Source organism: Kocuria massiliensis (genome assembly GCF_900169715.1).
Lineage (GTDB): Bacteria > Actinomycetota > Actinomycetes > Actinomycetales > Micrococcaceae > Rothia > Rothia massiliensis.
Genome location: NZ_LT835161.1, coordinates 631763 through 689433, shown reverse-complemented (window position 1 = coordinate 689433; position 57671 = coordinate 631763). Strand labels below are relative to the sequence as shown.

The 57671-nt window shown below is 60.7% G+C and carries 52 protein-coding genes and 1 tRNA gene (2 of these 53 running past the window's edge); 19 read left to right on the top strand and 34 right to left on the bottom strand.

Annotated elements, in window-relative coordinates:
• Positions 1-275: the 3' portion of a hypothetical protein gene (locus B9Y51_RS07450; RefSeq protein WP_143468023.1), read on the top strand. It extends 61 nt beyond the left edge of the window; only the last 275 of its 336 coding nucleotides appear in the window; its start codon lies off the left edge, out of view; the stop codon is at positions 273-275.
• Positions 276-918: 643 nt separating this feature from the next.
• Complete coding sequence (hchA, locus tag B9Y51_RS07440; protein WP_085529293.1) at positions 919-1794, top strand: glyoxalase III HchA; 876 nt, start codon at positions 919-921, stop codon at positions 1792-1794.
• 318 nt (positions 1795-2112) lie between these two features.
• On the opposite strand, the gene B9Y51_RS07435 is transcribed toward hchA, so the two are convergent.
• The 8 genes from B9Y51_RS07435 to B9Y51_RS07400 form a co-directional block, all read right to left on the bottom strand.
• Positions 2113-2439 carry a PIN domain-containing protein gene (locus B9Y51_RS07435; protein ID WP_085529292.1) on the bottom strand — a complete coding sequence of 109 codons (327 nt, stop codon included), beginning with the start codon at positions 2437-2439 and terminating at the stop codon, positions 2113-2115.
• 68 nt (positions 2440-2507) lie between these two features.
• Complete coding sequence (locus B9Y51_RS07430) at positions 2508-2669, bottom strand: FitA-like ribbon-helix-helix domain-containing protein (protein WP_245826096.1); 162 nt, start codon at positions 2667-2669, stop codon at positions 2508-2510.
• A gap of 245 nt (positions 2670-2914) precedes the next feature.
• Positions 2915-4048, bottom strand: a complete 1134-nt coding sequence (locus B9Y51_RS07425; RefSeq protein ID WP_158088272.1) for a PD-(D/E)XK nuclease family protein — start codon at positions 4046-4048, stop codon at positions 2915-2917.
• Between the two features lie 651 nt (positions 4049-4699).
• Positions 4700-6874: an ATP-binding protein gene (locus tag B9Y51_RS07420; RefSeq protein ID WP_085529290.1), complete on the bottom strand. Its 2175-nt coding sequence runs from the start codon at positions 6872-6874 to the stop codon at positions 4700-4702.
• A gap of 177 nt (positions 6875-7051) precedes the next feature.
• Positions 7052-7765: a hypothetical protein gene (locus B9Y51_RS07415; RefSeq protein WP_143468022.1), complete on the bottom strand. Its 714-nt coding sequence runs from the start codon at positions 7763-7765 to the stop codon at positions 7052-7054.
• Between the two features lie 143 nt (positions 7766-7908).
• Positions 7909-8412 carry a GNAT family N-acetyltransferase gene (locus B9Y51_RS07410; RefSeq protein ID WP_245826094.1) on the bottom strand — a complete coding sequence of 168 codons (504 nt, stop codon included), beginning with the start codon at positions 8410-8412 and terminating at the stop codon, positions 7909-7911.
• Between the two features lie 149 nt (positions 8413-8561).
• The gene (gene ychF / locus B9Y51_RS07405; RefSeq protein WP_085529287.1) at positions 8562-9647 is read right to left on the bottom strand and encodes a redox-regulated ATPase YchF; all 1086 of its coding nucleotides are present in this window, start codon (positions 9645-9647) and stop codon (positions 8562-8564) included.
• A 19-nt stretch (positions 9648-9666) separates the two neighbouring features.
• Positions 9667-10125 (bottom strand): OsmC family protein, encoded by a 459-nt coding sequence (locus tag B9Y51_RS07400; protein ID WP_048682915.1) that lies wholly within the window; start codon positions 10123-10125, stop codon positions 9667-9669.
• A gap of 99 nt (positions 10126-10224) precedes the next feature.
• On the opposite strand from B9Y51_RS07400, the gene B9Y51_RS07395 reads away from it, so the two are divergent.
• From B9Y51_RS07395 to B9Y51_RS07375, 5 genes are all read left to right on the top strand, one after another.
• A complete protein-coding gene (locus B9Y51_RS07395; RefSeq protein WP_085529286.1) occupies positions 10225-11139 on the top strand; it encodes an ABC transporter ATP-binding protein in 915 nt (304 codons plus the stop codon).
• A 27-nt stretch (positions 11140-11166) separates the two neighbouring features.
• The gene (locus B9Y51_RS07390; RefSeq protein WP_085529285.1) at positions 11167-11931 is read left to right on the top strand and encodes an ABC transporter permease; all 765 of its coding nucleotides are present in this window, start codon (positions 11167-11169) and stop codon (positions 11929-11931) included.
• Complete coding sequence (locus B9Y51_RS07385) at positions 11928-13061, top strand: sensor histidine kinase (protein ID WP_085529284.1); 1134 nt, start codon at positions 11928-11930, stop codon at positions 13059-13061. The genes B9Y51_RS07390 and B9Y51_RS07385 overlap by 4 nt, the downstream gene beginning before the upstream one ends.
• Positions 13058-13669 carry a response regulator transcription factor gene (locus tag B9Y51_RS07380; RefSeq protein WP_085529283.1) on the top strand — a complete coding sequence of 204 codons (612 nt, stop codon included), beginning with the start codon at positions 13058-13060 and terminating at the stop codon, positions 13667-13669. The genes B9Y51_RS07385 and B9Y51_RS07380 overlap by 4 nt, the downstream gene beginning before the upstream one ends.
• 68 nt (positions 13670-13737) lie before the next feature.
• Positions 13738-15003 (top strand): DNA recombination protein RmuC, encoded by a 1266-nt coding sequence (locus tag B9Y51_RS07375; protein ID WP_085529282.1) that lies wholly within the window; start codon positions 13738-13740, stop codon positions 15001-15003.
• On the opposite strand, the gene B9Y51_RS07370 is transcribed toward B9Y51_RS07375, so the two are convergent.
• A complete protein-coding gene (locus tag B9Y51_RS07370) occupies positions 14935-15867 on the bottom strand; it encodes a hypothetical protein (protein WP_085529281.1) in 933 nt (310 codons plus the stop codon). The two genes, B9Y51_RS07375 and B9Y51_RS07370, sit on opposite strands and share 69 nt — an antisense overlap.
• Before the next feature lie 257 nt (positions 15868-16124).
• Between B9Y51_RS07370 and xseA the strand changes: the two genes are divergently transcribed.
• A complete protein-coding gene (gene xseA, locus B9Y51_RS07365) occupies positions 16125-17459 on the top strand; it encodes an exodeoxyribonuclease VII large subunit (protein ID WP_085529280.1) in 1335 nt (444 codons plus the stop codon).
• A 112-nt stretch (positions 17460-17571) separates the two neighbouring features.
• A complete protein-coding gene (locus B9Y51_RS07360) occupies positions 17572-17823 on the top strand; it encodes an exodeoxyribonuclease VII small subunit (RefSeq protein WP_085529279.1) in 252 nt (83 codons plus the stop codon).
• A gap of 43 nt (positions 17824-17866) precedes the next feature.
• Here B9Y51_RS07360 and B9Y51_RS07355 read toward each other — a convergent pair whose 3' ends face one another.
• The 3 genes from B9Y51_RS07355 to B9Y51_RS07345 form a co-directional block, all read right to left on the bottom strand.
• Positions 17867-19087, bottom strand: a complete 1221-nt coding sequence (locus B9Y51_RS07355; protein WP_048682884.1) for a pyridoxal phosphate-dependent aminotransferase — start codon at positions 19085-19087, stop codon at positions 17867-17869.
• A gap of 81 nt (positions 19088-19168) precedes the next feature.
• On the bottom strand, positions 19169-20200 hold the full coding sequence (locus B9Y51_RS07350) for an ABC transporter substrate-binding protein (RefSeq protein WP_158088271.1): 1032 nt from the start codon (positions 20198-20200) through the stop codon (positions 19169-19171).
• Between the two features lie 49 nt (positions 20201-20249).
• The gene (locus B9Y51_RS07345; protein ID WP_048682890.1) at positions 20250-20681 is read right to left on the bottom strand and encodes an NUDIX hydrolase; all 432 of its coding nucleotides are present in this window, start codon (positions 20679-20681) and stop codon (positions 20250-20252) included.
• A 98-nt stretch (positions 20682-20779) separates the two neighbouring features.
• Here B9Y51_RS07345 and B9Y51_RS07340 point away from each other — a divergent pair, with 98 nt between their 5' ends.
• Positions 20780-21808 (top strand): mechanosensitive ion channel family protein, encoded by a 1029-nt coding sequence (locus B9Y51_RS07340; RefSeq protein ID WP_065424318.1) that lies wholly within the window; start codon positions 20780-20782, stop codon positions 21806-21808.
• Here the strand turns inward: B9Y51_RS07340 and B9Y51_RS07335 are convergent.
• Complete coding sequence (locus B9Y51_RS07335) at positions 21750-22631, bottom strand: LysR substrate-binding domain-containing protein (RefSeq protein ID WP_085529277.1); 882 nt, start codon at positions 22629-22631, stop codon at positions 21750-21752. The genes B9Y51_RS07340 and B9Y51_RS07335 overlap by 59 nt on opposite strands.
• Before the next feature lie 86 nt (positions 22632-22717).
• Between B9Y51_RS07335 and B9Y51_RS07330 the strand changes: the two genes are divergently transcribed.
• Positions 22718-22790: transfer RNA gene (locus B9Y51_RS07330), tRNA-Ala, on the top strand.
• Positions 22791-22833: 43 nt separating this feature from the next.
• On the opposite strand, the gene B9Y51_RS07325 is transcribed toward B9Y51_RS07330, so the two are convergent.
• From B9Y51_RS07325 to galU, 4 genes are all read right to left on the bottom strand, one after another.
• Complete coding sequence (locus tag B9Y51_RS07325) at positions 22834-23334, bottom strand: DedA family protein (protein ID WP_085529276.1); 501 nt, start codon at positions 23332-23334, stop codon at positions 22834-22836.
• Positions 23335-23739: 405 nt separating this feature from the next.
• Positions 23740-25299 carry a CYTH and CHAD domain-containing protein gene (locus B9Y51_RS07320; RefSeq protein WP_158088270.1) on the bottom strand — a complete coding sequence of 520 codons (1560 nt, stop codon included), beginning with the start codon at positions 25297-25299 and terminating at the stop codon, positions 23740-23742.
• 135 nt (positions 25300-25434) lie between these two features.
• Positions 25435-26373, bottom strand: coding sequence for a hypothetical protein (locus tag B9Y51_RS07315; protein WP_085529274.1), 939 nt, complete (start codon positions 26371-26373; stop codon positions 25435-25437).
• Positions 26374-26722: 349 nt separating this feature from the next.
• Positions 26723-27637, bottom strand: a complete 915-nt coding sequence (gene galU / locus B9Y51_RS07310) for a UTP--glucose-1-phosphate uridylyltransferase GalU (RefSeq protein WP_085529273.1) — start codon at positions 27635-27637, stop codon at positions 26723-26725.
• Positions 27638-27822: 185 nt separating this feature from the next.
• Between galU and B9Y51_RS07305 the strand changes: the two genes are divergently transcribed.
• The 3 genes from B9Y51_RS07305 to B9Y51_RS07295 all read left to right on the top strand — a co-directional run bounded on the left by B9Y51_RS07305 (position 27823) and on the right by B9Y51_RS07295 (position 29558).
• Complete coding sequence (locus tag B9Y51_RS07305) at positions 27823-28440, top strand: 5-formyltetrahydrofolate cyclo-ligase (RefSeq protein ID WP_048682610.1); 618 nt, start codon at positions 27823-27825, stop codon at positions 28438-28440.
• A gap of 53 nt (positions 28441-28493) precedes the next feature.
• A complete protein-coding gene (locus tag B9Y51_RS07300) occupies positions 28494-28742 on the top strand; it encodes an FmdB family zinc ribbon protein (protein WP_048682613.1) in 249 nt (82 codons plus the stop codon).
• Between the two features lie 189 nt (positions 28743-28931).
• On the top strand, positions 28932-29558 hold the full coding sequence (locus B9Y51_RS07295) for an SAF domain-containing protein (protein ID WP_158088269.1): 627 nt from the start codon (positions 28932-28934) through the stop codon (positions 29556-29558).
• Between the two features lie 8 nt (positions 29559-29566).
• Here B9Y51_RS07295 and B9Y51_RS07290 read toward each other — a convergent pair whose 3' ends face one another.
• The 10 genes from B9Y51_RS07290 to groES form a co-directional block, all read right to left on the bottom strand.
• On the bottom strand, positions 29567-29857 hold the full coding sequence (locus B9Y51_RS07290; protein WP_085529270.1) for a hypothetical protein: 291 nt from the start codon (positions 29855-29857) through the stop codon (positions 29567-29569).
• The gene (locus B9Y51_RS07285) at positions 29854-34146 is read right to left on the bottom strand and encodes a hypothetical protein (RefSeq protein ID WP_085529269.1); all 4293 of its coding nucleotides are present in this window, start codon (positions 34144-34146) and stop codon (positions 29854-29856) included. Before B9Y51_RS07285 ends, B9Y51_RS07290 begins: the two co-directional genes overlap by 4 nt.
• A 209-nt stretch (positions 34147-34355) precedes the next feature.
• Positions 34356-35954: a glutamine-hydrolyzing GMP synthase gene (gene guaA / locus B9Y51_RS07280; RefSeq protein WP_085529268.1), complete on the bottom strand. Its 1599-nt coding sequence runs from the start codon at positions 35952-35954 to the stop codon at positions 34356-34358.
• 99 nt (positions 35955-36053) lie between these two features.
• A complete protein-coding gene (locus B9Y51_RS07275) occupies positions 36054-36617 on the bottom strand; it encodes a DUF3817 domain-containing protein (protein WP_048682622.1) in 564 nt (187 codons plus the stop codon).
• Positions 36607-37617, bottom strand: coding sequence for an SURF1 family protein (locus B9Y51_RS07270; RefSeq protein ID WP_143468021.1), 1011 nt, complete (start codon positions 37615-37617; stop codon positions 36607-36609). The genes B9Y51_RS07275 and B9Y51_RS07270 overlap by 11 nt, the downstream gene beginning before the upstream one ends.
• A gap of 87 nt (positions 37618-37704) precedes the next feature.
• Positions 37705-38838: a GuaB3 family IMP dehydrogenase-related protein gene (locus tag B9Y51_RS07265; RefSeq protein WP_085529266.1), complete on the bottom strand. Its 1134-nt coding sequence runs from the start codon at positions 38836-38838 to the stop codon at positions 37705-37707.
• A gap of 39 nt (positions 38839-38877) precedes the next feature.
• Positions 38878-40422: an IMP dehydrogenase gene (gene guaB / locus B9Y51_RS07260; RefSeq protein ID WP_048682631.1), complete on the bottom strand. Its 1545-nt coding sequence runs from the start codon at positions 40420-40422 to the stop codon at positions 38878-38880.
• A gap of 128 nt (positions 40423-40550) precedes the next feature.
• The gene (locus B9Y51_RS07255) at positions 40551-42671 is read right to left on the bottom strand and encodes an acyltransferase family protein (RefSeq protein WP_158088268.1); all 2121 of its coding nucleotides are present in this window, start codon (positions 42669-42671) and stop codon (positions 40551-40553) included.
• Between the two features lie 527 nt (positions 42672-43198).
• Positions 43199-44785 carry a chaperonin GroEL gene (gene groL, locus B9Y51_RS07250; protein ID WP_048682637.1) on the bottom strand — a complete coding sequence of 529 codons (1587 nt, stop codon included), beginning with the start codon at positions 44783-44785 and terminating at the stop codon, positions 43199-43201.
• 51 nt (positions 44786-44836) lie between these two features.
• A complete protein-coding gene (groES, locus tag B9Y51_RS07245; RefSeq protein ID WP_048682639.1) occupies positions 44837-45133 on the bottom strand; it encodes a co-chaperone GroES in 297 nt (98 codons plus the stop codon).
• 229 nt (positions 45134-45362) lie between these two features.
• On the opposite strand from groES, the gene B9Y51_RS07240 reads away from it, so the two are divergent.
• The gene (locus tag B9Y51_RS07240) at positions 45363-46610 is read left to right on the top strand and encodes a class I SAM-dependent methyltransferase (RefSeq protein ID WP_245826093.1); all 1248 of its coding nucleotides are present in this window, start codon (positions 45363-45365) and stop codon (positions 46608-46610) included.
• 122 nt (positions 46611-46732) lie between these two features.
• Positions 46733-47881, top strand: coding sequence for a glutamate--cysteine ligase (locus tag B9Y51_RS07235; protein WP_085529264.1), 1149 nt, complete (start codon positions 46733-46735; stop codon positions 47879-47881).
• Between the two features lie 42 nt (positions 47882-47923).
• On the opposite strand, the gene tsaD is transcribed toward B9Y51_RS07235, so the two are convergent.
• From tsaD to alr, 5 genes are read right to left on the bottom strand one after another with little or no spacing between them, the layout of a single operon-like run.
• On the bottom strand, positions 47924-49039 hold the full coding sequence (gene tsaD / locus B9Y51_RS07230) for a tRNA (adenosine(37)-N6)-threonylcarbamoyltransferase complex transferase subunit TsaD (protein WP_085529263.1): 1116 nt from the start codon (positions 49037-49039) through the stop codon (positions 47924-47926).
• Complete coding sequence (gene rimI, locus B9Y51_RS07225; protein WP_245826091.1) at positions 49026-49601, bottom strand: ribosomal protein S18-alanine N-acetyltransferase; 576 nt, start codon at positions 49599-49601, stop codon at positions 49026-49028. Before rimI ends, tsaD begins: the two co-directional genes overlap by 14 nt.
• Positions 49598-50329 carry a tRNA (adenosine(37)-N6)-threonylcarbamoyltransferase complex dimerization subunit type 1 TsaB gene (gene tsaB / locus B9Y51_RS07220; RefSeq protein ID WP_085529262.1) on the bottom strand — a complete coding sequence of 244 codons (732 nt, stop codon included), beginning with the start codon at positions 50327-50329 and terminating at the stop codon, positions 49598-49600. Before tsaB ends, rimI begins: the two co-directional genes overlap by 4 nt.
• Before the next feature lie 24 nt (positions 50330-50353).
• Positions 50354-50923: a tRNA (adenosine(37)-N6)-threonylcarbamoyltransferase complex ATPase subunit type 1 TsaE gene (gene tsaE / locus B9Y51_RS07215; protein WP_048682767.1), complete on the bottom strand. Its 570-nt coding sequence runs from the start codon at positions 50921-50923 to the stop codon at positions 50354-50356.
• Between the two features lie 2 nt (positions 50924-50925).
• On the bottom strand, positions 50926-52155 hold the full coding sequence (alr, locus tag B9Y51_RS07210) for an alanine racemase (protein ID WP_085529711.1): 1230 nt from the start codon (positions 52153-52155) through the stop codon (positions 50926-50928).
• 116 nt (positions 52156-52271) lie between these two features.
• On the opposite strand from alr, the gene B9Y51_RS07205 reads away from it, so the two are divergent.
• The 3 genes from B9Y51_RS07205 (at position 52272) to B9Y51_RS07195 (ending at position 55926) form a co-directional block, all read left to right on the top strand.
• Entirely contained in the window at positions 52272-53591 is a 1320-nt protein-coding gene (locus B9Y51_RS07205) for a glycosyltransferase (protein WP_143468020.1), read from the top strand.
• Positions 53572-54345, top strand: a complete 774-nt coding sequence (locus B9Y51_RS07200; RefSeq protein WP_085529259.1) for a phosphatase — start codon at positions 53572-53574, stop codon at positions 54343-54345. The genes B9Y51_RS07205 and B9Y51_RS07200 overlap by 20 nt, the downstream gene beginning before the upstream one ends.
• Before the next feature lie 147 nt (positions 54346-54492).
• Entirely contained in the window at positions 54493-55926 is a 1434-nt protein-coding gene (locus B9Y51_RS07195) for a sugar transferase (protein ID WP_143468019.1), read from the top strand.
• Here the strand turns inward: B9Y51_RS07195 and B9Y51_RS07190 are convergent.
• On the bottom strand, positions 55923-57557 hold the full coding sequence (locus B9Y51_RS07190; protein WP_085529257.1) for an NAD(P)H-hydrate epimerase: 1635 nt from the start codon (positions 57555-57557) through the stop codon (positions 55923-55925). The two genes, B9Y51_RS07195 and B9Y51_RS07190, sit on opposite strands and share 4 nt — an antisense overlap.
• Positions 57548-57671 carry the 3' end of a holo-ACP synthase gene (locus B9Y51_RS07185; protein WP_048682664.1) on the bottom strand. 281 nt of this gene lie beyond the right edge of the window, so only the last 124 of its 405 coding nucleotides appear in the window; the start codon falls outside the window, past its right edge; its stop codon occupies positions 57548-57550. Before B9Y51_RS07185 ends, B9Y51_RS07190 begins: the two co-directional genes overlap by 10 nt.

Sequence of the window (57671 nt, the reverse complement as noted above, 5' to 3'; positions counted from 1 at the left end):
GCCTCGCATTATTCCTATTTTTGGTTTTGTCTCCATATGCCTTCAGCCTCCTGCACGTGCCGGAGCACCTGGAAAAGGCCGTGACTATAGCCGGAGTAATTCTTATTGCTTACCTGGGGATTGTGCTGGGGAACTTTTCTGAGATGCGGCGCGCAAGGCTTCACGCGATGGACGACGTCGGCGCTGAAGACTCGGCGCAGTCTCACGAGAGATTTGAAGTGGATCGACTGCCTCAAAACCCATCCTCGGCAGAGGATTCCATGGCCCGTAGCTAGTCGAACCTTCTGTTAGAAGCCTTTGGTGTATTGTCCGTTCGGGTCGTTTTGAAGCCCGGCACGGTCTAGAATCTCGAAAATGTTTTGGCGATGCCTCCCCATCCCGGTCAGTTGAAATGCCATTGAATTCTCACTTCGTATGGTGAGGGTTGTCGACGGCCCACTCGGAGACAAGCTAATTATGATGGTCTCACCCCATGAAAATGGGCTAGCCCCGGTGTCGTTTTTCAGCGTGTTCGGCCCGTCAAACCTGCTGTTCCGCCCACCTAAAGCGTCCAGCGCGGGCCCTACCCGGTTCCAGACTTCTTGGGGATGCATGGGCAATGTCGTTTTGTATTGAAGGTGACGTACCATGGTGATTCTGGTGGGCCTTTCCTGAGCAGATTGGGTCAAATGTGGGGTTACTGGCCACAGATATTTCCACCGTACTCGTGGACACGCCCCACGGACCGCATTAATGCCCGTTGCTATTTAGACCCACGTTCTCATGAACTGAAATTTCGTGGCCGTTCGCGCTTAGGGCAACAGGATGCGTTGAGAGCGTAAGGCCCCTGACTCGCGGACCAGCCGGAGCCTATTCTGACGGTAGGACCATTCATGAGTCAGCAATTCCTCATGTACCACCACAACAGTTAGGAATCCCATGACCGAGTCGACTCAGACGTCAGATGCTCAAGATCGTCAGCCCACTGCGGATCCCGCCGAGGATAACGCCTTCTTTCCGTCGCCCTACTCTTTGAGCCAGTACACAGCTCCCGTAACGGACTTCGACGGACTTTCGACGGATGCCACCTATGCAGGAAACCGTTGGAAAGTTTTGGTCATTGCCACCGAGGAACGGTATATGCCGATGCAAAACGGCACGTTCTTCTCGACCGGAAATCACCCGGTTGAAACGCTCCTCCCCCTTCACCACATCTCGAAAGCCGGCTATGAGATTGACGTGGCCACGCTCGGCGGCGGCGTCGGAAAGTTCGAGTGGTGGGCATACCCGGGTGATGACCAGGCCATTCGCGAGACTTGGGAAGGCACCCGCGAGAAATTCAAGAGCCCGCGCAAGCTCGCCGACGTCCTCGCCGACGGCCTGGACGACTACGCCGCCATCTTCATCCCAGGTGGTCACGGAGCCATGAACGGCATCCCGGAAAGCCGGGACCTGCGTGACGCTTTGGACTTCTTTATCACCGAGGATCGGCTCATCATCACCCTGTGCCATGGTCCGGCAGCCCTTCTGGCCGCCGGAATCGACCGGGAGGCCAATCCCCTTGCTGGCCGGCAGATCGTGGCGTTCCCCGATGCCCTCGACGCCGGAGCGAACATTGAGATCGGCTACCTCCCCGGCGCGATGCCTTGGGCGCTTGGTGAAGCCCTTACGAAGGACGGCTTCACGATCACCAATTCCGAAATGAGCGGTGCAACCGCTCGGGACGGAAATCTACTGACGGGCGATAGCCCCTTGGCCGCGAATCAGCTGGGTAAGGACTCGGTGAAGGCGCTACTGGAAGCCTTTGGGGAATAAAACAAATGTATTGAGGGGTGGCCGGCTTCGATGGGCCGCCCCTCATTGCTTCCCCAAGGGCAAATGTTTCATTCCTTAAGCCTTATGCCACTTTGAGTGGAATGAACGTCGCAATCTGTGCACTCACTTTATTTACTACGCAATCGAATTCGTAACGATTTTGGAGACTAATCTAGAACTCCGCCAACGCGCCGAAGTATTGTGCGGATCCCACCCTCCGAACTCCTTGAGATACTCGCTGTCGAGGAGCGGTCGAAGCTCACCCAGATCGACTTCATTGAGTTTCTTGTTGGAGGTAGATCTCGCCCGAATGATGCTTCACGCGTCGACCTCCCACGGGTTTAGATGTTCCACGCCCGCGCTCTGTCGAGCCACGGGCACGTCGGCGTAGCGGTCGGCTGCTAAGTCATCGAAAGGGAGCACGGCGCGGCCGCCCCGGTACGGTGCGAGCGCCGCGTTGATGCGCCTGGCCAACTCATCTCTACGCCGACCATCTGGCAGCCGCCGCACACCTGCCAACAGTTCCGCGAGCGTGACGGACGTTATCGCGACGTCACCTTCCAAGGACGCGAGCCAGTCCACCACACGTGGCTCTGGAAACTGCCGAAAGATCTCCGTGATGACGTTCGTGTCGAGAATGATCACTCGAAGTCCACCGCCCGCGCGACGTCATCGCGTACAGGGATCGGCAGCTCTTCGACGTCACCGACATCCTACGCGGCAGCCAGCAGAGCCATTCCAATGTGCGGCCTGTGTGCAGCCTTCGTCAGAATGGCGCGAACCTCAGCTTCCATGGAGCGTCCGTGCTCCTTCGCCTGCGCTGCAAGTTGCTGTTTCACGGCGTCATCGAGACTGCGAACGATGATGGATGACATCGGCAAACACCTCCTCTGATATCAATATCGATATCAACGTGCATGGCAATCTTGCCACGGGCGAGGAGGTGCAGCACGAGCCTGCAGCGTGCGCTCTTTCGGGAAACGACCGGGGCCACTCGCGGGGACCGAGGCTCAATCGTCGAATCTAAACTGAGCTAGGTTCCGTCACCAAGTAATTTCATGCGTGCAACGCGGTTTTCGTAGCGGTCGCATCGATATGCGCCGGATACTCACCAACAGGTTCAGACCTTTGAGTTCATCTCCAGGAGTCTGATGATCTCGTCGTGAAGTCTGCAGTCGTCGGGATCGAGACCATCGAGCACTTCCTCCAGAGTCACTGTCGTCTGGCGGATCATCAAGACATCAACGAGGGTGACGAAGACATACGAGTAGTTCACTATCTCTAAATCGACAGTGCTCTTCCAGCATGGATCCCTTTCGTTGGCATACCAAGCCGTGGGCCCAAACTTGAGTTGCACATGAGACCCGCCAGACCCGGCCACGCCTTCCGAAACATCGACTGTGATCGTCCACTGGTAGATGCCCTGCAGGTTCGCACCTACTTTGCATGTGGGTTCACCGCCAAGAGTCTCACAGACCTGACGTTTTAGGGGACCCTCGGCGAAGGCTCGAAGACGGTTCTTGACCCCATGGAGCACTTCACGTCCCTCGACGAACTGTTCTCTCGCCTGCACGGCCAAGTCACTCGCGAACTCCTCCGCCGCTTCGTCCTGCCTCCGTGTCTGATACCGCTTGGCTTCGCCTGTGTCGCACATGGCTGTTATGAATCGGAGCACATCTCGTTTTTCCATAAGGCCTCCTGACCTCACAAATTTTCGATGCATCTGCTGGATGAAGGAGTACGAGTCCGAATTCTCCTGCTGGTAATTCGGATCGTCACGAACCGCATCGTACAGCCTGTCGATCAGCCTGCTATACGTCAGGACCAGCGCCTTATCCCAACCACTGGTTTGCCGGGATCGGTCTTCGTCGCGACACAGCAGGACCACCGCCCCCTGTCTCCCCTCACGACGACTAAAGTCCAGGTAACGCTCATACGCGTGACCATGCCCATCCGAGATGAAGTAGTTCTCCACGACGAGCGAGGCGTCCTGCTTCTCGAGAACCAGATCGGCGATGTCGGCCGGGTCCCCTACCGATCCAGTGTTCACCTCCTGCCGCACTCGGTAGCTCCCATAGTCGAATGGGGAAGAACCCGTGCAGGCGGCGTTCACTTCATCGATGAAGATCCGGATGAAACGGTCGTGCAGATCATGAGATCCGCCGCTATCGAGCAACCATCCGAATACATTAGAGATCTGCCGCTCATGGGTTCCGTGGTGCATGACATCAAAAACGTTGAACTTCTGGTCCAACGACTTTCCAAGAATCGGCAAAAGCTTGGGGACCAACTCACCCGTCATTTTCCGCTCTCTCGTTTCTCTGTGAGGTAGGAACTCGTCATTCCATCATGCACGAATCGCTATCCTCATCGAAGCATCATTGCCCTTGGCCTAAGTTGGCCACCGCTCGACGTTCAGCTCCAACAGCTACTTCTTCTGGGTGAATGTCTCACTCTTTCGTCCGAATGCTGCCCAAGACGTTCGCTACAACTGCACGCTACTGTGAGTATTGAGCATCGGAACACCCATACGCGGTGCTACAAAAGAGCTACCAGACAGCGTGTCGCTACGTCCGTTTGAAGCACGGATAAGCCTACTGACCCTGGGTTTAGACATTAAAGCGGAACTCCACCACGTTCCGTAGCCGAATAACCTCTGCTGTCACTGAGCCTCTTTTCCCGATATCAGCCAGAGCCGACAGCACGATCAGATGGGACCGCCATGGACAGTCGCGGGGCTCAGGCGACGTTCAGCGGCCCAATGCCCGCAACTGCACTCTGGAGAGACCGACGCCCCAGTCGTCCTAGGTCATGCCTGCGATGACGCCAGCGGTATCGACCTCCCGCCAATTATCAATGAACCGACGAAGTCGTCCGCGCACGACAGCCCATTCAGATCTTTGCCCTAGAGACTCCTGACTCGAACGTATAGGTCGCGCAAAGCCGTGTCGGAGAGATCGATGATCGGTTCGTACATGAACGAGTTCACGTGAATGTTCTCCGGGGTCATGAGTACGACTTCGTCGAGCGCACGGAGCGATTCCGGGGTCCCGCACCCTCGAGCCGTGTATTCCTGGAACAGGGCCTGTGTCTGGTTCCCGGTGATCCCGTCCGTGAAGGTAGGGTCAGCGAGCTCGGCCACCATATGCCGCTCCGCGACGATGCGCGTCGCGATCGAAAGCACGATCTTGTTCTCGAAGTTAATGCCTTCGTCGGCGTCCAGCGCCGCTTCCGCCTGCTCGTGCAGAAGGTCGAACACCGACATGTTGGCTGACTTCCACGACTTCTTCTTACCCGACTGGAAGGTCTCGTTGAAGATTCGGTCGAGCTCGGCGTTGTTGATAGTCTCAGAGTCGGTCTTCCAGTGCAACAGTGAGGTCAGCTTCAAATAGTCGGGGTCGTTCTCGCCCTTGGTGTACTCGATGATGTTGCGCACGAACGGGATCGAGGCGATGCGCTGCATGCCATTGCTGTGAAACTGCTTCTTGAAGCCGTGAATGAACGGATTATTGATGTGGCGCGCCGGGTTGATCGTGACCTTACCTTCGCCCTTTTGCGCCATGAAGCATTTGCTGTAGCGGACGACCTGTCGGCTGCAAAGAGTCCGGAAGAAGTCGAAGTTATGAGTGAGTAGGATGAGCTTGAAATTCGCATGGTCAGCCATCTCCTTGAGGTACTGGATGATGGCGTACTTGTTCTTGTAGTCAAAGGAATCAGCGAGGTCGTCGATGACGAAGATCGTCTCCCGACCGGAGGCCTTGCGCGCCTCCATCTCGAAGAGGACGTTGAGGATGTAGAGAGCCTTCTTCTCACCGTTGCTCAACACGGACAGCAGCTCATCCCGCTCGACGGCGGTGGAATCGGCCCCGTCATTGAACTCGAAGACGAGCTTGAGCATGGCCTCCTGCCCGAGGGCGACCCGGTGCTTGTTCTCCGCACGGAGAGTGAAGGGCACGAAGAAGCGCTCGTTGAAAATCTTGATGACCTTGTCCCACTGGGTGCTCTCGGTCGCCGCCTGCTGTTCAATCTCCTTGCGACGAACTTCGGTCTTCTTGTAGCATTCCACGACTCGCTGGAAAGCTTCCTCGTGCGCCTTGAGATACGACTTCCACACTTCCTGCTGGAAGTTTTGGACGTCGGCGAACTCCGAGAGGAGATCTTCTCGGTTAGCGATGAACTCGAAAAACTTCCTCGTATCCTCGTTGCGGTGGACAGCTCGCTCGACGCCGTCGAGCTTCTTGCGCAGTGCAGCATCATCGCTGATGCGCATCTTTTCCTCCGTAATGAGCGCCTGCAAGTCGGCGTCGCTCGTAATCGGGCGGGGCTCGTCTTCACCGTGCAGGAGTAGCGAGTGCTGCGCAGCAAAGAACCCGTTGGCCCCGAGGCTCTTGGTAACGTTGGTCGCGTTGTAGTAGTTGAATGATTTGCGGTTGAAGAACGTGGACTCATCGAGGAGCTGGTTGAGTCTAGTCACATAGGCAGCCAGCTGGGCCTGGACATCGGCACCTTTGAGTGCCGTGGCTACTTTGTCGTTGAAGAGTAGGTCGTGCGGCAGGTCCGCGAACCGGGCATCTTCGAGCTGCTCAATCTCGTAGGACACTCGGATGAGAGCATCGAAAAACTTGTCCTCGCTCTGGGTGAACACGTGGGATACCGTTGCGATAACGTCCTGCTTCGTGCCCGCGTGGGATGCTAGCGCAGAGACCAGTGCGTCCCTGGCGTCGAGGAGTTCCACCTGGAGCGCTTCGTACTCTTTTCGGAGTGCGGTGTTGACGAGCAGGGTCGAAGTCGACTCCGTCGGCCCCAGCTCCTCGTCGTAGGACAGTACGACGGCCACGTCGTCGGGATCGGGCGCCCTACCGTTCTGATCCGTGATTTGGCGCGAAGACTCGCGGTCAGGGAAGACGTGGTCGACGGTGTCTCGGCCTCCGGCGAGATCATTGAAGGTGCGGGCAAACGAGGTCTTCATGGTGCCATTGGGCGCATAGATCGCGACCGCGTTACCGTTTCCAAAGTCCAACGTCGCGTCAAGTGATCGGATCCCATGGCAGTTTGTCAGCTCAACCTTCAGTGAATACATGCCAATAGAATACGATGCTCACCGCCTTCTCATGGGATGATCAGACCCGCGGATGCACGAGGACATTGCAAAGGGGGAGAGCCATCGCCTTAGCAAGGCGTCCCCCAAGCCTGCCAGATGCTATAGCTCGAACCTAAACTCCGCCACGTTCCGAAGCCAAGTAAGGTATTGACCGATTTAGGTGCGCAAATCATCGGAATAGATCCGGCCTGATTGCCCGCTTACGCCAAGCAAACGCATCCCCTTGACGCCTCGCGGATCGTCTATGGTTGGATTTTTCAGAGGGAACACATTGTTGTCAGCGCCGTAGGATGCTCCGACGTCGACATCCCAATCACCCAGAATGACTCCCTGTGATCCAGACAGAATTGCGATCAGGCGATGGATCCTCGATTGTTTATCGGCCGCAACCGTCCACCACTTCTGCGCCCGCTCAGAGAACGCTGCTCCATCGGTCCCACCGTAGGGCCCGCGTCGCTCATTCATATCCCCAGCAGAGATGGTAACGATGGCCGTACGAACCAAGTTGTGGTAATCGACGGTGCCCTCTCGTCGTATTACAGCGGGCCCCAAGACCGACGTCGACCTAGAGCCGGCACGGTTGGTCACGAGCACACGTCCGTCCTCGACCAAAACATCGTCAGACGCGCGCAACACTGACAATCCGGTCAGCATTGCGATATGGATCGCGATCGCCTCCGCCTTAAGCGCATCAGTCCGGGAGGAAAACGGTTGAACGGTCTGCAAGATCTCGGTGTCGCTCGATCCACGCAGACGCTCAGCGTCATCATTGTGCCGCTGCCACACCCGGTCCATTCGATCGGCGATCCCTATGTATATTGACTTCGCGCCACGGTTCTCGTAGAGGTACAGCCAGGTCTCATCGGCCACGATCGCTCCCTTCAACGTGAAGTTCAAACGTAGACCGCGACTCCGATGCGATCAACCAGAGCGCAACAGAGATCATCGGTCATTGCATCCAGACCTTAAGGCGAAAATCTCCACTCCACCGCGTTTCGTCACTTGTGGAATATCTAGGCGACAGCCACTGGCCGCGCCCAGATTCGAGCGGTCGACTCCACGCTGCCGGAAACATTCGGCACCGCCTCACCGGTGGGCTCGTAGCCGAGTTTCGTCCAGAACGGCCCGGCCAGGTCGGCGTTAGTGTCGACAATAGACAGCCGAAGTGTCTGAATACTCTGTTCCCGGCCAGCCAAGTCGATCACGGCATCATGCATCATGCGACCAAGGCCTTCACCCTGACGGGCACCGTCCGTCATCAGCAGACCGATGTGAGGGACGGTCTCGGCGGGCCATCCGACAATCACGTCAGCAATGGCGACGAGGTCCTGACCATCCCAAAGCCCTAGATCGATCTTCTGTGAGCTCGACGCGCCCGATGGCAGAGCGGACAGGGCTTCGGCCGTAGCGGTCGGCGTCGGCGCCTCCCCCTCGACACGATGTGAATACTCAGCGTTGGATTCCATGATGCGCTGTACAGCCGAGGAACTACTCGGATCGATAAGCCGTGCTTCCATGTGCACCTCTCCGTAGCTGAGCTTGATTCAATGTCAGCATCGACCGTAGTGCTCAATGCTGGAGCGCATCTTGCTCGCGACCTAAGACATTGACCCGATAGCGTTCGGCACTGACACCTCACGACCGAAACTGCACTTGACCAGCGCCTTTACACGTTGAACCTAAACTCCACCACGTCCCCATCCTTCATCACATAATCCTTCCCTTCCATCCGCACCTTGCCCGCGGCCTTGGCGTCAGCCATCGAGCCACATGCATCGAGGTCCTCGAAGGAAACGATTTCAGCCTTGATGAAGCCGCGTTCGAAATCCGTGTGAATGACGCCGGCGGCCTGAGGCGCCGTGTCACCCTTGCTGATGGTCCACGCGCGGGATTCCTTAGGGCCGGCCGTCAAGTAAGTCTGCAACCCAAGGGTTTGAAAACCGGTGCGAGCCAGCTTGTCCAGGCCGGATTCTTCCTGGCCTGACATTTCCAGCATCTCGCGTGCCTCATCTTCGTCGAGCTCCACCATGTCGGCCTCGAGCTTGGCGTCTAGGAACACGGCTTCCGCCGGTGCCACCAATTCGCGAAGTTCCTGCTGGCGTTCCTCCGACTGGAGGACGCCGTCGTCGCAGTTGAAAACGTAGATGAAGGGCTTGGCGGTGAGCAGGTTCAGTTCGCGGAGCAGATCCGTGTCCAGCTTGGCAGCCGCGGCTCCACGGAAGATGGTCTCCCCCTCTTCCAGAACTTTCTGCGCTTCTTGATAGGCAGCGAGCTGAGCGGGGTCACCCTTCTTGATCTTGACCTGCTTTTCCAGCTTCGGAATGGCGTTTTCCAGCGTTTGGAGGTCGGCCAGGATCAATTCAGTATTGATGGTCTCCATATCGGAGGCCGGGTCAATCTTGCCGTCCACGTGGACGACGTCGGGGTCGTCAAAGGCGCGGACCACCTGGGCGATCGCGTGCGCCTCGCGAATGTTGGCCAGGAACTGGTTGCCCAATCCTTCGCCTTCGGAGGCGCCCTTGACGATGCCGGCGATGTCCACGAAGGAAACGGTCGCGGGCAGGATCCTCTCCGACCCGAACAGCTCCGCCAAGCGGTTCAGCCGCGGGTCCGGCAGGTTCACCACGCCAACGTTCGGCTCGATCGTCGCGAACGGATAGTTCGCCGCGAGAACGGTGTTACGGGTCAGTGCATTGAAGAGGGTCGACTTGCCCACGTTGGGCAGCCCCACGATTCCGATAGTTAAAGCCACGTTGACTAACCTTACCGGCCTAGTCCTCGACCCGCATGCTGACCTGCGTTTCGTGTTCCACCGTCCGGGAAACCGTGCAGTCCTTCGTCCGCGACAGCTCCACGAGTCGAGGCACCATCGAAGCCGCTTTGTCCCCTGCTTCGCCTTCGGGGAATTTCACGCGGAAGGATAGCTCGACGTCGCCCAGCCGACTCCCGCCCTCTTCGTCCGTGTATTTCAGACCGCTGGAGGTCACGCGGAATTCTTCCGGCTCCACGCGGCGTGAGGTCACGACGTCGACGTCCACCGACGAGCACCCGGCAATCGCTGCAAGCAAGAGCTCGACCGGCGTCATTAAGCCTTCGCCCTGACCAAATTCAACCGAAACCCCCTCGGCGTTGGTCGCCTGATACCGCTTCGACCCAAGCCGCGTTAATTCCACCGCGCGGTATCCGGGATCGTTCTGCCGTTCCTCTGATGCATTCACGTTCTCGCTCATGACTTCATCCTGCCGCATCGCCGACCCCTGACAAACGTCATGGCCGATTCGTGACATTCGGTATGAGAACTCGACAGGCAATCCCAGGAAACTCGACATATGAACGAGCCAGTCATCGAGGCCCATGGCCTCACAAAAACCTTCACCTCCGGTTCCGGGGCGAGTTTCAACGCGGTGGACGGCATCGACCTGACCATCGGTCGCGGCGAAATCATCGGATTGCTCGGCCCCAATGGCGCCGGCAAATCCACCCTGATCGACATGGTCTTGGGCCTCACAAAGCCTGATCAGGGAACCATCACCGTCCTCGGGGGCGCACCCCGATCTGCGATCGCTCGTGGCGACGTCGGTGCGGTCCTCCAAACCGGAGGCCTGCTTCCACAGCTTTCGGTGAGAGACACCCTCAGGATGATCGCCGCGACCCATCATCACGAGATTTCGGTGGACGACATTCTGGCCCAAGCTGACCTGACGGAATTGGCCGATCGCAAGGTCGTCAAATGCTCCGGCGGTGAACAGCAGCGCATTCGGTTTGCCCTGGCCATCATGCCCTCACCGGAGCTTCTGATTCTCGATGAGCCCACCTCGGGCATGGACGCCAACGCCCGCCACAAATTCTGGGAGTCGATGCGCCAGCAGGCCCACCACGGACGAACCATCGTCTTCGCGACCCACTACATCGAAGAAGCCCAGAATTTCGCCGAACGGATCGTCATGGTCGGCAAGGGACGCATCGTCGCCGACGGTCCCACCGATGATGTCCGCTCCCGCGTGTCCTCGCAGACCGTGAGCGCGATTCTTCCCGACGGCTTCGATGCTCGTACATTGCCTGGCGTCCTTTCGGCCACCGTCACCGGCAATCGCACCACCATGACCACAGCCGACGCCGACGTTCTGGCACGCCATCTCCTGACTCACACCACAGCCGAGAATCTTCTGATCGCCAACGCATCGCTGGAAGACGCCTTCATCACCCTGACCTCCGAGAACGACGCGGCTTCCCCGGCCACCTAACCGTTCTCCCCTACCCAAGGACTCCTCATGAACTTCGCGCTCTATACCGCCATCGATCTGCGTCGAATACTCGCCGACCGTTCGGGACTCTTTTTCTCGATTGTCTTACCGGTCCTGTTCTATCTCCTTTTCGGCGCCATGCAGAATTACTCCGATATGCCCCTGAATGACGGCAATGTGGGCGCCTACGTGATGATCGGGATGGCGACCTACGGTGGCGTCATTGCCGCGTGTTCCACGGTGGGCAACGTCGTCGTCGAACAAACCACTGGCTGGGGCCGCCAGATTGCGCTGACGCCGCTGTCTACGGGGTCCATGCTGATGTCGAAAGCCATCATCATCCTGGTGCGCGCCGCCCTGCCGGTGGCCGCGGTGAATATCGCGGGCATTTTCACGGTGGCCGATATGCCCCTGGGCCAATGGATTTCCGCCGCCCTCATCTCCGTTGTGGTCTCATTACCATTCGGCTTTTACGGCATGATTTTCGGATTACTTTTCCGCTCCGACTCAGCGGTGTCGATTTCCAGTACCGGGCTCGTCATTCTGGCGTTTCTCGGCAATGCCTTCTCTCCGTTACCGGAGTTTCTCCTAGGATTTGCTCGCTTTACGCCGATGTACGGCCCTTCGACGCTGGCGCGCTATCCTCTGAGTGAAGGCATCCAGTCCATTAGCGACGGAAGCGGAATGGTGACCGATCCTCTCTGGTACTCGATTGCTAATGTCCTCGCGTGGACCCTGATCTTCGCAGGGCTCTGCGCCTTACTAGGCCAGCGCCAGAAGGGACGCCCTTGAGCCGACTGCCCCACTTCAGCATCAGCCACGCGATCCAGGCCGGCGTCTGGCTCATCTTCCTCGCGTTCCCCATTGGGTCACTCCTCACCCGAGGCAACTCCACCGGATGGGTGATCAGCGGACTATTGGTCATCGCGCTCTTCGCCGTCGTTTACGTTGTAGGTTTCGGATACGCCAGGATGTTTCCCACGAGACGCCACTATCCGTGGCTCATCCTCTGGTACACCATGATGGCCCTCACCGCCTTATGGATCGCGACTTTTGTGGGCCATTGGGTCTTCAACCTGACGCCGTATTTTGTGGCTGCCTGCATGTTTACACTCCCTCCGGCTGTCGGAATTTCCGCGTCGGCGGTCATCATGTGCGCATCCACGCTGGGACTGGTTCGGTGGGCGGAAAATGGAATCTCGTTGCTCTACTCGACGGCCGGCACCATGATCGGTTCGATCATCATCATGATCATCGCGACGGTCGCTCGGCGCGAAGAAACGAGCCGAGAACTCAGAAGTCGCCTAGCCGTCTCCGGGGAACGCGAAAAAGTGGCCCGAGACGTTCACGACCTCTTGGGCCATTCACTGACGGTCATCAATCTCAAGGCTGAGGTCGCCGCAAAGCTCTTGGAGACCGACCCTGACGGTTCACGCGACGAAATTCTGGAGATCTCTCGCCTTTCCCGTGTGGCGCTATCCGACGTTCGATCGACCGTGACTCGATTACGACGACCCGATTTTGGTGGCGAAGTGGAGGCGGCCCGTCGCGCCTTAGAAACCACGGGAATCACTGCGGATCTCCCCGATGCCCAGGCGGCCCTCCAACTACCCGGCGTCAACGCCTCCTTATTTTCATGGGCACTCCGGGAGGCGGTGACCAACGTGGTGCGGCATTCTGGTGCCTCGCATTGTCGTGTGATCGTGACGCCGGAGAAACTTCAGGTCGAGGACGACGGCGTCGGCATCCGAAGCGACGAAGGCAACGGACTCGCCGGTTTGCGTGCGAGGGTCGAAGAATCGGGCGGCACACTTCTCATTGGCCCGCTTGATCCACAACGTCACTCGTCCTCCGAACGGGACCCAGGAACCCGGCTCTTGGTCACCATGACCGGAGACCACAAACCTTTGGAAGCAACATGAACACCATTCGAGTCTTAATAGCCGACGATCAGCACCTGATTCGCGGCGCCCTCAGCGCTTTACTCAGTGCAGAACCGGACATCGACGTCGTGGCTGAGGTCGGCAGAGGGGACGACGTTCTCGCCGCAGTCCGGGAGCACGCCGTCGACGTGGCTCTGTTAGACATCGAGATGCCCGGCATGACGGGGCTCGAAGCAGCCGAAGCACTCAAAGAGGCCGGATCTCCGTGCTCCGTCATCATCGTGACGACCTTCGGACGCCCCGGTTACCTCAAACGCGCGCTGACCGCAGGGGTCCAAGGGTTCGTCGTGAAAGATACTCCTCCGGGGCAGCTAGCCGAAGCTGTTCGCCGGGTGCATTCCGGTCTCAAGGTCATCGACCCATCGCTGGCGGAAGAATCCCTCTTCAGCCAAGACAACCCCCTCACGGAACGGGAGGTCGATGTGTGCCGCGCCGCGTTGACGGCATCGGACGTCAAGTCCATTGCCGCCGCCGTTCATCTATCCACCGGGACCGTGCGCAATCATCTCTCCTCGGTGATTCGCAAAACGAACGCCAATAATCGACACGAAGCGGCCCGGACGGCCCAAGACAACGGGTGGCTCTGAGCCACTACTCTCTGCGGTCGAGGACGCTCGTTCTTAACTTGTCAGTCCCTGCTGGCACAGTAGATGCCATGAATACTCTTCCCCTTGTGTTGATCGCCCTCCTTGCCCTAGTTGTGGGCGGAGTCGTCGGCTTCGTGCTTGGTCGACGCCGCCCGCAATATGGGCCTGACCTCGAACAGGAGAATGCGCGCCTGTCCTCGGAGCTCGCCGCCGCCCTCGAGGGAAAGCGCCTGCTGTCAGAACGTGTGGAGGCCCTGGAAGAACGAGCCCGAACTGATCAGGATGTTCTGCGAGCGCTGGCGCCCGTCAAGACTCAGCTCGCCACCGTGGAGCAACACGTTAGGCTCATGGAACGCGAGCGAGCGGACCAGTTTGGCTCGGTACGCGAAGCGTTGGAGGTTACCCGACGCGGTCAGGATGACCTCCGAGAATCCACCCACCATCTCTCGAGTGCATTGCGTTCAACCTCGGCGCGAGGTTCGTGGGGCGAAACTCAGCTTCGACGCGTCGTCGAGGCCGCGGGCATGGCACCGCACGTTTCCTATTCGGAACAGGTCAGCTCCGAGGCGCCGGATTCGTCCGGCACGGTTCGTCGCGTCCGCCCGGATATGGTCGTTTCCTTGCCCCAAGGAAAAGAAATCGTCCTGGATTCGAAGGCTCCACTGAACGCGTACCTGGAGTCGCAAGAGGCCGATGACGAATCGGAAAAAGCCGCGTGGGAGGCCAAACATGCGAAGGCGGTCCGTTCGCATGTGGATGCCCTCGCGTCTAAGAGGTACTGGGATTCGCGGGAAACGTCACCAGAGATGGTGCTCTGCTTTCTACCGATGGAGTCCGCCCTCTCCGCCGCATTGCGCTCTGATGCGACCCTTCTGGACTACGCCTCGGGGAAAGGCGTTGCCCTCGTTTCTCCAGTCTCATTGCTCGCATCGCTCAAAGCCGTTGCGCTGTCGTGGCGGCAAGAGGCCATTTCCCAGAATGCGCGCGACCTGCTTCAGCTCTCGCGGCAACTCTACGAACGGCTCGCGACCGTCGGTGGTCACCTCGGGACTATGGGGCGGTCTCTGACCAAAAGCGTTGAAGCCTACAACTCCATGCTCGGCTCGTTGGAGTCACGCGTGCTGGTGACGGCCCGACGCATCAATGATTTAGACGCAACGCGTCCGGATGACGACCGACTGACCGTCCGTCCGGTTGAATCAAGCCCCAAACCGCTTGCTGCCCCCGAATTTTACGGAGAAGGCCCCACGTCCGGAACCGAATCCTCAGAAGACGTGTTTGGTGTCTCCCCGCGGGCCCGTCAAAACCTGGAGGATCACCAGGATGACCGCTAAGCCCAATCCGATGCCAAGCGTCGTCAAGGTCCACGGCTGAATATTCTCCGTCAGGGCGCGACCCAGGTGCTGCGAGATGAGCCCGCCCGTTCCGGCCACATCAGCCAACGAATCGTTGAATCTATTACCGAGGAGCGACATGGAAGCCCACGTGAGTAGGGCAGCGCCGGCTGATGCCATCGCCACCATGAGGAGCTTGCCCCTCGGCGCGATGACCCCCGCCGCGAGGGCCAACAAGCCTGCCAGCGTTCCCAACACCGGCGCCGCCGACGTCATGTGCTGTGCCTTGTGCAGAAGGCTCGCGGTTTCCCCCTCCCCTTGGTCATTCGTCTTTTGTTCTAAGGCGACGCGATGGTCACCTTGGTTTAGACCCAAATCCACATGGAGCACGTCGTGAACCCGATTGTTGATTTCGTCGTAAAACGGACTCGCATCCAAAACCAAAGTCGACGACGGAGAGGACCCAAAATTTGCGTCATGGGTCGCATCTGCCGTGTCCGCCCACACCGACCGGAATTCATCCGAGTTGACGGTGTTCGACACGGCCGAATGCACCACGCCCTGGGCCGTGGCACGCAGCGCATTCTTGGGCCCAGACAACAGCCCAGAGGCCGAACCGTCACCCAGGAAACCCTTCACGGTATCGGAGGCCATGACGTCGTCCGTGACATGGTTCGACAACTCGTCCCGGAAATTTTGGTCGGTCACGACGTCGGCGGCTGCGTCACCAAAATGGCCCTTGTCGACGATGGTCGAGCTAAACCAAGACAGAGCGACGGTTACCGTCGCGAGAACGATGGCCGCGAGCGTGCACAGAACCGAGAGCGTCCAGCGAACAGGGTGAGATCCAGCGGTAGGGGGCATACAGCAACCATAATTGCTCCGCACCCCACCGCCCACTTGCTCGGCCTTTCTGGACAGCTGACATGCCCAACGCCACGCTTCCACGCAAGGCACCCGGATACGATGAAATGGTTGCGCACCACAGCATTCGAACGTATCTTCGAGTGTGTTGTGGGTAAGTACGTATTTTGGCCCTTGGAGGCTGAGGAATGCACAACGGAGCGGCAATGTTCCGCCGCGCGGCACCGACCTTCAGGTGGAGACGATAGGTATGAACCATGAGTAACCCCAAAACTTCGGGACCCTCAGAGTCCTCCTTCCCGCCCGTTCCAGAGGGCTCTGGCCATCATGAACCCTCCGGCGAGCGTGAGCTGGCCGCCCTGGCCAGAGAGACCACACCTGAGAACCCTTGGCCCCTCCACATGCTCTCCCAAAAAATGCACCAATACATCGCTCGGTGCGACGCGATGTGGGTCGAAGGGCAGATCATCGAGCTGAAGAAACGCGCCCGTGTCACATACCTCACGCTCCGGGACCTCGAAGAAGAAATCTCGGTGCCGGTGAGCCTTTTCCCCCGGGAGACGGCCATGGTGGATGGGGAGCTCGCACACGGCATGCGTGTGGTCGTGCGACTGAAGCCCGATTTCTGGACCAAGACCGGTCGATTATCGATGCTCGGGAGCGGAATTCGCCAGGTCGGCCTCGGAGACATGCTGGAACGCATCGAAAGGCTCCGTCGAAGCCTACAAGCGGAAGGCCTTTTCGACCCTGCCCATAAGAAGCCGCTACCGGTGCTCCCCCAGCGCATCGGGCTCATTACCGGTCGCGATTCCGACGCCGAGAAAGACGTCATTCGCAATGCGCGGCTCCGATGGCCGGGTGCTCACTTTGAAGTGCGTGAAGTTGCCGTGCAGGGCGTTCATGCGCTCTCGCAGGTCACGGGCGCCCTTCGAGAACTGGACGCGGACGACGCCGTGGACGTCATCGTCATTGCCCGCGGCGGCGGCGCCCTCGAGGACCTGTTGCCCTTCAGCGAAGAAGGCATGATCCGAGCCGTGTACCAAGCCAATACCCCGGTCATCTCGGCCATTGGGCACGAAGCCGACCAACCCTTGCTGGACTATGTCGCGGACTGGCGGGCTTCCACCCCCACGGACGCCGGGAAAACGGTCGTGCCCGACGTCGAAGAGGAACGGCTTCGTATCGCTCAGGCCCGAGCCGCGACCGAGCGGACCCTCCGAACGTACCTGGACCGAGAGGCCCAAGCACTCGCCCAGTTTCGATCGCGGCCGGTGCTCGCTCATCCAGAAACCATGCTCATGGCGCGGGAGGAAGAGACCGACGCTGCACGTCAGAGGGCTTTCCGGGCCGTCACGGTTTCCTTGGAACGGCATCGGGAATCCGTGGCGCACCTGCGCTCTCGGGTACGTTCGCTGTCCCCGCAAAAAACATTGGACCGCGGATACGCCGTGGTCCAGGATGCCTCTACCGGCGACGTCGTCAGGGAAGCTTCCGCGCTGGGCTCAGGTTCTTCGATCCGGGTCAGAGTCGCGTCGGGTGGATTCGACGCCACCGTCGAGGACCTACACACCGATGACCCTCGAGACCAGTAACCACCTCAAGCACCGCCAGCACAAACACCGACATCGTCCGATCCACCCGCCTGGCTGCCTGTAACGAACAGACCAACCAACCACCATTCACCCTGACGAAAGGCCTCCAGCCATGAACGACCAGGAAAAATCCACTCCATCCGTCGACGAGCTCAGTTACGAACAGGCTCGCGAAGAACTCATGAGCATCGTTTCGCGCCTAGAATCCGGCACTTCGAGCCTGGAAGATTCACTCGCTCTGTGGGAGCGCGGCGAGGCCTTGGCTCAGCGCTGCGAAGAATGGTTAGACGGCGCAAAAAACCGCCTGGACGCGGCGAAAGAACGTCGTGCCCAGGCGGATTCCGGTGAGGGGACGGCATCGTAGCTACCGCGGTTTAGCAGGGCACGGAGGGCGGGCCCCGGTTGCCTCAGCTCTGGTGATATCCGCTGAGGAATTCCCCAATGCGGTCGATGGCCGTATCGAGGGTTTGCACATCCGGCAAAGTCACCAAGCGGAAGTGGTCCGGGGCCTCCCAGTTGAAGGCCGTGCCGTGACTGACGAGGATCTTCTGTTCCTTGAGCAAGTCCAAGGCGAATCTCTCGTCGTCGTGAATCCCGAACTTTTCCACGTCGAGTTTCGGGAAGAGATAGAGAGCACCCTGGGCCTGCTGGCAGGTGACCCCGTCAATCTCGTTGAGCTTTCGATACGCAATGTCGCGCTGCTCCTTGAGACGGCCACCCGGCAGGATCAAATCATTGATGGACTGGTAACCGCCCAAAGCCGTCTGAATCGCATGCTGCGCCGGAACATTGGCGCACATGCGCATATTCGCCAAAAGTTTGATGCCCTCTACGTAGTCACTGGCCTTCCACATGGGACCGGTGATGGCCAGCCATCCCGCGCGGTACCCCGCCACACGATAAGCCTTGGACAGGCCTGAATAGGTCAGGCAGAGGACGTCTTCCCCGGCGAGCGACGCAGTGTTGATCATCGAAGCGTCGTCGTACGTGATTTTCTCGTAGATCTCGTCCGAGAAGAGGATCAGCTCGTGTTTCCGGGCGACCTCCACGATGCGCTGCAGAGTCTCCCGGGAGTACACCGCGCCCGTCGGATTGTTCGGGTTGATCACCACGATGCCCTTGGTCTGAGGCGTGATCTTGGATTCGAGGTCTTCGACGTCTGGATCCCACCCGTTCTCTTCATCGCAACGGTAGTGCACGGGCGTACCACCGGACAGCGCGACCGAGGCCGTCCACAGCGGGTAGTCCGGAGACGGAACCAAAATCTCGTCCCCGGGGTTGCACAGCGCCTGCAAAGACAGCGTGATCATTTCAGAGACACCGTTGCCGATGTATACGTCGTTCGTTTCCAGGTTCCGGATTCCACGCGTCTGGTAGTACTGCACCACGGCCGTTCGCGCCGAATAGATTCCCCGCGAATCCGAATACCCCTGGGCTTCCGGCAGATGACGGATCATGTCCATCATGACGGCGTCGGGCGCCTCGAAACCGAAAGGTGCCGGGTTACCGATGTTGAGGCGGAGGATGCGATGCCCCTGCGCCTCCATTTTCTCGGCCTCTTCGAGTACCGGTCCTCGGATGTCGTAGAGGACGTTGTTCAGCTTTTGCGACTGCCGGAATTGTGCCATGTCGGACAGATTACCCCTCGTCGCCGTGTATGAGGTGGTGTGTCATCCGTCTCGCGTCTAGATGACGCCTTCGTGAACCCCTTAGCCCTTGTTTTCTCGAAGCCAGAACGACGCAGCATCCTCGGATGAAATCGGCTGGTCACCAGAGGTCAGTTGGTCCAAGAAAACCAGATCAGAGGTGCCGATCTTGCCCGACAGCGAATTGATGGCGTCCTTGGCCGAATCGGGAACGTCGCTCTCCCGAATAATGGGGGTCACCTGTTGCGCCACAAAATTGGCTTTGGGGTCCTCCAAAATGAGGTAGTTATTTTCCGGGATGGAGCCCGATGCCGTGAAAATGTCGGCCACGTCCACTTCGCCGGCGGCAAGCTTATGGGACAGGTCCTCTTGGCTGTCGACCTCCACGAATTTCTTGGGAGTGCACCCGTACAAGTCCTTGAGGCCCTGCGCCCCGTACGTTTTCGCGGGGAACCCGGTCGGAACACCAAAGGTCAGGTTTTTGCACTGACCCGTCAAGTCGGCGATGGTGGAAAGCTTGTACTTGGCGGCCGTAATCCTATTGACCACCAAGGCATCCTTATTCTCGGCCGACGAGGCATTGAGCGTGGTTACCTCTTTCGGCAACACTTTGGGCAAAGTCGCCGAAATATCGCTGCTAGACATCCCGTGAATGTTGAATGCGGCCGTGGGTGTGGGCGTTGGTGTCGCCGATGCACTCGCCCGCGGATTAGTGCCGTCGCTCTCGCTGGGAGTCGGTGTGGCCGTGGCCTGCGGATTGTCTTTGCCACCGTGGGTCAGATCGAGCAGCAGGTTTCCGGAATAGTCCGGCACGATATCTGGCGAGGAATCCCCGCCGTCGTTCATGGTCCGGACGTATTCCTCCCGATTTTTCGGGGTATCGATGACTTCGGTTTTATACCCCGCGTCCCGGAGAATTCCGGCGTACAAATACGCGATCGTCTCGGTCTCTTGTGAGACCCCTTTACCGATTCGGATAGTTCGATATTCCGACGCCGAGGGGTCGGAGGTGACGCCGTTGCCTCCGGAACAACCAGTCAGCACGACCGCAAGGCTCGCCACCAGGGCGAGAATCGAAACTGACCAACGCTTCACCACGTCACTCCTCTAGTTCACACGGATAGTTAGGGGCCGATGCCGGGCCCTAATAGGCCAATCCATAATATTTCGCGGCGACCTCCACGAGGGAGACCTTACGAATCTTCGGCAAGTCGTCCAGCGGGATCCAGGCGACGTCGTCAGTGGAGCCTCCGATATCGGTCACTCCAGCGCGACCACCCGTGATGAATGCCCGATAGAGAATCCTCAGGCTGTGAAAAGGCTTGTCACGACCGTCGTCGTAGTACTTGCTGTCCACCCCGAGTATGCCGTCGAGGCGCACGCGATATCCGCTTTCCTCATAGGCTTCACGAATGACGGCCTCTTCCGCCGACTCACCGACTTCCAAACCGCCACCCGGCAACGTCCATCCCGCGCGTTCCGGATGCCGCTCTCCGGTCCAGTGGGTCAACAGAATTTTGCCTTGTTCGATGATCACCGCGTAAGCGGCGGGTCGTGTGTCCATCTGCAGAGCCATGGAGACAATCCTAGTGGGGCCCGCGTGAGCTTCCGTCCTCAGCAGACGATCAGCCCGCTATTAGTCACGGCTCAAGGCTTACGATTACGGTGGATTCCATGAATATCACCGCCGAGAATCCGCAGAATCTCTTGACGGACCTTTCTAGTTTGGAATTTTGGCTCGGCCACCCGCTGCGCATCGTGCTGATCTTCGTCATCGCGATCGCCCTGAACATGGTGGCGAGGTCCGTGATCCGAAAGGTCACCGAGGGCATCGCCCGTGGCACCCGGGTCCGGGTCGTGAGCAAGAAAAGCGCCGACGTCGCCCAGCCCAACACCACCCAGAATGAGTGGATTGAAGACGCCGTCACGGCCCGAAAGCGCCAATCACAGCGCGCCCAAACTGTGGGTTCTGTGCTCCGCTCCGTCGTGACGATCGTCATCTGGACCATTGCCGTCCTCATGATCATCTCCGAATTGGGCTTCAACATCGCTCCGGTGATCGCCAGTGCTGGTATTGCCGGTGTCGCTTTGTCCTTCGGCGCACAGTCGCTCGTCAAGGACTATCTGGCGGGAGTCTCCATCGTGGCCGAGGACCAGCTCGGCATTGGCGACGTCGTCGACCTGGGCGAAGCCAGTGGCACGGTCGAGTCGGTGGGTCTGCGCGTGACGCAGGTGCGTGACGTCGAAGGCACCCTCTGGCACGTCCGTAATGGGGAAATTCTGCGTGTGGGCAATAAATCGCAGGGCTGGGCGCGCACCATCGTGGATGTGCCCGTCCCCTACAACACCAATATCGAAGAGGTCACGGAGCTGCTCCTACATGCCGCACGTCAGGTCAAAAAGGAAACCGACATCGGCAAGTCCATTCGCGGCAAACCCGAGGTGTGGGGCATCGAGGAAATGACCGGCGAATACCTCACGTTGCGCATTGCGATTCGGACTGCCCCGCTACAACAGTGGGACGTCGCTCGAGTTCTCCGCATCTATGTCAAGAAGGCACTGGATCAGGATGGACTGCGCATACCTCTAATGAACCAATCCGTGATTCATGGAACGCAGAGCAACCCCATTGTGTCCGCGAACACTAACGCCTCGAGCCCCGAGTCGAGCCACGGCGACTCTTCGCAGGGCGGTTCGGCTTAGGCTTCGTTCGATTCGATGACGCCCGGCCCGGTTTTCCAGTAACCGCGGCCGGGCGTTGTGCATTCGCCCCGGCGTCTTTTCTCGACCGGCCGGTCGATCCGCCGCGCGAACTCGCCGACGTCCGCCCCCTCACGACGCCCACGAATTCTTGAAGAATGGCCTCATCGGGCTCCGGCCGTTCCAGGTCGCGCGGCCAAGCCAGTACGACGGGCCGTTCCCGCATACCGTCGACGGGGCGAAATGTAACGTCCTTTCGATGGTGATGCCGCGCTAAGGACATGGGCACGATGAGCAGGCCAATTCCCGCGGCCACCAGCTCGACGGCGTCGGCCGTGTCTCGCATCGGAGGCAACTTCTGCGGTTCAGCGTCATCCGCAGTAGCCCTGATGCTCGCCCACTCGGGAATGGACTCCGGCCGTTGCAGCATGAATTCCTCGGACAGCTCCTCGAGTGGAACCGTATCGAGCAAGGTCAGCACGTGATCGATGGGAAGGACGACGACCATCGTCTCCTCGTACAGCTTGACCGTGTGGAAACGGTCGCGATCGTTGAGCTTGGGCTCGTCGTCGGGTCGGGCTAGCACCATGTGAGCACGCTCTTGCTCCAAGGTTTCGACGCCACGGGCCGCACCTACCGGCAAGCGAGTCAGAGGGGTAGACCGAGAGAAACGGTCATCCCAGCGATCAAACCATTTGCCTGGCATGACGCCCGGAACGAACCCCACCGTAATACCCGCGGAGAGCGGACCGAGAAGTTCCGGAGCGGAAGGGTCATGGGCCTCGTCCGCAACGTTCGGCGCGCTCGGCTCTGGTACTTGAGTCATGCAGTCAATGTATCAGCGTGGGACCTTGGCCAGGACCGTCCGATTTGTCGAAAAAATCCCTCGGGAGTACTCTGGAGGGGTTGTACGGGGCTATAGCTCAGTTGGTAGAGCGTTTCGTTCGCAATGAAAAGGTCAGGGGTTCGATTCCCCTTAGCTCCACAAATGTAGGGACGCGGTCAGTGAACCGCGTCCCTTTTTTGGATCAGTGAGGATCCCGCGGAAGCTCGGACGATGCCTCGTCCCCCACGACGCGTGATCGGCGCCTCCAGTACCGCACCGCCACCACGGCCACGATCACCACGCCAATTGCCAAGACGGCGAACCAGGGCCGTTGCAACCAAGCCCACACCACGGCCATGCCAATGGTTCCGTAGATGACTCCCCACATGAGAGTTCCCACCAACATGGCCGGAATCCATCGGGGCAAAGGCATGCGAGTTAGCCCCGTCACCGCGAGGACAGCGGTCTGGAAGCCCACGGTCAGGTAACAGGCCGGGACCGCCAGTACGCCCCAGCGATGAACCACGGCCTCGGCTCGACGATAAATAGCGGAATCAAAGGCCAGATTGATGGTGGAGGCACGGCGTCCACCGGCAGAAGCGGCCCGTGCCAGGCCATAGATCGCGGAAGACCTCATGATCCCGCCGGACCAAAAGAAGAGGATCGCTATCCACAGATCCAGGCCCTCGATCCACTCGCGCATACCTTGACCTTACCGAATCACTCCGTGGAACCCGTATTCGCCCCTTTAGTGTGAGTGATATCCAACACAACTTGTGATCATCGGAGCCACGGAAGGCCCCATACTCCCCCGCTATTCCGCCAATTGGGGAACTTAACGACGCCTTGTCATCAAGAAACCCAAGGTAACCCTAACTTGGGGCTAGCGACCCACTTCTCAATTAGGTAATGTTTTCATTACCAAATAGCCGGGAGGCAAACCTGGGACGGTCCGGAACATTGGACTTAGCGCGGTTGGTGCCTCCGAATTGAGTGAAGACCTTCTTCCTGTGTGTGATGCAAAGGATGGCCCCGGGTACTCCCCGGGGCCATCCGCTTTAACCGTGCAAACGAATCGGGAGGTGGGCATTATCCCTCCCCGTTCGCGTCAGTCGAGCTCGTTCACCAAATCGAGTCCATGATCCAGGGATTTCTCCAAGTGAACCGCCGTCGCACCGGCAAGCACTCCCAGCGCGTACCGATCCTGTTTCCGACGCTGGAAGACTCGCGCGGCGTGATCCAGCCAATCCACCGCCGCCTTCAGATCCATGGTGCGGCCCAATTGCGACTGCAACTTCTTGGCATCGTGGCGTTCCGAACTGACCTCGTCGCGCTTCTTCTTAGGCACGGCCGACTCCGCCGACAAGGTATCGATGACGTAACGCAGCGATTTCGCGGCTTTCCGCACGTCGTGCAGGCCCTCAAGGGCCTCTTCCATGACCGGGTCCCCCTGGTCGCCAACTTTCCCACCACGACGGACCAAGCGCTCATTGAGCGCCGAAAGCATCGCCTTGGCGACCTTCTTTCCCGACCAGTCCGCGGCATGGGCCTCCAGAACCGGCTGGGCCGCGACGGCGCGCAATTCCGTGAGCACCGCGAGATGCTCCTCAGAACGCAATCGTGTGGTCGCAGAGCGCAAGGCCGCCGCCTCCTCCTCGACCAGCACCTCCGAGATCTCATCTCGGGCGACCTGGGTGAGTCGCTCCCATTGGTCGCTCTCACTAAGAACCTCGCGCACTACCTCGAGGTCGCGATACGGGCTCAAACTGCCACCGCTCGCCTTGAGGCCTTCTGAAAGCCTCTTCTCGGTATCTGCATCGATGATCCCTCGTAGACCCCGCAGGATGCTCCGGAGGCCGCGCAAACGAATACGGAGCTGATGCACCGAATCCTCGACGCCCGCGTGCACACCGAGGTCCAGTGCGGGGACGTCGTCGAGGTATTCGTGCAACGCTGCCGAAATGAGCTTCTGAGCTCCGGTCAACGCAGGCGTGGACTGAGCAGGCTGAGGCGACTCCTGGATCTCGATCTGAGCCGACTCGTCGAAGGCTGGGTCCTGGCCCAGCGCGCGGGCAATCTTGGCGGTCGCGGTGGACGACGTGGCGCCCGCACGCTTGAGAACCTTTTCGACCTTCTTAAAGACCTTGTTCTGGGCCTTCTCACCGAGGGTTTCATCCAACAGCTCAACTTCCCATTCCCGCCACTGACGCTCCGTGCCGGTCGAGAAATCCGTCGAATGAACGGTGTCGTCACACACCTCTGCGACCTCGCGGCCCTCGTCATCGCGAAGAACCGTCCGACGCCGCTGCGTGGTCAATTCAGCAATGGGCGCCAGTTCCTCGCCCAGGGTGATCCCGCCCAGCAGGGACGAGACGGCGGCCGGCATCGCGGACGACGTCTTAAGAAGGTCGTAGTGGACTTCGTGGCGCGTATCCCCGAGGGCAAATTTCACGTGCCAGCCTTCGTCATGCCCGCCACGACGACGCCGCACCACGACCCTGTTGGCGCCCAAGGCCCGCCCCGGGGTATCGAAGTAGGTTGCTTCCAGATGCTGGTCATCGGGGTGTTCGTCCGGCGTGAGGTGGTTCAGTTCGCTCAGGTCGGGGTGCACGTCCGCGTCGGCGGGTGCCTCGTACTTACGTTCAATTTCTTCGTGAGAGCTACTCATCGGCTGTCTTCTCTTTCTGCCGCGCTGCATCATTGCGGCCGTGGTTCGGTCCCTGCAATAACCCTATCGACAAAGCAACCCGCCGGTAGAGCCGGCGGGTTGCTTTCCATCACTTTTCGTTGAGCTGGGCGTGGATCATGCCCTGCGGCGAGAGAGAACATCGTCGAGATTGAGCTGCGACCGGCTGCTGTTGCCCTTTGAGGCAGCTTCCGTGACCGTCGTCGAGGTGGATTGAGGAGTTTCGGGAGCCACCGCCGGAGTAGGAGCCGGACGCCGCGCTTCGGGGGCGTCGATGTACATCGGCTTGGGCAATTCCACGGGCGACCATTCGCTCGTCGCAGGGGTGAACGCGATCGGCTTTCCCGCCGCGACTCGACGGGCCTGCTCCCGAAGAGTCTCGATATCCAGCCCAGGCTCTTCGACGAAGGGGACATTCTCAGAATGGTCGTACTCGGTCTGCGCAGGCGCTTCCTGGACAGAGGGCAGGCTCGCCGCAATTGTCTCGGAGTCGCGCTTCACATCACGATCCGAGGGGGCGCCTTCGGTACGGGCCGAACTGGTGCCTTCAGCGTTGAAGAAACTCTCCCGGTCCTTGACCACTAGGCCCTGCGTAGATTCCGGGGTCGACGCAAGCTGTTCAGCTTCATAATCTTCGGCCCACTCTGCAGAACGATCATCTGCGGGGACAGTTGCCGGACGAGCGACCGCCTGGCGGTCGGCCAAGGCAAGGTAGCGCAGGCTCACGAACGCCCCGAGACCCAGGATGAAAGCGAAGACCGGCAAGGTCCAGGAAACTGCGGTGATGGGCGCGAGAATTGCGGTCACAACGCCGGTGAGCAGCGCCGCCAGACCGAAGAGGGCAACTCCGGTACGACCCCAGCGAATGTGAGGTGTGGCGTTCTGGGCATGATCTGCCGTGCCGCTAGTCGTCTTTCGCGACGGACGCGGAACACGAACACCTTCCTGTCGAGGATTCTCGGCCGGGTGTACGGATTCTTCTTCCGTGATGCCACGCCGGGCCTCGACGTCGTCTGAGCTCACGTTTAGTGTGCTCGGGGACTGGTTACTGTACATGTCATTCCTTTGACGCAGTAGCACGTGGTCCCGGGGGAAGGCGGGTTCTGTGTCCTCCATAATATCGCTCGCGCTGACTTGCGCGACGACTGTTGGACGGCGACGTCGATCGATGACACGCACCGACCAAAAAACGACGACGAAAGCAACCACCAACAACAGGCTGGAAGCTGAAACCCATGAAAAAGACACGCTTGTAGTTTAGCCCGGAAATCACGCCCCAAGGGATTTCCAACAGGGTGTGTCACGCCCCTCATCCATGAATTTTTCGAGTGGTCAATTCACGAAAAACGAGGCGGGGCAACCCACCAGGGTGCCCCGCCTCGCACGGTTCGCTGTGAGTTCAGACCTAGCTTTCGGGAAGGGTCTCCACGAACTCCTTAAGCCAGCTCCGCAGGCCAGGGCCCAGATCGTCACGTTCTGCCGCGAGGATCACGTTGGCCTTGAGGTAGGACAGCTTGTCACCGGTGTCGAATCGACGTCCCTTGAAGATGACGCCGTAAACGCCATCGCCTTCGCCGGTGCCCTGCCCCATGGTTTCCAAGGCATCCGTCAGCTGAATTTCGTTACCGCGTCCGGGAGGAGTGTTCTCGAGAACATCGAAGACGTGCGGGTGCAGGACGTACCGTCCGATGATGGCCAAGTTCGAAGGAGCTTCCTCCGGCTTAGGCTTCTCCACCATGCCAGTAACCTTGACGTACTCTTCACCCTCCACGGCTTCCACCGCGGCGCAGCCGTAAGCGCTGATCTGGTCCTGAGGAACTTCCATGAGGGCGACGACGCTGCCACCCGTGGACTGCTGAGCAGTAATCATGCGCTCCAGCAGATCTTCTTTTTCATCGATGAGATCATCGCCCAGAAGCACCGCGAAGGGGTTATCCCCCACGTGGGTTTTGGCACGCAACACCGCGTGGCCCAGTCCCTTGGGGTCACCTTGGCGCAGGTAGTGCAGTTCGCCCAACGCCGTGGCCTGCTGCACCGATGCGAGAAGGGCATCCTTTCCCTGTTCCTTGAGGGAAGCCTCAAGATCGGGAATCCGGTCAAAATGATCCTCGAGGGCCCGTTTGGAACGCCCCGTAATCATGAGGATGTCTTCGAGACCTGCGGAAACAGCTTCCTGCACGACGTACTGAATAGCCGGCCGGTCCACCACCGGCAACATTTCCTTGGGGCTCGCCTTGGTGGCAGGTAAGAACCGTGTACCCAACCCTGCGGCCGGAATGACGGCTTTGGTGACGGGTTTTTGTGAATCATTTGCGGACATACAATTCAGAATAGCTGAGAGCCCTCGAAAATTCGGGAGTTTTGCCACCTTTCCGAGGCAATCCACCGGCCAAACATAGCCGTGACATGGTCACCGGAAGGTATTTCCCACCGGTCCAACAATCTTCCGGGTTACCACTTCGGTTGACGAGGGCTACATCGATTCGTCCGGAAAGGTCCCTCCAGATGCCCAATCCAGGCTCCGACAAGGCGCAATTGAGGCGCGACGTCCTTGAGTTGAGGGCGGAGCGCGTGAGATCGGACTCCACGGGAACAGTCCGACGTCGCCTCGCGGCTCAATGGCGGGATACCTTGCTCGACCTGGTGATGGGCCAGGTTTCGCGCGGAGAAACGGTTGCCGCCTTCCTACCGACGCCGTCGGAGCCTCCGCTTCACGAGGCCTTGACAGAGATTCACGCCGCTGGGAGGAACGTGATCGTGCCGATCACCTTGCCCCACCGCGTCATGCACTGGGTCGCGTGGAGCCCCCAGGTCGAGACGATCCGTAGCCCGTTCGGGATCGAGGAGCCCATCGGCCCCCGGCAAACCACCGAAGCGTTCGTCGGCTGCGCGCTCCGACTGGTCCCAGCGCTGGCATTCGACACCAACGGTGTTCGCTTAGGCTACGGCGGCGGGTATTACGACGCCGCACTTGCCGAAGCCGCCGCGGGACCGAACCCCGGTGCAGACGTAGGCATATGTTTCGCGGAGGAGATTTTTCCGAGCGGTACCGTGCCGGCAGAGGCTCATGACGCGCGCGTTGGACAGATCTGCACCGAACGCGGGTTAACGAGCCTCTCATGATGAGCCGTAGGATATAGGGCTGTACACCCCCTGGATTCCCGAGGAGCCCCTTCATGCCCGTCTACGCGTACGTCTGTAAGAACTGTCAGCACGCGTTCGATATCCGTCAGGCCTTCACGGACGACGCGCTCACCGAATGCCCGGAATGTGGCCAGAAGAGCCTTCGCAAAAAGTTCAACACCGTGGGTGTGAGCTTCAAGGGAAGCGGCTTCTACAGCACCGATTCAAAGTCGAGCGATTCCAACGTTTCGGGTTCGTCGTCGAGCTCGGGTTCGAGTTCTACGGCGTCCTCCGGGGAATAACTGGTCCGTCCACAGAATCATTCTCCCGTCGCGGGTTGACGAGTTATTCACCGTGGGACGGCGTTTGCCACCGCATCGCGGGCGGCTACTCACCGAGCATGCGATTCTCGGGTCATGTGGACCAAGATATTCCCTCGCTCGCAACGGCCTCGAAGGACTATCCCTCTGCGCGTCAGGATCCGAAGCCGCTTGAGTCGCCGCTCGCGCACCCTCGGAATTCTCCTCATCGTCGGGTCATCGCTCGTCGGAATGTTCTGGCCCAGTCGGGATGCCTCAGAAAAGTCCCACATCGTGGTGGCCGCCAAGGATCTCCCCATAGGGCACCGCATCGAGCCATCGGACCTCAGAACCGTGGAGGTCATGGGAGCTTTATCGGAGAATCTCCCGCGCGATCCACCAAATCCCGAGTCGGTGGAACAGCGCACGCTGGCCGTACCGGTCATGCGAGATCAGCCTGTGTTTTCGTCCATGCTGGTCTCCCCGGAACTCACGGAACACCTAGCGGAGGGGCTAGTGGCCGTGGCGGTGCGCGTCAGGGATCCCGAGGCAGTCTCCTTATTGGGCCCGGGAGCCTCCGTCCGAGTGTTGAGTCATGACGATCACGGACCAGTACGGACCACCGACGCGATTCTCATTTGGTCCTCCAGGAGTGAAGACACCCCATCGACGTGGGCCTCTGGAGACCCCGGCAAGAACGTCGTCTTTCTGGGAGCCGACTCGGAATCTGCGGCCGTCCTGGGTTCGACGCCCGACGAAGTACTGATCGTGGCCCGTCCCCAGGCCGTCAGCGGATCTGAGCCAGGAAAGCAACGCTGATGACCAGATCAGCCCCAGTGCGGGGGTCGTTGCTCCAGGATCCACCGGCCACGATCATCCAGCTTGTCTCGCGAAGCACCGTCCCTTGTCGGGAGGGAAGCCGACAATCCACCGGAGGACGCCATCCCGAATCCGGCCAGGCGTTCGGGTTCGCCCTGGCTGATGTCCGTTCCGCCGGTCGCGCGCCGGGGTCCCTTGTGACGGTAGCGACGGCGAGCTTGATCTCGTCCGTCGCCACCGTCATCGGATCCCGACGAATCGGCAGAACGCTTGGAGGAGCCAGCGTCCCCGGAGGTCACGAGTCCTTCTCCGCGGCAGGAGCCTCGAGCCCGAGATATCCCAGAATGCGGTTGGCCACGAATTGAGGATCGGTAAAAACATCTACCGTCCAGAGTGATGCGTGGTTCCAGCCAGTCCGTTCCAGCCGCTCGGGCCGCAGTCGGGAACGTTCCCGGACCGACGACGCGGCGTAACGAGGTGTGCCATCGGTCGAAATACCCACGGGAAGACGCAAGCCATGCGAGCTTTGTCCGTCCCGGTCCCCTGCCGTCCGAGCCCGAGGACTAGGCACGGCCCCCGCTGACAGCGACTCGGTGGCGGCTGTGGCGATGCCGTCGACTTCCTGTCCCGGCGTCAATGCCACTTCCGCGCCGGCACGACGCAAACGGTGTGCCAGGTCCGCGAGGAGCCAATCGGATTTGTACTCTTCTTCCTGAACATCGTGCACGGAGAGGAAGTCACTTCCGGCATGTTCCGTCGTCAGGATGGAGGAGACGGCCTCCTCACCATCCGAGCCCTCGTGCGCCTTGTCGTACTCGTCCAAGAACGCGACAAGGTCTTTCATGCCTCCCGTGAGTTCGGCTTCCTGGAGACTCTCGAGATCCAAGGAGCTGACCACTCGGGTCTGGAAGCGTCCCGTCGTCATCGCCTTAACGAACCGCTGGCGACCGCGTTCCTCGGCCAACTGGCCGAAGTGCGAGGCACGGGAGCCGGCCGCCGGAGCGACGCCCAGGGAGAAAATCACGCAATCGCGAGTCACACCCTGCGCGCGGGCAAGGTCCAAGATCCGGAACGGTTCCAATCCGGGCTCGAAGAACTCCCGAAGTTCTGGGTGGCTCTCCAGACCCAACCGGACACCTTCGGCAATGCGGGCCGCGTGTCGGGTGCTCACCGTAAGGACCGCCAGCGACTGTCGAGGATTGCGAGCCGCATGGTCAAAGACCATCTCCACGACGGCCCTGACTTCAGCCTTGGGAGACTCAATGATCGGAGCGCCCACGTGGTCGTCTGGCTGAGGATCCCGAAGATAGTCCACGACGATGGACCGCTGCGGCGAGACCGCCTCCTCGCCGTATGGCATGGTCTCCAGCTCGCCGGCGTAGAAGGCCCGATTCAGATAGGAAACCAGGGTTTGGTCGCGTGCCTCGTGGATTCGACGAAGAGAGGTTCCTGGGACCACCTGAGATAAGACGTCCAGGACAGACTCGACGGAATCGGTGGAGGCGTGTTGGTCCCCGCCCGTCGTCGGCGAAACGATGAAGGGCTGCGGGTAACCAGCGTGCTCGTCACCAAAGGCGACGACCTGGTCAGTGCGGGCCAACGCGGCGAGGCAAGTCCCGAAAGGAGTGGACTCCGCATCCAGGACGACGACCGCGTCGGCCCGGGCAGAAGACGGCAGAGCCCTTCCGACACCGAAGGGACTCGAAAGCCACAGCGGACGCAGGCCAGCGACGACGTCTGGGGCACGGTCGAAGTATCCCGCCAACCCGATGGGGGCTCCCTTGAGAATCTGACGGAGTTCACGCGCCTGGACCGGTTTCAGCTGGACCCGGCGATTCCACCCGCGAGCAGCGCTGTAGCGCACCCGGGACGGGCCGGAAGCAATGTGAGCGGCGTCGGAACGCCGGAACGTGGACTCCCACTGGGCCAGCGACTTCCCGCTGACGAGGTTGACCTCGGGACGGTCCAACATGATTTCAAAGGCCGATTGCCACCAGGCAAGATCCAATTCGGCTCCCACCTGGGGGCCTGGAACATGACGCTCCTCGAGATCTGCCAGCAGCTCTTCGAGGCCCTTGCCCCGAAGAATGTGCATCAAGCGATCGCGCTCGGGCAAGGTATCCAGCACAAAGCGATCATTGGCCATCGCCTCGAAGGTCTCCAAGAGCTCCGAGATGGAGAGGGCGAAGTAGTCCTTGCGGGACGGGCTTTCTTCCATCACGATCGCCAGGTCACTGATGTCGTCAGACAACCGACCATAGGCAGTGAGCATCTCTTCCAGCTGCCCCGGCAACTGGACGGTTCGTCCTTCGAGAGCCCACTCCTGCCACTGCTCCCGCTGCTCCTGAACGGTGATGAGGGCCTGGTGCAGATCGTCGATGTGAACTTGAGGAACGATGTATTCCTTGGCCGCCCGGCGCAATCGCGAGCGCTGGAGCGCCGACATCTCGATACCGCGCTCACGACGCCACGTCGCCGAGGCGGTGGCGGCGATCAAGTCGGTGACGGGGCGCAGGAAGATATCCCGATTAAACCTCTTCAACGAGCCTCGGATTCCATCAAGCAGGTTCAGCTGTCTCTTCCACCCGGCCAACGTATTCTCCGGGGAAAGACCGATCGACTCGAAGCTGGTGCCGATCTCGGACCGCAAGGACCTGGTCTGCTCGAGGATCTCCCGCACGAGGGCACGCGCCTGCTTGGTTTCCTCCGTGTTGACGAGCCGCGCTCCGTACCATGGTGCGGTTCGTGTTGTGGGGTTGAAGGCTCGCAGTTCGGCTGCTCGTTCCAGCTGTGCCACGGTCTCTTCGCGGTCCACTGTGGCGTCCATGACGGCGCGCTTGAATCGGACCCGGGTGGACGGCGCATTTTCACGCGAGGTGAGTTCCGCGAGGGTCTGCATCGCCTGCAAAGGCGAAACGCCCCAGCGCTCGTCGCGCCACCGTAGCGACTCGACGTGCTGGACGAGCTTGCGGCGGCTCTCTACGAGGTCTTCGTGCAGTCCCGAGAGCCTCGGCTCCACGGCCTTTTCATAACGAACAATCGATTCGATGAAGTCCCTGGTGAGGCCCTCCGGCGAATGCTCTTCACCGATCTCCAACGTGAGGTCGTCGAGGCCGAGCTCGGCAAGACGACGGCGAACGTTCGCCAAGGTCTCCCGGCGTTCCGCCAAAACCATGACGGATTTGCCTTCGGCCAAGAGCCCGGCCACCACGTTCAAGGCCGCACGAAGGTGTTGCGTGCCCGCGGGAGCCGTCACGGTCATCGACTCCCCCGCCCGGGCCCGCTGAACAATCTCGGACACGCGCTCGTCGGCGTCGTACACCAAGACCTCGTCGGCGGGGTTAACCTCATCGGGCGGCACCGGCGTCGTCGCGAATTCTCGCCGAGTGCGCGGTTTGTTGATCTGAGCGCGATTCAGGTGAGAAACGTCCCTCAGGAGTCCGGATTCCGCGCTAGTCGGCAATGACCCAACCGTGTCGGACAGATCCGCGAACGTGGAAATCACGGTTCGCGCCTCAATGTGCATCCCGGGCACGTCCATGCAGACGGCCCGCAAAGCTTCGAGGACCGCGTCGGGCGTGAGGCGTGATCCCGACGTCGCTTTACGATGCACTCCCTCGGCATAAAGGTCGATTCCGAAATCGCGGCGCAACTGGCGGACCATTGCCGGATTGAGCCTCGCGGGCCCATTGATCCTCAGCTCGAAGTCGTCGCCGTCAGGGTGAGGGTTGATGACGATCGGCGCGAGGAGAACCGGAGCAATATGGCGGCGTTCACCCCGGGCGCCATCGGGAGTCCCCGAGGGGTTGCGTGAAGCAAACCACGACGCCGTGCCCGCCGCGAGGTAGCCGGCGTCGAGACCGTGATCCGCGTCCAATTCAAAAATCTTGGCTCGGATGGCCCGCGCGGCGCGGACACCGTTGGTGAAGGTCGCACGATCGCGAAGGATCGTGGACAGACGAGTCTTGCGACCAGCCAGCAACTGCGCATAGCCGGACGGGTTGGAATCGGTCAGGTCAATGTGAACGTTGTCGACCAGGTTGAAGTCCAGCAACGCGTCCGGACCGGTGTACACGTCCACCTGGTGTAGCCACCGTTCCAGCAAGAGTTCATGCTCGGCGTTGGATTCCACCGTCGTTGGGTTCTCCGTGGCGGGTTGAGGGTCGGAGTCCTCCCTCTCTGTGACCGACGGTTGTGACTCTGCGGGAGATTTCTCGGGGCGCACGCGGGATTCCGCAATGGGTCGTTCGTCTGCCCTCGAGGCCGCTTCATGGTCCGACTGCGGCGAGTCGGCGGTCGGGGCATCATCGCCCGGCGTCGTGGCCCACGTCGTCATCGAATCGAGAGATCCCGGATCCGCGGCTTCCGCACCGGCGGTTCCGACCCGGGCGATGTGCACGTTGCGCTCGCCCGCCGGGGCCTCGTCGTCGCTGACCTCGCTCTGCGAGGCATCACGGTTGAGGGTCTCGTCCGACGTCGTCTCAACGCGCTGTGGGGTAGCCCAGGGAACCGACGTTCGCGAGGAATTCGACGCCGAGTCCTTCGACGGGTCATTCTCGTGCTGCTCGGCGGGATCTGGCTTCGTCACGTTGCCTCTGCTTCCGTGTGGTCGGACGGTGTTCGCACATCGATGGGCGGCCGAAACCGGCGCACCACATCTATAGTATGAGGTCCGCTCCTCCGATGTCGCACTCGAAGAGAATTCCATCCCCTTTAAAGCACCACGGCCCGCCGCGCACGGGGCGAAGCGGGCCGTGGAAGACCGTGGGATTCAGCCGGCGGGCGTGGCCCAGACTGTTACTCCCACTCGATGGTTCCCGGAGGCTTAGAGGTCACGTCAAGCACCACGCGATTAACCTCTTCCACCTCGTTGGTAATGCGATTCGAGATCCGAGCCAGCAGGTCGTACGGGAGGCGAGACCAGTCGGCGGTCATGGCATCTTCCGAAGACACCGGCCGCAACACGATCGGGTGACCATAGGTACGACCATCGCCCTGAACACCGACGGAACGGACTTGCGACAACAGGACAACGGGCATCTGCCAGACTTCTTCATCCAGTCCCGCCCGGGTCAGCTCGGCCCGTGCGATGGCGTCGGCCGCACGCAAGACCGTGAGGTTCTCTCGCGTCACTTCGCCGATGACACGAATCCCCAGGCCGGGCCCGGGGAAAGGCTGCCGGGCCACGATCTTTTCGGGAACGCCCAATTCCCGACCAATCGCGCGGACTTCGTCCTTAAACAGCGTGCGCAATGGTTCGACGAGATCGAAAGCCAGGTCATCGGGTAGGCCGCCCACGTTGTGGTGCGACTTGATGTTGGCCGCGCCCTCGCCACCGCCGGACTCCACGACGTCGGGATAGAGGGTCCCCTGGACCAAGAACTTGATGTCTTCGCCCGAGCCGCCGGCCTCGGCCACGAGCTTTCGCTGCGCCGCCTCGAAGGACCGAATAAACTCGCGGCCGATCGCCTTGCGCTTCGTCTCGGGATCGCTCACACCGGCTAAGGCGTTCAAGAAGCGGTCGGACTCGTCGATCGTGACGACCTTGATGCCCATCGTCTCGGCGTAGTCCTGCTCCACCTGTTCGCGTTCTCCTTCTCGAAGGAGCCCGTGATCGATGAAAAAGCATGTCAGTTGGTCGCCGACGGCACGGTGTACGAGTGCCGCGGCCACCGAGCTATCGACGCCGCCGGACAGGGCACAGATCACTTTGGCGTCCCCCACCTGGTGGCGAATCTTCTCGACCTGCTCGTCGATGACGTTGCCCGTCGTCCACGTGGGCTTCAATCCCGCCACGTTGAAGAGGAAATTTTCGAGAATCTGCTGCCCGAAGTCCGAGTGCTTGACCTCGGGGTGCCACTGCACGCCGCCAAGCTTCCGAGCCTCGTTGACGAACGCCGCGACAGGGGCACCTTCCGTGCTGGCCAGCACCTCAAAACCGCTGGGAGCCTCGGTGACCGAGTCGCCGTGACTCATCCACACGTTCTGAGTCACCGGTGTACCGCCAAGGAAGGAAACTCCCCCACCCGTCAAGGTGGCATCGGTGGCGCCGTACTCCCGCAGCCCTGTCTTGGCCACAGTTCCGCCGAGCGTCTGAGCCATGACCTGGAACCCGTAGCAGATGCCGAATACCGGCACGCCAGAGTTGTACAGATCGGGATGTCCGGCCGGGGCGCCGTCGGCGTAGACGCTCGAAGGACCGCCGGAAAGGACGATCGCCGCTGGGTTCTTGGCGAGCATGTCCTCTGCGGACATCGTGTGCGGAACGATTTCCGAATAGACGTTCGCGTCACGGACGCGCCGCGCAATCAACTGCGCGTATTGGGCGCCGTAGTCAACGACCAGGACGGGGCGCTCTTCCAGCTCCGTTGGTGCCGAGGTTTCGGATAGGGTCACTGCCTTACCTTCGTGGTTGGAATGGATGCGTGCACGTAGCTCCGGGTTCGCCGAGCTCCACGACCTTCAGTCTAGGACACCCCGACTCACCTCACACGGCTAGTACCGCTTGGTGGACTTGGGATTCGCGGCCACCTGGGCCACGGTTTCGCGGTGAATCTTTCGTTCAACGATGAAAGACAAGAACGGCACGACGCCGCCCAAAGCCATCACGATCAGCTGAGCCAACGGCCACCGCATCAAAAGCCACAGCCGGAAGCACGCGAGCAGGTAGATCACGTAGAACCAGCCGTGGACAATCAGTACGCCGGTAGAAATGTTGAGTCCGCCCGTGAGGTTCCCAGTATTCCGGTTGAGCCAGCCTAAGGCGACGTTCTCGCCGGTCGCTGCGTTGGTGGCGCCAGCCATCAGGTCGTAGCCGAACACGTAACGAGTAATCATCTCGACGACGAGCAAGAGCAAGAATGTGCCGGAAATCCAGGCGCAGTACTTATAAATCGACAGGGCACCCCGGATTTGAGCCTGTGTACCGCCGAATTTGCGTCGCGTGACTCGGACCGGTCCGGCTTTGCCAGGCGTAGCTTCCTCGGGTAGCGGCACTCGCTTACCGTCGGTACGTTCTACGGGCCTCGGTCGATTCTCAGGTGTGGGGTTATCGGTCACCGTGATTACCTCGTTGCTGGTTGTGAGCCGCATTCACCTGGGAATGACCAGATGCGGCCGTGGTGGAAGAATCCGTGGCGTCCGGTTCGTCGTAGTAGTAATACCGGTCGTGCTCGGAATCGTAATAGTAGTGGCGCCCCGTCTCCTCTTCGAAAAAGAGATTCTCGTGGTGGGAGGGAGCGAACTCGTAGTACTTCTCTGGATGCGTCCGACGTTCGTGGTCGTCGGAGAGCAGCCGCCACCAGAGGAAGATCGCGAATACTGCGAAGACGACCCACTCGATGGCGTAGAAAATATTCAGCCAGTTCACCGAATGGTCTACGACTTGCTCAGTGTGGATCTTCTCGAGGCCGTCATGTGGAGAAGCCAGCGTAGCGTCGTTGCGCACTTTTCCGTCGTCGGTCAGGGGAACCGATTCATTTCCGGTAGTCTCCGACGTCGCGGTGACGGTTCCGGCATACAACGGGGTATTCCACACGTTGGTGAGTTGCGCCGTGGCGGCGGAGCCCAAGACTTCGGTGGATCCTGCTTTCTTGCTCGTCACGGGGCCTTCGTTCGCCACCAGGCGGCCGGTCACCGTCACCGGCCCTTGGGGCTCCTGAGTGATGGCATGGGGATCGGGGTTCGTGGTAAATCCACGTGCCACGGCGACGGAGTACTTTTCGTGTCCTTGGGTCGCGGTATCGTCCGTCTGAAGCTGGCTGACGACCCAGTACCCCTTGGTCCCATCATTGACGCGGTTTTCGACGAGCCGACTCGATTTCTCGACATAGTGCCCCTTCACGATGACCATCGAGTCCGCCTGGCTGGCCAACACGGGCGTCAAAGGCTGGGCAACCTCTTCCAGCGGGCGCGCGGTCTCTTTGGCCGGGTTGGCATCGATCTGGTGCGAATCGGCCGATCCGAGTTGCCACTGGCTCAGGAGCATGAATCCTGTGGCCAAGGCGAGGGCCAACACCAGCGCCCCTAACCATCGAGGCGTGAAGGCTAATTTGAGCACGTCGTCCAGTCTATCGGTTGAGCTTGAGGCGTCCCCAAGTCGGGAAAGTGCCGCGATCTTGCACGGACAGATCGCCGCACAGGGCTATCAGTATTGGGGCCGGCCCGTCAGGAGAACTTCGGAACGTTGGAATTCCTTGAGGTTCGAATATCCCGTCGTGGCCATGGCGCGCCGCAACGCACCCATGAGGTTGGAGGTGCCATCCACGTGATGCGACGGACCGTACATGACTTCCTCGAGGGAGCCCACTTGGCTCATCGGGGTCCGAGTCCCCCGCGGGAATTCATGGTGGTGTGCCTCCGGGCCCCAGTGGTATCCGCGCCCGGGAGCTTCGGTGGCCCGGGCCAATGGAGCACCCACCATCACGGCGTCTGCACCCATGGCCATCGCCTTGACCATATCGCCGGAGACGCCAAGGCCGCCGTCAGCGATCACATGAACATAGCGTCCGCCGGACTCATCCAGGTAGTCGCCGCGTGCCGCAGCCACATCTGAAATTGCCGAAGCCATGGCCGCGTGAATGCCCAGGGCACGCCGGGTCGTGGTGGTAGCGCCGCCACCGAATCCGACGAGCACGCCCGCGGCGCCCGTACGCATCAAGTGCAAGGCTGGGGTGTATCCGGCGGCGCCACCGACGATCACCGGGACATCGAGTTCGTAAATGAACTTCTTGAGGTCCAGAGGTTCCTGGTTCTGAGAAACGTGCTCGGCGGAAACGGTCGACCCACGAATGACGAACAAGTCAGTGCCCGCGTTCACCACCGTTTTGTAGAACTCCTGCGTTCGTTGCGGGGTCAACGCCCCAGCCACGACGACGCCCGCTTCACGGATCTGGGCGAGCCTCTCGGTGATCAGCTCCGCCTTGATTGGCTCAGCGTAAATCTCCTGCATTCGCCGCGTCACGTACGACATGTCATCGCGCGGCAAGAGAGAAATTTCTTCGAAGTAGGGTTCCGGATCCTCATACCGCGTCCATAGGCCTTCGAGATTCAGCACGCCAAGACCGCCGAGCTTGCCGATCGCAATGGCCGTCTCAGGCGACATCACGGAATCCATGGGGGCGGCAAGAATCGGGGTATCGAAGGTGAACGCGTCGATTTGCCATTGGGTGGATACGTCCCGTGGATCCCGCGTTCTGCGCGCAGGGACCAGGGCGATATCGTCCAGTGAATAGGACCGGCGGGCGCTTTTCGAGCGTCCGATTTGAATGTCGTAGGACACGGTTTTCCTTCTGCGCGTCATGGGCCCGACGCGACGGGTCTATCGACGGTAGTTGGGCGCCTCAACGGTCATCATGATGTCGTGAGGATGCGACTCTTTGAGGCCAGCCGGGGTGATACGCACGAACTTACCCTTGTGCTTGAGCTCATCAATGGTCATGGCACCAGCGTAGAACATGGTTTGGCGGAGGCCACCCTCGAGCTGATGCAAGACCGCCGAGAGAGGCCCACGGTACGCGACCTGGCCTTCGATGCCCTCAGGGATCAGCTTATCTTCGCCTTTGACGTCGGCTTGGAAATAACGGTCTTTCGAGAACGACGCCTTCTTACCGCGGGTCTGCATGGCACCCAATGAACCCATGCCACGGTAGGCCTTGAACTGCTTGCCGTCGACGAAAATCAAGTCGCCCGGCGACTCGTCGCAACCAGCCAGCATGGATCCCAGCATCACGGAGTCGGCGCCGGCCACCATGGCCTTGCCGATCTCGCCCGAGTGCTGCAAACCGCCATCGGCAATCAGCGGGACGCCGGCCGGAATCGTCGCTTTGGCAGACTCGTTGATCGCGGTGATCTGAGGAACTCCCACACCGGCGATGATGCGCGTCGTGCAGATCGACCCGGGTCCCACACCGACCTTCACGGCGTCGGCTCCGGCATCGACGATCGCCTGAGCGCCTTCACGTGTTGCGGCCTGTCCCCCGATGATGTCCACGTGATCGGCCGCCGAGTCTTTCTTCAAGCGAGCGATCATATCCAGCACGCCTTGGGAATGTCCGTTAGCGGTGTCGATGAACAGCGCGTCCACGCCGGCCTCGATGAGGGCCATGGCGCGCTCGTACCCGTCACCAAAGAAACCGACGGCCGCGCCGACGCGTAGGCGGTCTTCCTCGTCCTTCGTGGCATCCGGATACTGCTCGGTCTTTGTGAAGTCCTTGACCGTAATCAGGCCGGTCAGCAAGCCGTCGTCGTCGACCAGCGGAAGTTTTTCGATCTTGTTGGCGGCGAGCAGACCAAAGGCTTCATCTTTGGTCATTCCCTCGTGCCCCGTGACTAACGGCATCTTGGTCATGACGTCGCGGACCAAGCGCTCGTCAAATTCTTGCTCGGGAAGGTAGCGGGTGTCGCGGTTGGTGATGATGCCCAGGAGCTTGCCCTTTTCATCCACCACCGGCAGACCCGACACCTTGTACCGACCGCAGAGATCGTCCAGTTCGCGAAGCGTGGCCTCGGGCGAAATGGTGACCGGGTTGGTGATCATGCCCGATTCGCTCCGCTTGACGCGATCCACGTGCTCGGCCTGATCCTGAATCGACAGATTGCGATGGATGACGCCCAAGCCACCCAGTCGTGCCATCGCGATGGCCATCCGAGAATCCGTCACGGTATCCATGGCTGCCGAGACGATGGGCGTCCTGAGGTTGATGCGCTTGGAAAGACGCGTGGTGGTATCCGCTTCGGAGGGATTGACGTTGGTATTTCCCGGAAGGAGGAGAACGTCGTCGTACGTCAGGCCCGTCAGGCCGAAGGGATCATCGGAAAGGGCGGTGGGCTGATTCAAGGGTGGTGAACCTTTCGCGTCTCGCATCTCGGCATCGGCACCGAAGGATTGTCTCGAGCTTTGCCCTCCATCATAGGACGAATGGCAACTCGGTAAATGACACATCCCGCGGTCGGTGAGAGACCTCTCACTGACCGCGGGATGTTAATCGACGGCTACTTATTTTTGGCTAGGCCGTCGTCGGAGATCTTCACCGCGTCGTCGAGCCGTTGGTCCATGAATTTTTTCATCGACCGGATGTACGTGGCGGTGAGGTGGCCGCTGTCGATATAGGTGTATATATTCCCAATCGCCGGCGGACACATTCCGTTCGGGCAGATGAGGTCGTCCATGTCGATCGCGCCGTAACCGGGGATTTGATCTTCCCAGGCGCGCGTCGGGTCGGGGGTATTTCCGGTGACATGCGGGAACGTGCATTCGTCGAAACTCTTCTCGCGTTCACAGTCCGCTTGCGACTCCGCGAATCGTGCGTTGTCCCGGATGCCGATGACGCCAATGCCTTGACCCGTCCACTTGCGGATTTGGTCCTCGGTACCGGCGCGAATCGATTCGCCAGAGCCGTCGTAGGCCGTGAACGTGGACTGCATGATCAGACTGTCCGGATGCCAATCCTCGATCGCCGACTCGGCCTTGGGAATCCAGGTCTGGCAATAGGGCACGTCCCGGTTGTCTTCGACCGAGCTGAAGAAGCACCCTGGTTCGCGGAGGAACACCAAATCCCAGTTGCGTTCCTCAGCTTGGGTCTCCATCGCCGTCATCCACTGTTCGGTATGGCTATTTCCGACGGCGACCACGCGCTTAGAAGGATGGTCGTTCTTCACCACGTGGTAACAGGCGTCCCCGTCCATACCGTAAAGATCTCTGTCGAAGTCGTCCTCTTCGGAGCATTCCTCACCCATGCCATTGGACTGGGCCCAGTCTTCGCTGCGCTTAATGGCGGTGGGGAGAAGACCGGGGTCTTTGTCGCCCTTGTAGGTGTACTCCGGATCGAGGATTTCGGCGCCCGGGTTGTTCTTATCCGCGTTAGCTTCAATCTTCTGAGTCACGTAGGCGATGCGACCCTGCCACGCGATCACCGTTCCCGCGCCCAACATGACGCAGGCAGCGACGACGACCAATGCCCGCCACCTCTTGGCTTCGGCCCACTTCCACTGTCGGACCGGAGTATCCACGAAGCGGGTCAAGAGGAACGCGAGAAGAATCGACACGGCCAAAATCGCGAAACCAGAGAACAAACCAGCCTTGTCCTGATCGGTCTCAGACAGGAAGAAGACGAGGAGCGGCCAGTGCACCAGGTAGAGACCATAGGAATTCGACCCCAACCACACCAGGGGCTTCCACTTAAGGATGCGATCGGCACCCCAGCGAGTGGTCGATTCACCGCAGATGATGATGAACGCCGCAGCGAGGGTGGGCCACAAGGCAATGTACCCGGGGAACTGCCCCTGAACGTCCAGAAGGGCTCCACACAGCAAGATCGCGAGAAGTCCGATCCAGGTGAGGATGGCGCCAACGACCTTCGGAACCTTGATCCAGGGCAGAACAATGGCGATCAAGGAACCCAACGCAAATTCCCAGAGCCGGCCAAAGGTATTGAAGTACGCGGCGGTCTGGTTGGTCTCGGTGTAGTAGACCGAGAAGGCGAAGGAGCCCAGGAACACCAGCCCGAAGATCACGGCCAACGTCACTCGGGCTTTGGAGCGGAACTTGACGACTAGGAAACTCCCCAGCGCGAAGAGCAGCGGCCACATGAGGAAGATCTGGCCTTGAATAGACAGCGACCAGAAGTGGCGGAAAGGAGAGGCCGCCCCGGAGTCGGCGGCGTAGTAGTCCACCGCGTTGAAAATCGAGAACCAGTTCTCGTAGTAGAAGATGACCGAGAACGCCTCGTGCATGATCGACGACCACTGCCCTGGCGACAGCAGGAATCTCGTGGCCACGAGGCAGGCCGCGACGATGATGGCCACCAAAGGCATGATGCGCTTAAAGACGTGCACCCAGTACGTGCTCAACTGTTTCCAGTTGATGCTGATTCCCCGCTCGATCTTGCCCGTGAAGGACAGCGTCATGAGGAACGCGGAAATCATCAGAAAGACGTCCACACCGCCGGATACCCGGCCGAACCAGATGTGGTAGATCGCCACCAGGAGGACTGCGAAGGCACGCAACCCCTGAATTTCTGGGCGGAATGCTCGTTTGCGCCGAGGCTGAACCTCGGGCGGCGCGGAGTCTTTCGACGAACCTACTGGCGCCCCATCACCTTGAGATAGTGTCATGCAACTTCCTGTTTGTTCCCCGGGCAATACGCCTCGAGGAGCTTGCAACGTTGGTAAGGTCAACGCACCGACCTCACGGATGAGTTGATGCGTCACCTTCGGTGAAACGGCCGTAGGCATTCCGCCCGGGCCAAGAACTCCGCTATATGTTATTCGCCTTGCGGTGAATTTCTGAACTTTTGGGCGAGCCCAACGTGCGGATCGCCTACTCCCTAACCACCCCACGATTCATCGCGGACACCAGTCAAACCGTCCCATAACGGTGCCATGTCGGGCCACGCCGGTCGATAGGGCGCACGTTCCACACGACCAGGAGGTGACCATAATAACTTTCATAAGCAATATATTTTGGGATTGCCGAACCCGTCGGACGTGTTCCCGTCACCTAGTCCTGGACGTTCCTCCAGAGTAATCGATACAACCGCTCAACTGAGGACCCACAGCCCCCGCACGACTCGTTGCATCGCAAGAAAACGTCCCCGCCACCTCGCGGTGACGGGGACGTTCCGATGCCGAAAAGTCGACGGTTACTCGTCGTCCTCTGCGGGCTTGTCGACCACGAGGGTCTCCGTGGTCAGCACCATGGCGGCGATGGAGGCCGCGTTTTCGAGGGCCGAACGGGTGACCTTGACGGGATCAATGACGCCGGCCTTGATCAGGTTCTCGTATTCACCGGTGACGGCGTTAAAGCCATGACCCGGTTCGAGATCCTGTACGCGGGAGGCGACGACGTAGCCGTCCTGCCCTGCGTTCTCGGCGATCCAACGCAACGGCTGAACCAGAGAGCGGCGCACGATGTCGACGGCGGTGCGGGCGTCCTCGGTTTTGAGGCCAAGATCGCCTTCCAGCGCCTTGCCTGCATGGACGAGTGCCGACCCACCACCGGAGACGATGCCCTCTTCCAGCGCGGCGCGCGTGGAGGAGACGGCGTCTTCGATGCGGTGCTTGCGTTCCTTGGCTTCGACCTCGGTGGCCGCGCCAACCTTGATCACAGACACACCGCCGGCCAGCTTGGCCAAGCGTTCCTTGAGCTTTTCGCGGTCCCATTCGGAATCCACACGCTCAATCTCGGAACGGAGCTGAGCAACACGGTCGGCAACGGCCTCGGAGGAACCTGCGCCGTCGACGACGGTGGTGTTGTCCTTGGTCACCGTGACACGACGGGCCGAGCCCAGCTGCTCCAGGGTCACCGAATCGAGCGAAATACCAAGCTCGCTGGTGATGACCTCACCGCCAGTCAGGATCGCCAGGTCCTGCATGATCGCCTTGCGACGATCACCGAAACCGGGAGCCTTGAGAGCCACGACGTTGAGATTGCCGCGCAACTTGTTGACGACGAGGGTGGACAGGGCCTCACCCTCAACATCCTCGGCGATGATCGTGAGCGGCTTTTTGGCCTGAACGACCTTCTCCAACAGCGGCATGAGGTCGGCGATGGCCGAAATCTTGCCCTGGTAGAGCAAGATCGCGGAGTCCTCGAGGACCGCTTCCTGACGCTCGGCATCGGTCACGAAGGACGGGGACAAGTACCCCTTGTCGAATTGCATACCTTCGGTGACGGACAGCTCAATTTCGGTCGAGGAACCGTCCTCGATCGTGATCACGCCGTCCTTGCCAACCTTCTCAAAGGCCTGAGCCAGAAGCTCGCCGATCTGCGGGGACTGAGCGGAGATCGCCGCAACGTGCGCGACCTCTGCGCCCTCAACCTCGCGTGCATTCTCACGCAGGCGTTCCGAGACCGCCTTGACGGCAGCCTCGATGCCCACGCGGATTTCGCTCGGTGCGGCACCGGCAGCCACGTTACGCAGACCTTCATTGACGAAAGCCTGAGCCAAAACCGTGGCCGTCGTCGTACCGTCGCCGGCGACATCGTTGGTCTTGGTGGCGACTTCCTTGGCCAACTGCGCGCCGAGGTTCTCGTACGGATCGTCGAGCTCAACTTCGCGAGCGATGGTCACGCCGTCGTTGGTGATAGTGGGAGCGCCCCACTGCTTGTCGAGGACCACGTTGCGACCGCGCGGGCCCAACGTGACCTTGACCGTGTTGGCGAGCTTGTCCACGCCGGCCATGAGGGCCTTGCGGGCAGCATCGTTAAATTCCAACTGCTTTGCCATGAATTACATGACTCCTTACGGATCTACTGGACGATGCGAACGCGTCGAAATTTACTTCTCGACGATGGCCAACACGTCGCGCGCGGACAGCACGAGGAATTCCTGACCCGAGTACTTAACCTCGGTTCCGCCGTACTTCGAGTAGATGACGACGTCGCCTTCCTGGACGTCGACGGGAACGCGGTTGCCCTTGTCATCAACGCGGCCGGGGCCCACGGCCACGACCTTGCCCTCCTGGGGCTTTTCCTTGGCGGTATCCGGAATCACGAGGCCGGATGCGGTGGTCTGCTCTGCCTCGACGGGCTGAACGACAATGCGGTCTTCGAGGGGCTTGATGGAGACGGACATAGTGACCTTCTTCCTTGGATGGATCAATACAATGGCGTGAGCCGTGTGGGGCGTGCCAACCGTCGTCGCGGTGCCGATTGAGCGCCAGGCCCAGTTAGCACCCTAAGTCCCAGAGTGCTAGACACGACTCTATTCCCGGCCTTAGCACAGGGTCAAGGCGAGTGCTAAGTTTCGCGGATAGCGTGGTGGTAACCCGTTTGATCCCGCCTCGTCTGGTTACAGTGGGCGCGTGCCCGAACTCTTCTCCTCCGCCGAACTCGCAATGCTCGAGACACTCGAGTACCGAGACTCAGAAGTTCTCCAGCTCTCCGCCTCGCTGAGAGATCAAGGATTGGAACCCGACCGCGTCTCTGCCGTGCTGACCCAAGCCAAATTGCGCCGAGACGCCACCGCCAAGTGGGGCCCCGAAGCCTCTACCTCCCTCTTTACGCGCACCGGACTCGAACAAGCCACGCGTCGAGGCGTAGCCGACCGCCACGCTCTCCGTTTCGCCAATGCCGGGATCGACACCGTGGCGGACCTCGGGTGCGGCTTGGGCGCGGATTCGGCCGCATTGCTTCGCGCGGGGGTGGCGGTGGTATCCGTCGACATCGACCCACACACCGCGACCGCCGCCCGTCACAATCTCTCGGCTTTCCCCCTCTCCGAGGTTCGCGAGGCGGACGTCATGTCCCTCGACCCCTCACGCCTAAAGACGTCCGACGGGCGGCCCGTCCAGGGGCTCTGGCTGGACCCGGCCCGTCGAGAGACCTCGGGAGGGACGACCTCGCGCCTCTTCGATCCCGAGGCATTCTCGCCGCCGTTTTCTGCCATCACCGCATGGGCGGAGCGAGGCATGCCGATGGGCGTCAAGATGGGCCCGGGAATGGACCACGCCGCTATCCCCGATAACGCCGAAGCGGAATGGGTCAGTTGCGGGGGCGACGTCGTCGAACTCGTTTTGTGGTTCAACGCTCTCGCCCGTCCGGGAGTCCGAAAGGCCGCGACGATCCTGAGCTCAGACCCGCTCTCCCCCACGGTGCTCGCCTCACTGGAATCTGACGAAGATTTTGACGACGCCGACACGCAGCCCATCGGGCCCACGGCGCAGTACCTCTACGAGCCGGACGGTGCCGCGATCCGCGCGGGACTTGTGAATCGACTCGTGGCGGCGACCCGAGGACACCTCCTCGACCCTCGAATCGCGTATGTGACATCGAATCACCGCGTGGACGTACCCGGGGCCACCGGGTGGGAAATCGAGGAGGTTCTGCCCATGAAGGTCAAACAACTCAAGAAATGGGTCCGCGAAAGCGGCATCACCCGTTTGACCATCAAAAAGCGCGGCGTCGACATCGTGCCCGAATCTCTTCGATCTCAGCTGCTAGCTGGCATCAAAAAGTCCGCCAGGGGCAAATCGGCGACCCTGATTCTGACCCGGTGGGATTCGCCCGACGGAGAGCGACGCGCAGCATTTTCTGTGCGTCGCATCGAGTAGCCCATCCGGAGAATTGTCGTTCCGACGGTCGAAAAATATCTCGCGTGTCGCGCCCTCGAGAAGGCCTCGTGCCCTCACACTTCCCCCGCTAAGATGAATTGACTCTAGCCGCAAGGACGTTCATGATCCCCTTTTCCACATCTCAGCAGTCGAGCCTCGGCATCGAATGGGAGATTGCCCTCGCCGATCGAGAATCGGGTGATCTCGTTTCCGCGGCCGACGAATTGTTGGCGGCCGTCAAGGCTCAACATGGCGAGTTTGTCGAGCCCGAAAGCCTCGCTCCTCAGGTGACCGGGGAATTTCTGGCGAATACTGTTGAGGCCGTAACCGGCGTCTGCACCACGGTGGCCGAAGCCACGCAGCAACTTGAACGGCTCGCGGGCGCACTTCAGGAATGTGCGGACCCCCTAGGCATCGATCTCTATTCGGCGGGCACACATCCGTTTACTCGATGGAGCGACCAGCCCGTCAATTCCAAGGACCGCTATCAAAAGGTTCTGGATCGGACGCAATACTGGGGCCGCCAGATGCTCATTTATGGCGTGCATGTTCACGTCGGTCTCGATTCACGGGATAAGGCACTTCCCGTGGTCCGGCGCCTCGTTCGGTACTACCCGCATCTTCTCGCGCTCACGGCGAGCTCACCCTATTGGGAAGGCGTGGACACCGGATATGCGTCTCAACGAGCGATGATTTTCCAACAGCTTCCGGCCAGCGGCATTCCGTATCAATTCGCGTCGTGGTCGGAATACTCAGACTATATCGACGGATTAATTGCCGCTGACACGATCGCGGAGGAATCCGAAAATCGCTGGGATATTCGACCGGTGGCTCGATTCGGGACCGTCGAAATGCGCGTGTGCGATGGTTTGGCCACCATCGACGAAATTGGGGCCGTAGCCGCGCTGACCCAGTGCATCGTCGAAGAGGCCTCTCGTGCCATAGACGACGGCCAGACCGTTGAGTCGCTCCCCCATTGGTTTGCCCAAGAAAATAAGTGGCGCGCCGCTCGATACGGGCTGGATGCCGATGTCATTACTGCGGCCAGCGGGTCCGTCCGACCCGTCCGGGTCGAGCTCGAAGAACTCGTCGAACGACTTGCGCCCATCGCCAAGGACCTCGGATGCGCGTCGGAACTCGCATACATCACCACGATCTTGGCGCAGGGACCCGGATATGTTCGGCAACGTCGCGTTTTTGAGGAATCGGGCGGGAGCCTGCGCGACGTCGTCACATCGACCATTAGCGCGACCCGAACCGGCCGCCTCTAGAACGAACCCAGGAGGCTTTCCCCTCCACGGAACGGGCGGAATTTAGGCTGAGGCCACGGACACGGTGGTCACGGGAAGCGATGGATCCACGGCGAAATCGAGTCCCGTCGGCTCCACCCCGCCCATGACCAATCGAGCGCCCAATGCCGCGACCATCGCTCCGTTATCGGTGCACAAGGACAACTTCGGGACGACGAGCCGAATTCCATGGTCGGCGCATCGCTGCTCTGCCAGCGCCCGCAGACGGGAATTGGCCGCCACGCCTCCACCGAGCAAGAGCGTGTCGATCCCATTCTCGGTGCACGCCAACATGGCTTTGTCCGTGATGACCTCGGCCACCGCCTCTTGGAAGGATGCTGCGACATCGGCCACGGGGACGTCGAGCCCCTCTGCCTCGATCCCCTCGACCACGCGCGCGACCGCCGTCTTCAGTCCGGAAAAGGAGAAATCGTAGCGATGCGGCCCCGGTTCCTCCGGCGTTCCCATATATTTGCGAGCCGTCAGGCCTCGCGGCAGGCGGTATGTGGCAGGGTTGCCCTCCGCCGCGGCACGGTCAATCGCGGGCCCTCCCGGGTAACTCAAGCCCAAGATGCGGGCGACCTTGTCGTAGGCTTCCCCTGCGGCGTCGTCCAAGGTTGCGCCGAGCAGCTGCACGTTAGACGAGATGTTATTGACCTTGAGAATTTCGGTATGACCGCCGGAGACTAATAGCGCACCGAGTCCGGTCGGAAAGTCGCCCCCGGCTCCTTGGGCAACATCCACGCCGTCCAAGAGGCCGACCCCCACGTGAGCCACGAGATGATTGATTGCATACAGGGGTTTACCCGTGGCGACGGCGAGCGCTTTGGCGGCACTGACCCCAACCATCAAGGCGCCCGCCAGGCCTGGACCACTCGTCACCGCAATGGCGTCCATGTCGTTCAGCTCGAGGCCGGCCTCTGCCAGCGCCGCGTCGAGCGCCGGTACCATGGCTTCGAGGTGGGCCCGTGAGGCGATCTCGGGGATCACGCCTCCGAATCGGACATGGTCCTCCATCGACGAGGACACGGTGTTCGTCAGGAGGGTGTCCCCCGCGACGATGCCAATGCCGGTCTCGTCGCACGAAGATTCGATACCCAGAACGATCGGCTTCTGGACTGCAGAATCAGCGGTTGGCATCGGGTGCCTCCTTCGTCGTGGTCGCGGACGGACCGTGTAGGTCGAGTTGCATGATGATGGCGTCGCATCCGCCCGCGTAGTACCCGCGACGACGATGAATTGAGCTGTATCCCATGGATTCGTAGAGCCTTTGAGCTCGGTGGTTATCGGCGCGGACTTCGAGCATCATGACCTGTGCACCCGCGCGAACCGCCTGGTGGTGCATCCGAGTCATGAGCCAGCGGCCGATTCCTAAGCCTTCATGCTCAGGCGCCACGGCGATGGTCTGCACGTCTCCCGTCTCTGCCACGGCCATCATGCCGGCGTACGCGACGACGCACCCGCCGAACTCAACGACCGTGTATCGACGAACAGGGTGGCAGAGCTCCGCAAGAAACATGTCGACGGGCCACGCGTCGTCGGGGAACAATCGCGATTCCAGCGTGTGCACGGCTTCCACGTCGGAGAGTGTCATGGGACGGGCCAGGTAGCCACCGGGCAAGCCACGGGAATCGATGGGCTCCTGATGATCGGGAGGCTGCCGCTCCGTCTCAGGACGGGGACCAATACTCGGCTGATTCACCGCGTAGCACGCTTCCTTCCGGTGGGCACTCGTGCGTCAGATTCCCGAAGGTACAACGGGCTCGTGGACTCCGACGCCGTCGCCAAGCCTTGCCGTAGAGCCGCTCGAACCAACCACTCCGCCCACGGCTCATCGTCGAGATGCCCCGGCAACGGCGTCAGTGCGTCCGAATAAAGGGCTGCCCCGCGACCGGCCGTAACCAGCCCCGGTTCGAGGTCCGTGGCTGGCCCAACGGCGGGTCCGGACATCCGGTCATATCCAGAACTCTGGGGTGCCTGCGGGGCGTTAGTCCGGAGACGGTACGTCGCGGAATACACTTCTCGACGGCGGGCGTCCGTGGCAACTTGGAACACCTCGAGCCCCGAGCGGGCGGCATCGCGCCACACGCCTTCCGCGATGGCGTCCAGGCTCATCACGCCTCGAAGGGGCACGGACCAAGCCCACGCCATGGTGCGTGCCGTCGCGATTCCGGCGCGGAGTCCTGTGAATGGTCCAGGGCCGACGCCGGCCAGGATCATCCCGAGGTCGGGGCCGGAGATACCTGCCTCGTCCAGAATGGCCTGGATACCGGGCGCCATGGCTTCGGCGTGTGAACGAGTATCCTCCGTCTGAAAACGCCCGGCCACCTCAACCTCACCGGTGAAGGGCTCACCCAGCGCGGCGTCGTCGTCGACGTGGAGAAGGGCGCCGCTGGCTATGGACGATGAATCGCAACCGAGAATGAACACGGCCCACAGTCTACTGCTCCGAGCTCAGCCTTCGCTCGCGTTGCATAATTTGCGCCGAAGGTTGGTCACCTCGTCGACGCGCCATCGAGGTCCCACGAATTGAATCGTCATGCGGCGAGGCTCGGTGTCTTCCTCGTCGCCCTGAATGACGGGCGCGTCGTCCCCCAGCGACCGTTCGAGCACGATCTCAATTCGAGATTCAGAAAGATGCTCGACGAGACCGGCGCCCCATTCGATCACCGTCACGGAACGATCCATCGAGTATTCAAGGTCGAGGTCATCGACCTCTTCCGGACTGCCGAGTCGGTAAGCATCCACGTGCACCAAATCCGGTCCACCTGGCCGAGAGCCCTCGGGATCGTTGGGGTGAATCCGAGACAACACAAACGTCGGGGAAATGACGTTGCCGCGCACGCCGAGCCCCTCGCCCAGAGCTCGGGTAAATGTGGTCTTCCCCGCGCCTAACTCGCCCGTCAAGATGACGAGGTCGCCGCTTCGCAAATTCCCTGCGAGCGCATGAGCAATGCGGGCGGTAGATTCTTGGCTACTCACCAGGATCTCTACCTCCGAGGCCTGATGATCGGTGGATTCCACGCTCACGAATCTGACTCCTTGAGGTACACCCGATCGAGTCGAGGCGACATGCGGGTGACGATTTCGTAGTTGATGGTCCCCGCCGCCTCGGCCCATTCATTCACTGACGGATTCTCCCCAGAGCCAAAGATCACGACCGGGGCGTGAAGGTAACCCAGGGACGGATCGGTCAATCCGGGACGACCCAGATCCACGACCATCTGGTCCATGGCGACCCGTCCGACCTCTGCGTAGTTCGCCGTGGCATCGCCGGTGGGATAAATCCGCACGGGACCGCCGGTCGCGACGCGAGGTATTCCGTCCGCATATCCGACCGGAACGAGTGCCAAAGTCGTCGGGCGCTCGGTGTGGTACCGGAGTCCGTAAGAGACGCCCTGACCCGCGGGAACCTCCTTGACTGAACTGATGAACGATTGCACGGTCATGGCTGGTCGCAAGCCCCATTCTTCCGGGGGAACCCGTTCCAAAGGAGACAATCCGTAGAGCGCGAGACCCACCCGAACGGCATCTCGGGTGATGCGGTTGCCTTGGCCGCGGTCCGCGTATCGGACGGACGTCAGGGTTCCGGGGGTATTGGCAATGTGCACCAGCTCAGGGCGGAGGCCCGCTTCATGAGCGATGGCCTCGGCTTCTTCCAAGCGGTCGAGCTGCACCTGGGTTTCTGGACGCTCGGGCTCGTCGGCGACGGCCAGGTGAGAAAAGATGCCGACGACGCGAAGCAGTCCCTGTTTCTCCAGCGCGACGGCTCGCTCAACCATGTCCGGCCAGTCGGCGATCGTGCATCCGTTGCGTCCCAGCCCCGTATCGATCTTGAGGTGAACCTTGGCGGGAATGCCGGTGCGTGCCGAAGCTTCTGCGGTGGCTTCCATGTCCCAACCGGAGACGCCGATTTCGATGTCGGCCTCCAACGCGGCGTCGAAATCTGTAGCCCGCGTATGCAACCAGGCCACCATGCGGCCCTCAACCCCAGCGGCTCTCAGTTCGAGGGCCTCGCGCACGTGCGCCAGTCCGAGGGCATCTGCTCCGGCGTCCATCACGGTGCGCGCAACGGGTTCGGCGCCATGTCCATAGGCATCCGCCTTAACGACGGCGATCAGCAGGGTATCCCCGATCAGTTCCTTGACGCGCTTCACGTTGCTGGCGATCGCGTCGAGATCGATCAGAGCCGCGCGTTCAGGCAGCGCCTGATCGAGCAGGAACTCGTGGCGTTGCCGTTCTGGCTCTGGTGTCATCGCGGAATTGTGGGGGGACAGCATTTTTTCATTCTCTCACCGCAGCAGAGCTCTTTCGAACCGTGAGTCCGACTCATCATCGGCGAGTCCTCGGCCCGTCACGTAGGGTGGTTGATGTGTCGAGTCCCGGTCATGATGAGCAACGTTCCGTGCATCTCTTCAGCATGCACACTTCTCCCCTAGCCCAGCCCGGTGACGGCGACGCGGGCGGCCTCAACGTCTATGTTGCCCACCTATCGCAAGCTCTGGTGCGGGAAGGCTACTCGGTCGAAGCATTTACGCTCGCTACCGACGTCGCACAAGTACCCCATAGCCACGGTGATCCCGAACGAAGCGCCTCGGGCCGGACGACCGTTATCCCGGGGTATTCGGTTCACACCTTGTATCTGCCGGAGATTCGAGGGGCCTCCAAGGAAGAGCTTTCGGCTTGGACCGAGGTTTTCGGCCAAGCCTGCTCGCGGTACGCCGTCGACCATGGTCTCCGCCCGGACGTTCTCCACGCACATTATTGGCTCTCCGGCGAGGCTGCCATGCATTACCGAAGCGCCCTCGGTTCCTCGGCGCCGCTGGTTTTGACGCTCCACACCTCCGCCCTCGCCAAAAATCTTCAGTCGGACCACGGTGAGCGGCCCGAACCGCAACACAGAGCCGACGTCGAACGCTTCTTACTGACGAACGCCGACGCGACGGTGGTCAATACGCCGCACGAGCTGCACCACATGAGCGACCTCTACGGAGCCCCCGAGGAGCGGATGCACGTCATCCCGCCCGGCGTCGACTTGGAAACTTTTCATCCGGGTGAGCCACGGAAGGCCGGCAATCCTGACGAGTTTCTGGTGGTCTTCGCCGGACGGCCCCAACCGTTGAAAGGACCAGAAATCCTCATCGACGCCGTCGCTCTAGCTGCACCATCCATTCCCGGGCTACGACTCGAGATTCGAGGCACCGCATCACCGGATTATCTGGACGGACTCAAAGCCCGGGCCCGTGAGCGTGGACTCGAGGATCGATGTGCATTTCTTCCGGCGAGTGGCAGAGTCGAATTAGCCGCGGCATTTCGGGCCGCAGACGCCGTCGCTTGCCCTTCCTCGTCCGAAACTTTCGGACTGGTGGCCCTAGAGGCCCAAGCCTGCGGGGTTCCCGTACTCGCCTCAGACGTGACCGGGCTGCGAGCCGCCCTCGACGACGGACGAGCCGGCCGACTCGTGAGTCCTCGGACTCCCGAAGCGTGGTGCCAAGCCATCCTCGATCTAGCCTCCGATTCAGAGACTCGGATCCGTCTGGGACAGGCAGGAGCGGCCCATGCGCGCTCCTTGGGCTGGGACCAAGCTGCCTACACCACAGCACACCTCTATGACCGATTGCTGAATACCACGAAGTCATCACAGACTCACCCCACCCGTTTTGAGGAGCACCATGTCGAATCTGGATCGTGAGGCGCTGGGGCGCCACCTGGAACAGACCAAAATCACAGGCCAGGTCGCCACGCCAAGGGAAATCAACCTTGCACATATCACCGGCTTCCTGGAGGGCCAAGAACACCTCGAATTCGGCGTCGACATGCGCCATCCATGGAGCTGGGACGAGGTCTTCGATCTCATGGTCGAACGCTGCGGCATCGATCCGGACCGGAATCATACGGAGGGACAGGACACCATTGGTACGCGCCAGTGCCTCGATTCCTTGGACCGGTACCGTGAACGGTTTTGGGCGGCCGTCGACCAGGAGGCGGACATCCTGTTTGCCACCGGACATCCAGCGGGCCTCTTTCCCATTTATCAACACCTCGCCACCACCGCCCGCGAGAACGGGGCACATGTCATGACGATTCGCGAGGGCATCGAATTCAACGGCGGGGACCTTCGTCAGATCAACGATGTCGTCATGTTTCAGCAGTATGGTTCCCTCGCCCACACACACTTTTCCGAGCCGATGCGCCGCGTTCTCGAACAACTCGGCGATCAGGGCCGGCGGCCCAGTTTCGTCGTGGCGGACCATGGTTGGGCCGGGGCGGCCGCTTCCGCGGGCATTCCGACCATCGGGATCGCCGATTGCAACGACCCGGGGCTCTTCGTCTCCGAGGCACAACGCGACCTCGAGGTGTGCGTCCCCATGGACGACAACGTCCTGCCCGGTTACTACTCAAAAGTAACCAATTACATACTCGACCGCCCACTGAAGGCGGCCTAGACCTTTATACTCAATAGTTGTACTTAAGAGTATTTCGCCTCCAGATCTCGCCAGATTGGAGGGCACCGCCAGCCGGGGTAGGGGGACCACCGAGCTATGTTGCAATCCAGGGGCGCGCCCGCGCCTACCAGAGAGTTACCGCACCGCATGACGTGGAGCACAAAAGCCGTGAAGGTTTTGTCGGCGACCGATGCGGTCGCCATCGTCATCGCGGTTTTCATCGCGCAGTTTTTGCGCTTCGGCACCGACAATAATGCCATTCTCCCGATCGAAAATGACAATTCGATCGGTTACTCGATCATCTCCACCGCGTTGTGTTTGGCGTGGTGGATCGCTTTGTGGCTTGGTGGTTCTCGCGATTCGCGCATTCTCGGCGCGGGCAACGACGAGTACCGCAAGGTCATTTCGTCATCGCTGTGGGTTTTTGCGTTCATAGCTATTGGCTCCTATGCCGGCGGCATCGAACTCGCTCGCGGCTATGTCCTCATCGCCGCGCCCCTCGGTATCGTCGTTCTCCTCGCACAGAGGTGGTTATTCCGGGCCTGGATTGTTCGACGGCGTCACAAAGGGGGCGCTCTCATTCGGACCCTAGTCATCGGGGATGCTGAGTCCACCGCCCACTTGGTCAAGACGATGCGCGGCGCACGGAACTACGGCTATGACCCCATCGGCGTCTACTATGCAGGACTGGATTCGGAGAAGCTTCCACAGCACTCGGATCTTCCACTCCTCGGCCGCAGCATACGCCCGGAAGAGATCATGCGAACGGTTCGCGAGCATGCCGTCGACGTCGTCGCGATATCCACTGGGCACATGATTTGGCCCAAGAATCTCCGCAAGCTCGGGTGGCTGTTGGCCGACCAGCACGTCGGATTGATCATGGCTCCCGCACTGACCGATATCGCCGGGCCGCGTTTCCACACTCAACCGCTCAACGGATTACCGCTGATCCACGTCTCCACACCTCGCATGCGGGGTCCGGCGGCACTCGCCAAGAGAATCCTGGACGTCTTCATTAGCGGCCTCGCGCTCCTCGTACTTTCGCCGCTTTTCCTCCTTCTGGCGATCATCATCAAGATCGACTCGCCCAGAGGACCTGTGTTCTTCGCACAGCAACGGGTAGGACTCGAGGGCCTTCCTTTTTCCATGTACAAGTTCCGTTCCATGGTGCCGAACGCCGAAGAATTAAAGAAGCAACTCATGTCCCAAAACGAGGGCCACGGAGTGCTGTTTAAAATGGCCAACGATCCACGCATCACCCGGGTCGGCAAGTTCATTCGGCGCTACTCTTTGGACGAATTGCCGCAGCTGTGGAACGTGCTGACCGGCGAAATGTCCTTGGTGGGACCTCGTCCTCCCCTGAAGGACGAAGTCTCTCGCTACGAAGAAGACCTCCATCGCAGGCTCCTCGTCAAGCCGGGAATCACCGGCCTGTGGCAAATCTCCGGACGCTCCGACCTCCCGTGGGAAGAATCGGCCAGGCTGGACCTCTATTACGTGGAAAATTGGTCGGTTCTGGGAGACATCTTGGTCCTCGTCAAAACCTTGCGCGCCGTCGTCCGGTCGAGTGGAGCCTACTAATCCATCAGGTGGGCGATCGCGTCGGGGATCCTGGACGCTGCGATGCTCGGGGGTACGGGCCCCGGTTGCACGCAACTCATACGACGTTGAATCAAGAGGGCACCAGCGGCAACCCTCCCCCACGAGTCGTCGTCGCTGGCTTCCCCGGCCTCCGCTCGGGCGCCCCACGCTGCTATTCCGGCTCCCAAAATCCCGGTGAGGGTGTCGCCTGATCCGGCCGTGGCGAGCCATCCGCTATTGCCTGAATGCGCCCACGTCTTCGTCGGACCGGCCACGATGGTGGTGGATCCCTTGAGCAGGATCGTCCCGCCCAGAACCTTCTGAGCGGCCCTAGCCCATACCAGCGGGCATTCTTCGATCTCGCTGCGGCTGGGAAAACCGTCCTCAGGGAACCGCTCGTCATCCATGCCGTCGTCACACGCAGCGTCCCGTAGTTTCCGATCGCCTTGCAGATGGAGGCGAACAAACCACTCGAGGGACTGTGCGAGCTCTCCGGCGTGAGGCGTCATGATCACGTGAGGTTTCGCGGGTCGTCCGTCGGCTGCGTCCCGGGCCAGCATGTCCAAGGCCGCGGCGTCGGCCACCAACGGCAGGCCTGAATCGATGGCCTCGCGAATGTCGACTTCGCGGTCCCGACCAGTCGCTCCAGACCCGATGGCCCATGCCTGGACTCGATGAGCTCCCACGCCACTGGTGCGCACCGCCTCGGGGCAGGAAATTCCGACGAGCCCTGCAAACGAGTCCCCGCCCGTATACCGCACCATACCGACGCCCGAATTCAAGGCCGCCCGAATACACATGAGTCCCGCACCCGGGTATTCGTCTGACCCAACCACGGTACCGAGCACACCGCGCGTGTATTTATGGTCCCCCTCGCGTGGAAGGGGCCAAATATCCGAGAAGTCCCGGTCGTAGAGAGCATGCACCGTGGGTTCCGGTAGCTGATCAGCCAATCCGATGGGTAGGTCGACGACGCGCCCCACGAGGCTCCGGTGCGGGGTTGCCACGAGTCCCGACGTGGCCCCGATAAACGTCACGGTGAGGTCGGCCGGAAGGACTGGCCCGAGGGCCTCACCTGTCGTGGCGTCGAGGCCGGATGGAACGTCGCACGCGATGACGTAGGGATTCTGCCGACCGTTCTTGGCACAATCTCCTTCTTCCAAACGGGCCCGAAGACCTTCGACGATCTGTCTGGCCACTCCGCGGAGGGCACCTCGGCCGCCCGTTCCGACGAGTCCGTCAATGATCACGTCGGCTTGGACCGATAGGTCAACCGCAGAATTCACGAGGGCTTCACCGTCAGTCCCGACCGCGTGGAAAACCTTGCCACCGGCTTTTTCCAGGGCCTCTCGGCCTTGTTCGTGACATTGTTCGTTGACCAATACTGCGGTCACTTGCACGCCCTTCGAGCGCATGTAGGCTCCGGCGAACAAGGCATCCCCGCCGTTGTTCCCCTTTCCCACGAGCAAAACCGCTTCCTTGCCGAAAGCGGTCTTGGTGCGATTCGACAGCATGCGGACGGTGGCTTCACCAAGCCCTTGGGATGCGCGCTCCATGAGCGGCTCCCCTGCCTCAAGGGCCGGAGCCTCGACGTCGCGAATTTGCCTCACCGAATACGTTCTTAGGCCCATGTGATCTCCTCTAACATCTGCGCCGCCGCCAACTCGTCGGCGTCGAGTCGTTCCGCGATCACGCTCGCCACGGCCACTCCGCCGTCGTGCGTGATGCTCACGTGCCACCGATTG

Bases quoted from the DNA above. Each gene is read 5' to 3' on its own strand.
- alr (WP_085529711.1), bottom strand. From the start codon at position 52,155: ATGACACCAGAGCCAGAACGGCAACGCCACGAGTTCCTGCTCGATCAG.
- B9Y51_RS07255 (WP_158088268.1), bottom strand. From the start codon at position 42,671: ATGACACTATCTCAAGGTGATGGGGCGCCAGTAGGTTCGTCGAAAGAC.
- B9Y51_RS07200 (WP_085529259.1), top strand. From the start codon at position 53,572: ATGTCGAATCTGGATCGTGAGGCGCTGGGGCGCCACCTGGAACAGACC.
- groES (WP_048682639.1), bottom strand. From the start codon at position 45,133: ATGTCCGTCTCCATCAAGCCCCTCGAAGACCGCATTGTCGTTCAGCCC.
- guaB (WP_048682631.1), bottom strand. From the start codon at position 40,422: ATGCGAGACGCGAAAGGTTCACCACCCTTGAATCAGCCCACCGCCCTT.
- B9Y51_RS07325 (WP_085529276.1), bottom strand. From the start codon at position 23,334: ATGCGCGAGTGGATCGAGGGCCTGGATCTGTGGATAGCGATCCTCTTC.
- galU (WP_085529273.1), bottom strand. From the start codon at position 27,637: ATGTCCGCAAATGATTCACAAAAACCCGTCACCAAAGCCGTCATTCCG.
- B9Y51_RS07320 (WP_158088270.1), bottom strand. From the start codon at position 25,299: ATGAGTAGCTCTCACGAAGAAATTGAACGTAAGTACGAGGCACCCGCC.
- B9Y51_RS07370 (WP_085529281.1), bottom strand. From the start codon at position 15,867: ATGCCCCCTACCGCTGGATCTCACCCTGTTCGCTGGACGCTCTCGGTT.
- hchA (WP_085529293.1), top strand. From the start codon at position 919: ATGACCGAGTCGACTCAGACGTCAGATGCTCAAGATCGTCAGCCCACT.
- B9Y51_RS07410 (WP_245826094.1), bottom strand. From the start codon at position 8,412: ATGGAAGCACGGCTTATCGATCCGAGTAGTTCCTCGGCTGTACAGCGC.
- B9Y51_RS07400 (WP_048682915.1), bottom strand. From the start codon at position 10,125: ATGAGCGAGAACGTGAATGCATCAGAGGAACGGCAGAACGATCCCGGA.
- B9Y51_RS07345 (WP_048682890.1), bottom strand. From the start codon at position 20,681: ATGGCTCTGCAGATGGACACACGACCCGCCGCTTACGCGGTGATCATC.
- B9Y51_RS07190 (WP_085529257.1), bottom strand. From the start codon at position 57,557: ATGGGCCTAAGAACGTATTCGGTGAGGCAAATTCGCGACGTCGAGGCT.
- B9Y51_RS07375 (WP_085529282.1), top strand. From the start codon at position 13,738: ATGAATACTCTTCCCCTTGTGTTGATCGCCCTCCTTGCCCTAGTTGTG.
- B9Y51_RS07300 (WP_048682613.1), top strand. From the start codon at position 28,494: ATGCCCGTCTACGCGTACGTCTGTAAGAACTGTCAGCACGCGTTCGAT.
- B9Y51_RS07335 (WP_085529277.1), bottom strand. From the start codon at position 22,631: ATGACTCAAGTACCAGAGCCGAGCGCGCCGAACGTTGCGGACGAGGCC.
- B9Y51_RS07420 (WP_085529290.1), bottom strand. From the start codon at position 6,874: ATGTATTCACTGAAGGTTGAGCTGACAAACTGCCATGGGATCCGATCA.
- B9Y51_RS07395 (WP_085529286.1), top strand. From the start codon at position 10,225: ATGAACGAGCCAGTCATCGAGGCCCATGGCCTCACAAAAACCTTCACC.
- B9Y51_RS07390 (WP_085529285.1), top strand. From the start codon at position 11,167: ATGAACTTCGCGCTCTATACCGCCATCGATCTGCGTCGAATACTCGCC.
- B9Y51_RS07315 (WP_085529274.1), bottom strand. From the start codon at position 26,373: ATGTACAGTAACCAGTCCCCGAGCACACTAAACGTGAGCTCAGACGAC.
- B9Y51_RS07360 (WP_085529279.1), top strand. From the start codon at position 17,572: ATGAACGACCAGGAAAAATCCACTCCATCCGTCGACGAGCTCAGTTAC.
- B9Y51_RS07380 (WP_085529283.1), top strand. From the start codon at position 13,058: ATGAACACCATTCGAGTCTTAATAGCCGACGATCAGCACCTGATTCGC.
- tsaD (WP_085529263.1), bottom strand. From the start codon at position 49,039: ATGCCAACCGCTGATTCTGCAGTCCAGAAGCCGATCGTTCTGGGTATC.
- B9Y51_RS07305 (WP_048682610.1), top strand. From the start codon at position 27,823: ATGCCCAATCCAGGCTCCGACAAGGCGCAATTGAGGCGCGACGTCCTT.
- B9Y51_RS07235 (WP_085529264.1), top strand. From the start codon at position 46,733: ATGATCCCCTTTTCCACATCTCAGCAGTCGAGCCTCGGCATCGAATGG.
- B9Y51_RS07355 (WP_048682884.1), bottom strand. From the start codon at position 19,087: ATGGCACAATTCCGGCAGTCGCAAAAGCTGAACAACGTCCTCTACGAC.
- B9Y51_RS07195 (WP_143468019.1), top strand. From the start codon at position 54,493: ATGACGTGGAGCACAAAAGCCGTGAAGGTTTTGTCGGCGACCGATGCG.
- B9Y51_RS07340 (WP_065424318.1), top strand. From the start codon at position 20,780: ATGAATATCACCGCCGAGAATCCGCAGAATCTCTTGACGGACCTTTCT.
- B9Y51_RS07430 (WP_245826096.1), bottom strand. From the start codon at position 2,669: ATGTCATCCATCATCGTTCGCAGTCTCGATGACGCCGTGAAACAGCAA.
- xseA (WP_085529280.1), top strand. From the start codon at position 16,125: ATGAGTAACCCCAAAACTTCGGGACCCTCAGAGTCCTCCTTCCCGCCC.
- groL (WP_048682637.1), bottom strand. From the start codon at position 44,785: ATGGCAAAGCAGTTGGAATTTAACGATGCTGCCCGCAAGGCCCTCATG.